The following is a 57671-nucleotide window of genomic DNA, read 5'->3' on the forward strand; positions in this document are numbered from 1 at the left end:
TACCGGTCATACCGGACAGCTTGTTATACAGACGGAAGTAATTCTGGAAGGTCGTCGAGGCCAGGGTCTGGCTCTCGGCCTGAATCTTCAAACCTTCCTTCGCTTCGATGGCCTGGTGCAGGCCCTCGGAGAGACGGCGACCCGGCATGGTACGACCGGTGTGCTCATCCACCAGCACCACCTGTTCGTTCTGTACGATGTACTCGACGTTGCGATGGAACAGCGTGTGCGCACGCAAGCCTGAATGCACGTGGTGCAGCAGGTTGAGATTCTGCGCGGCGTAAAGGCTGTCGCCTTCCGGGAGCAACCCCTCCTTGACCAGCAGGCTTTCAACGAACTGGTGGCCCGACTCGTTGAGCTCTACCTGACGGGTTTTTTCGTCGATGTAGTAATGACCTTCGACTTCTTCCACGCCCTCTTCGGCAAGGTAGCCGCGCTTGAGTGTGGGGATCAGCTTATTGATCGCGGCGTACATGCGCGAGCTGTCTTCGGCAGGGCCGGAAATAATCAGCGGGGTACGGGCTTCGTCAATCAGGATCGAATCGACCTCGTCGACAATGGCGAAATTCAGCTCGCGCTGGAATTTGTCTTCCAGCCGGAATGCCATGTTGTCGCGCAGGTAATCGAAACCGAACTCGTTGTTGGTGCCGTAGGTAATGTCACAGCGGTAGGCGGCTTTCTTGTCCTCGGGATCCTGAAAAGGAACAACGACACCCACGGTCAGACCCAGAAATTCGTAAAGCGGACGCATCCAGTTGGCGTCACGGCGGGCCAGGTAATCGTTGACCGTAACCGCGTGTACGCCCTTGCCGGACAGCGCGTTCAGGTAAGCCGGCAATGTGGCTACCAGGGTTTTACCCTCACCGGTCTTCATCTCGGCAATGTGGCCTTCGTGAAGAGTCATGCCGCCAATCATCTGGGCATCAAAATGCCGCATGCCCATTACCCGCTTGCTCGCTTCACGCACCAGGGCGAAGGCTTCGGGCATTATCGCGTCGAGGCTTTCGCCCTTGCCTACCCTTTCCTTGTACTCGGCTGTCTTGGCCTTCAACTGCTCATCGCTCAGGGCGTTCAGCTTCTCTTCCTGGGCGTTGATCGCGTTGACGACCCGGCCCATGCGCTTTAACTCACGCTCGTTTTTGCTTCCAAACAGTTTCTTCAATAAAGGCGCAAACATAGTCGACTTTGATATCCGTTTGAGGGTGGGCGGCGCGGCCGATACATACCGGGCCAAACCGTAAACAAGCATTCTACTCTGAATCGCGCTGCACAATAAACCTGCACAAGTCGGGGGCAATGAGCGCTACGACTGAGAGACGGCATTACGCCAGTATTGCTGGCTGTAAACAGAGCAGAACCTTGGAGTGTAAGGCAGAAACGAAAACGTCCACAGGTCTGTGGACGTTTTCGGATTGTTCCAGGTGAGATCACTTCAGGGCAGAATCACTTCAAGGCGATGTAGCGGGCCGGGTTGACAGCCATGCCGTTGCGGTAAACTTCGAAGTGCAGATGCGGCCCGGTTGACCTGCCAGTGGAACCGACAGTCGCGATCTCCTGGCCCTTGCTGACCAGATCACCCTTCTCCACCTTCAATTCGTGGGCATGGGCATAGCGGGTCTTGTAGCCATCACCATGTGAGATCTCGACCATGTTGCCATAAGCGCCATTACGGCCCGAGAAAGTCACCACGCCGGCACCCACGGCAAAAATGGCAGTGCCACGGGGTGCCGAAAAGTCGGTGCCTGTATGCATGGCGATTCGGCCAGTCATGGGGTCACTGCGCCGCCCGAAGGAGGAGGAAACATACCCATCCTGCACCGGCATGAAATCGAGCATGGCGTTGCTGTCAGCCGACCGGTTCATGATCAACTGCTCGAGCAGTTTCATCTGCTGAGTCCGGTTATCGATTCGATCGGCGAGGCGATCGATGACTGACTGCACATCGGATTCCTGACTGACACTGTTTTTGTGTAGCTCAGGACCACCCACACCCGGTTCGGAATTGAAATCAAATTCGCCGTCGGACAGCTCGGCCAATTCGGTCAAGCGTTCGCCAAGCGCATCAAGGCGACTTAGCCGGGTCTGCAAGCGGGCCAATTGCTGGGTCATGTGCGTCAATTGCGCGTGCGAGCCCTCTTCATCAGCTTCACTGCTGGCCAGATCAGCCAATGTCTGCTCCCAGACAGCGTCGGCATCTACCTGCGAGGGCTGGATTTCAGCAGCCGGGTCGCTCAACAGGGACCAGGTCAGCACTACGGCGCTAACCGGCATCGCGATCAATGCGACTAGTGCAGCCAGAAGGACTGGCAAGCTGAGGCTGATCGCCCTGGCCGCGCCTTGCCGGTCAGTCAGAATAATGATGTTCAATTAAAAATCCCCAAACTACGAGTTATGCGGTTCTGATACGATGACCGCTGCTCAATAACTCCAATCGGCAAATGCCATGTCTTTTCATCCCCTCGATGCCCGCCGGCCCGGCGATTTGATTCGAACTAATTCAACCCTCAAGGGTCTATACGCCAGAGCCAGAAATATAGAGCGGCTGCAAGTTCTGCTGGATACGTTGCTGGAGCCTGCTGCAAGGGAACATTGTCGCGTAGCCTCGCTGCGTGAGGGCGTTCTTCGCCTGACCGTATCTGACAGCCACTGGGCTACCCGGATGCGTTACCAGCAAAAACGCCTGATTCGACAGCTTCAGGCCTTCAATGAGTTCGCAACTCTAACGAAAATTCACTGCAAGGTACAGCCTGTAGTGGTCAAAAAACCACCAGCACTGAATCCGATGCGCCGCTCAGCGGTGGCAGCGCGGGCACTGAAAGATACGGCAGATCAAGTCAATGATCCGAGTTTGAAGGCTGCACTGGAGAGACTGGCTTACCATCACAAGGATGCCTGAACAAAATTCGAGCAAAAAAAATGGCCACCGAAGTGGCCATACGAAACGAAACGAGATTACACGAAACGAAACTTCAGACTGCCGCAGCCGGGCGCATGAAGGAAATAGGCGCAGTACCTGCATCTTCGAATGTCACTATCTCCCACGCTTCCTTATTGGCAAGAAGGGCGCGTAGCAACATGTTGTTCAGGCCGTGGCCTGATTTATGTCCGCGGAACTCACCCACCAGACTCTTGCCAAGCAGATAAAGATCGCCGATTGCGTCAAGTATCTTGTGTTTGACGAATTCGTCCTCGTAGCGCAAGCCGTCTTCGTTCAATACACGGTACTCATCAACCACAATGGCGTTATCCACACTGCCGCCCAACGCCAGATTCTGCGAGCGAAGATGTTCTATGTCGCGCATAAACCCAAAGGTTCTGGCACGACTGACTTCCTTGACGAAAGAAGTGCTGGAGAAATCCACACTGGCAAACTGGCTGCGACCGCGAAACACCGGGTGGTCAAAGTCGATCCCGAAAGAGACCTTGAACCCTTCGAAAGGCAAAAAGCTGGCAGTCTTGCCATCTTCTTCTACGGTAATTTCACGCTTGATACGGATAAACTGCTTGGCGGCGTCCTGCTCTTCGATACCAGCGGACTGGATCAGGAACACAAAAGGACCGGCGCTGCCGTCCATGATCGGCACCTCAGAGGCGCTGAGCTCGACATAAGCATTATCAATGCCCAGGCCAGCCATCGCTGACAACAGGTGCTCGACGGTGTCTACCTTGGCGCCGTTATTGACCAGCGTCGTTGACATCGTCGTCTCGCCCACAAATTCTGCCCGGGCCGGTATCTCGACCGCAGGGTCCAGATCCGTCCTGACGAACACTATTCCAGTCCCCACTGGCGCTGGTTTCAGCGTGAGATAAACCTTCTCACCCGAATGCAGACCAACACCAGTGGCCCGGATGATGTTCTTCAGTGTGCGCTGTCTGATCATGCTTTTATACTTCCGCTGTAGTGGCGAAAAAGTCGCGAAAATGGCCAACGATTTTCGGTAAAGTGGCGCGTATCATAGCAAAGTCCACCTTTATTGAACACCAATCAGCCCTATTCGCGTGATTGACTAGACCTATCAAGTCTGATCAATCTGCCTGGCGCCGCAGAAATGCCGGAATGTCCAGGTAGTCCAGATCTTCTGGTGCCTGACTCAAACGTGCGGCTGCCGCGTTGCTGCCCTGTCCACCCGTGTTACGCATAACCGTCGGACGATCCAGATCACGGTAGTTAGGCGCGGTACTTTCCTGTGGCTGACGAGCCGCAGGTGCCGGGGCGCTCGTGTTATCGACAACTTTCACGGGCTTGTCCATCCGCGCGCCCAGGCCTGTGGCGACAACAGTCACGCGCAGCTCGTCACGCAGCTCTGGATCGATAACGGTACCCACCACCACTGTAGCAGTCTCGGAGGCAAACTCTTCAACGGTGCTACCGACTTCGGAAAATTCACCCAGGGACAGATCTGGTCCAGCTGTGATATTCACCAGAATACCCCTTGCGCCCATCAGGTTCACGTCTTCCAGCAACGGACTGCGAATTGCCGCCTCTGCTGCTTCACGTGCACGATTCGGACCACTGGCGTGGCCAGTACCCATCATCGCCATGCCCATTTCGCTCATTACGGTTTTCACGTCGGCAAAGTCGACGTTGATCATACCCGGACGCATGATGAGGTCAGCAATGCCCTGAACGGCGCCAAGCAGCACGTCGTTGGCCTTGCTGAACGCGGCAAGCAGGCTGGCGTCTTTGCCCAGCACGGTCAGTAGTTTCTCGTTGGGAATGGTGATCAGCGAATCCACATGCTCGCTCAGTTCACGGATGCCCTCTTCGGCGATCTGCATGCGCTTGCGGCCTTCGAACGGGAACGGCTTGGTGACGACTGCGACTGTGAGGATACCCATTTCACGAGCCACTTCGGCAACGATTGGCGCCGCACCTGTACCTGTACCACCACCCATGCCGGCGGTGATAAACACCATGTCTGCGCCACGCAGCACTTCAGCGATGCGTTCGCGGTCTTCCATCGCCGCTTCACGGCCGATCAGCGGATTGGCGCCAGCCCCAAGACCCTTGGTCACATTCGGGCCCAACTGCAGGATGGTGCGGGCGCTGACGTTCTTCAGTGCCTGTGCATCGGTGTTGGCACAGATGAACTCGACGCCCTCGACGTTGTTGACAACCATGTGCTGCAGGGCGTTACCACCGCCGCCACCGACACCAACAACCTTGATTACTGCGTTTTGCGGAACGTTATCAATTAATTCAAACATGGTTCCATCTCCTCGAGTACTAACTCGTTTCGTTTTCGTTTCGTTTACTGCATTGCTCGCTTGCGCGAGCGCCAGACCGCTTTTGTGCGGCTCTTAAAAATTGCCCTTGAACCATCGCTTGACACGTACCAGCGCTGATTCCTTGCTCGTTTCCGAACTGCTTGCAGCCGCGGCGTTATGCCGGTTGCCGTAGTGCAACAGCCCTACACTGGTGGCATAGATGGGGTTGCGCACCACATCCGTCAGCCCCTTGAATTCCTGTGGTACGCCCAGGCGTACCGGCATGTGGAAAATCTCTTCGGCCAGCTCCACAGCACCTTCCATCTTCGATGTACCACCGGTCAGCACGATGCCGGCCGGAATCATGTCTTCGAAGCCGGAGCGTCGCAGCTCGGCCTGAATCAGCGTGAACAGCTCGTCATACCGCGGCTCGACCACTTCGGCCAGGGCCTGACGGGACAGATCGCGCGGGGGACGCTCGCCCACGCTGGGCACCTTGATGGTTTCTTCCGGGCCGGCCAGTTTGGCCAGCGCACAGGCGTAGCGGATCTTGATTTCCTCTGCGTACTGGGTCGGGGTACGCAACGCCATGGCGATGTCGTTGGTAACCTGATCTCCGGCAATCGGAATTACGGCCGTGTGGCGAATCGCGCCTTCGGTGAAGATCGCGATATCCGTGGTGCCGCCACCGATATCAACCATGCACACGCCCAGTTCCTTCTCATCATCGGTCAGCACTGCGTAGCTGGAGGCCAGTTGCTCGAGAATCACATCTTCGACTTCCAGCCCACAGCGGCGGATGCATTTTTCAATGTTCTGCACGGCATTCAGTGCGCAGGTCACCAGATGCACCTTGGCTTCCAAGCGCACGCCGGACATGCCCAGCGGCTCGCGCACACCTTCCTGGTTATCGATCACATATTCCTGGGGCAGGATGTGCAACACCTTCTGGTCAGCGGGAATGGCCACCGCCTGGCCTGCGTCGAGCACCCGCTCAATGTCTGCCTGTGCCACTTCACGATCACGAATTGCCACAATGCCGTGGGAATTGAGACTACGAATGTGATTACCGGCAATCCCGGCAAATACCGAGTGAATTTCGCAGCCGGCCATCAACTCCGCTTCCTCGATTGCCCGCTGAATTGATTGCACAGTGGATTCGATATTGACCACCACCCCTTTCTTCAGGCCGCGCGAGGGGTGCGAGCCGATACCCACGATCTCCAGAGTGCCGTCCACACCGATCTCACCGACCAGCGCGACCACCTTGGAGGTCCCGATATCAAGCCCGACAATCATTCTGCTACCCTGCTTGCTCGCCATAAGATCCTGTCACTCTTTGATTAATTGCTGCGCGACCGGCTCGCGCCAGGCCACTGCCATCGCATTGTTGTAGCGCAGGTCAACCCGCGCTATCTGTGGTCTGTATTCGGCCAGCATGAGCTGATCGATGGTCAAAAAACGTTGCACCTTGTCCACCAGAGCATCACGACCCAGAAGCACCTGGATGCCATCCTGGGTGGTCAGAAACCAGCTGCCCCGCTCACGCAGTTCGAGCTTCGCAACACCCTGGCCATAAGGCCGTAGCAGCCGATTGAACTGCTGGTAGTACTGCATGACGCGCTGCTTGGCCCGCTGTGGGCCATCCAGCTGCGGCAGCTCCGCAAACTGGCTGATATCTTGCGGGGTGAAAGCCTTGCCCGCGTTGTTCAGCAGAGCGGCATCACCCCAGCGAGCGACTGGCAACTGCTCATCCAGATGGATGATCAGCTGACTGGGCCATACCCGCGTTACCGCAGCACTGGCGACCCAGGGCATCTCCGCCAGATCACCGCGCATTGCATTCAGATCAATGCCCAGAAAACTCTCGTTCAGGTACGGCTGAATAACGGCCTGCACCGCTACCGGATCGATGTACTGCAATTCGCCCTGCACGCTGATCAATTCAATCGGCTGGTCCGCCAGCGGCAGAATGCGGCTGCCAAGCTCGTACAGCCCCACTCCCAGACCGATCAGTAACAGCGGCCAGATCACCTGCTTGATCCGCGTCAAAGCGCCGTCAAACGATGGCCGGCTCAGTGACAGCTTCGGCCAGCTGCGCGCAGCGACCGGAGCCACACGCACGGCGCCCTGGCCCGGCGCTACACGCCGACTCCGGGTTTTGCCTGCCCGCGGGTCTCTGACCATCTGCCGCAACATACCGTTCCCTCAGTAGCGGGCACTGGCGAGAATCGCCAGCACCAGCTCGGTAAATGACATGCCCGCTGCAGCTGCAGCCATGGGCACCAGACTGTGATCGGTCATGCCGGGCACAGTGTTGACTTCCAGCAGGTAGAACTGACCTGCTTCATCCTGCATCACATCCACTCGGCCCCAACCCCGGCAACCTACGGCGTTGAATGCCTCTAGACACAGCTCGCCCAGCTCGGCTTCGCGCTCCGGTGACAGCCCGCATGGGCATATATACTGTGTGTCATTGGTCAGATATTTGGCTTCGTAGTCGTAGAAGGTGTGCGGCGTGCGCAGGCGTATTGCCGGCAGCGCGCGACCGTCAAGAATGGCTACGGTGAACTCGGCGCCGGTAATCCACTTTTCCACCAACGCCACGTCGTCATACTGGCGTGCTGACTGCCAGGCGAGCTCCAGCCCGTCCACATCCTGGACCTTGGCCATGCCAATACTGGAACCTTCATGGATCGGCTTGACGATCAGCGGCGTACCCAGGGTCGAGACTATTTCGCCACAGTCAGCCTGATCGCGCAGGACCGCATAGGCAGGGGTGGTGAGTCCCAGGCTCTGCCAGATCAACTTGGTACGCAGCTTATCCATACCCAGCGCGGACGCCATTACGCCGCTTCCGGTATATGGCAGCTGCAAACTCTCAAGCAGACCCTGCAGGCTGCCGTCTTCGCCACCACGACCATGCAGGGCAATAAACACACGATCCGGGCGATCTGCGATCAATTGGTTGGCCAGATCCTGCCCCGCATCAATGCCATAGGCATCCACACCCGCCGACTGAAGCGCGGCGAGCACGGCGGCGCCGGATTTAAGCGATACGGCGCGTTCAGCAGAACGACCGCCATAGAGCACTGCCACTCGCCCAAAATCTGTGACGTTGCTCATGCCTGGCCCTCCACATCACGGACGGCCAATTTCTGCAGGCCATCTACCAGTTGAGACGCCAACCCACCGATATCACCTGCGCCCTGAGTCAGCAGGATATCGCCGGGCTTGAGTACGGCTTCAACAAGCGGGAAGACATCTGCATCGCGCTCGACATAGATGGGATCCAGCTGCCCGCGCTGACGGATGCTGCGGCACAGATTGCGGCTATCCGCACCGGGAATGGCCTCTTCACCGGCGGGATAGACCTCCATCAGCAGCAGTGCATTGTTTTCGCCCAGCACCTGCACAAAGTCTTCGTACAGATCCCGGGTACGGGTAAAGCGGTGCGGTTGATAGATCATAACCAGACGGCGTTCCGGCCAGCCGGCGCGAACAGCCTTGATGACTGCCGCGACCTCACGAGGGTGATGGCCGTAGTCGTCAACCACCATGACCTCGCCGTCGGCAAAGGGGTATTCGCCATACACCTGGAAGCGCCGGCCAACGCCCTCGAAACCCCTGAGGCCCTGGATGATCGCCGCATCGTCAATACCCTCATCAGTGGCTACCGCAATGGTCGCCAGTGAGTTCAGTACGTTGTGCACGCCGGGCATATTGACCGACACATCCAGATTCTCATGGCCGTGACGCACCACGGTGAAATGGGTCTGCATCCCATGCTGATGAATATCTATGGCGCGGATGTCGGCGTCTTCGGACTGCCCGTAGGTGACTACCTGGCGGTTGATCTGCGGCATGATCTCGCGCACCACCGGATCATCAATACATACCACTGCCAGACCGTAGAAAGGCAGGTTGTGGAGAAACTCGACGAAGGTCCGCTTGAGCTTGTTGAAATCCCCGCCATAGGTATCCATATGGTCGGAATCGATGTTGGTGACAATCGACGTCATCGGCTGCAGGTGCAGGAAAGACGCATCGCTTTCGTCGGCTTCAGCTACCAGGTAACGACTTTCACCCAGCTGCGCGTTGGTACCAGCGCTGGTCAGACGGCCACCAATGACAAATGTCGGACTCAGACCTGCCGCCGCCAGGACCGATGCAATCAGGCTAGTGGTGGTGGTCTTGCCGTGGGTACCGGCAACGGCTATGCCGTGGCGGTAGCGCATCAGTTCGGCCAGCATTTCGGCGCGGGGCACGACAGGAATCCGTCTCTCCATCGCCGCAGCAACTTCCGGGTTGCTGGTATTGATGGCGCTGGATACCACCAGCACATCAGCTTTTTGCACATTTTCCGGGCGATGACCAATATCCACCCGGGCACCAAAGCTCTCCAGGCGGTCGGTGACGGCAGAGCGCTTGAGGTCCGAGCCGGACACTTCATAACCCAGGTTCAGCAGTACTTCGGCAATACCGCACATACCGGCGCCGCCGATCCCGACAAAATGGATACGACGGATCCTGCGCATCTCCGGCAGAAAGAATGTGGCCTTCTGGCGTGGTTCAGCCATGGATCACCTCCTGACAGGCGCGGACAACATCCGCAGTCGCGTTGGGTGTGGCCTGGCGGCGGGCATTATCGGCCATCGCTTGCAAAGTCTCCGGCTGGGTAAAAAGGGAATTGAGCTGCTCAGCCAGTGATTCACTGCTGAGGCTGTGTTGCGGCAACAGCAGCGCTGCCTGCTGGCTTGCCAGAAAATGCGCGTTGGCACTCTGGTGGTCGTCAATGGCATGGGGCAACGGAATCAGCAATGCGGGGCGGCCAGCTGCAGCCAGCTCGCTGATGGTCAAGGCGCCAGCCCGGCAAACCACCAGATCGGCCCAGGCGTAAGCTGCGGCCATGTCAGCGATGAAGGGCTCTACGCGCGCATTCACACCCGCCTGTGCATACCCTTGCGTGGTCAGTTCCACGTGCTGGCGTCCGCACTGGTGCCACACGTCCGGTCTGGCAGCTTCACCCAGCAGTGCCACCGCCGGTGGCAGTAGTTTGTTCAGCGGCAATGCACCCAGGCTGCCACCGAGAATCAGCAGCCGCGGCTGGCGATCGGCCTGCCAGTTCATGGGAGCCACCTGAAATATCTCTTCACGCACCGGGTTACCGGTTGTCAGCCGCTTGGGCGTATCGGCAAAGCTGCCAGGGAAGCCTTCACAATGGCGTTTGGCCAGGCGGCTGAGCAATCTATTGGAGGTACCCACCACGGCATTTTGCTCATGGATCACCAGCGGGATGCGCTTGCACCAGCCAGCCAGCCCACCCGGGCCGGTTACGTAGCCGCCAGCACCCAGCACGCACACCGGGTCGAGCACTGCCAGCAGACGCAGCGACTGGAACAGTGCGCGCATTAGCTGGAACGGCGCCTTGAGCAAGCCCAGACGGCCCTTGCCACGCAGGCCCTGGACATCAATGTAGTGAATCGGAATACCAGCCGCGGGTATCAACTCGGCCTCGATGCCCCGACGGGTACCCAGCCAGTGCACTTCATAGCCCTGCTCGGCAAACAGGCGTGCGCAGGCCAGAGCTGGAAAAACGTGGCCACCGGTACCGCCGGCCATGATCAGCACGCGATCACTCATCGGCCACCTCCCGCAGCGCCTGGCGGCGCTCCCAGTCGATACGCAGCAATATGCCCAGGCTGATGCAACAGACCACAAGCGAGCTGCCACCGTAACTGAGGAACGGCAGGGTCAGACCCTTGGTGGGCAGCAGACCGACGTTCACACCCACGTTGATCAATATCTGGCCTATCCACATGATGGCCAGACCGTAAGCCAGGTAGGCCGCAAACAGCCGGCCGGCGCGCTCGGCCCAGAGACCGATATACAGGCTGCGCACGGCCAGAAAAACCAGCAGCCCAAATGCCGAAAGTGCGCCGACCAGGCCCAACTCCTCGGCCAGAACCGCGAAAACGAAGTCGGTATGCGCCTCGGGCAGATAGAACTGCTTTTGAATGCTGTTGCCCAGACCGATGCCCAGCCACTCGCCACGGCCGAACGCGATCAGCGCCTGGGTAAGCTGATAACCGGTACCAAAGGGATCTTCCCAGGGATTCAGGAAACCGGTCAGGCGCTGCAGCCGGTAGGGCTCGATGACGATCAGCAGCCCACCAAGAATCGCAATCGAACCGAACAGAAGGATGAATCGGAACAGGCCTACACCGCCAAGAAACAGCATGCCCACGGCTGCGCCCATCAGAACGACTGTGGCACCAAAGTCCGGCTCGGCGATCAACAACAGAGCCATCGGGAAGAGCACCATGAACGGCTTGATAAAACCGAACCAGCCTTCCTTCACCTCTTCCTGCCTGTGCACCAGATAGCCGGCAAGAAACACTACGGCGAAGAGCTTGGCAAGCTCCGAGGGCTGAATATTGATAGGCCCTACGGCGATCCAGCGCCAGCTGCCGTTAACCTCGCGGCCGATGCCGGGGATCAGTACGGCCACCAGCAGAGCGATACCAATGAACAGCAAGGGAAACCGGAACTGTTCCCACAGGCGGATTGGCACCGAAATCACAAAGACCAGTGCAGCGAATCCGATAAGCACGTAAATCAGCTGCCTGATCATATAGAACAGGGGATTACCCAACTGACCCGCAGCCACTTCCATGGAAGCAGAAGAAACCATGACCAGTCCAAGCCCCAAAAGGCAGAGGGCGGCCACCAGCAACGGCATGTCCATATCGAAACGGCGGGGCCCTAACAGGGGCGCGGCTGACTCCTTGAGGGTAGCGATACCGATCATTGCGGCAACCTCCCTACAGCCTCGGCAAATAGCCGACCACGTTCTTCAAAGTTGCGAAACATATCCAGACTGGCGCAGGCAGGCGACAGCAACACGATATCACCCATCTGCGCGGCTTCGGCTGCTGCCTGTACAGCCTCTTCCAGGGTGTTGACGCGGACCAGCCGGGTGCAACCGTCCAGGGCGTCTGCCAGTAAGGGCGCATCCCGACCTAACAGCACCACCGCCCGGCAATGCTCGCGAACCGCCTTGCTGAGCGGAGCAAAATCAGCACCCTTGCCGTCTCCGCCGGCAATCAGTACCAGTTTGCCGCTGCAATCGGCAGCAAAACCCTTTATCGCTGCCAGGGCGGCGCCCACGTTGGTTGCCTTGGAATCGTCGTAATAATCCACGCCCGAGAGCTCGGCGACCCACTGGCAGCGATGTGGCAAACCGGTGAATTCACGCAGCGTCTGCAGCATGGCGTCCATGGGCAACCCAACAGCATGCCCCAGAGCCAGAGCAGCCAGCGCATTGGCATGATTGTGCGCGCCACGCATTCTGAGTTCTGAGATTGCGATCAGCGGCTTGAATTCAAATGCCAGATACTGCTCGCCCTCTTCCTTGATCAGCCCGAAGCCTTTGAAGTCCGGCCGCGACAAGCCAAAGGTCCAGCAGGGTAGCTGTTCGTTGAGCAACGGCCGAGACAGACTGTCGTCCCGGTTCACCACCACCTGACGCGCACCACGAAAGATCCGATGTTTGGCCTGATGATAGGCAACCATGCCGGGGTAACGGTCCATGTGGTCGGCGCTCATGTTCAGAACCGTAGCCACTTCAGCGTTCAGGTTGTCGGTTGTTTCCAGCTGAAAACTCGACAACTCCAACACATACAGCTCAGCCTTCTCATCCAGCAGGTCCAATGCCGGCGTTCCCAGATTGCCGCCCACGGCCACCCGCTTGCCGGCTGCCGCTGCCATGTCGCCCACCAGCGTTGTGACAGTGCTCTTGGCGTTGGAGCCAGTGATGGCAATGACTGGCGCCTTTGCCTCACGGGCAAACAGCTCCACATCGCCAACAAGGTTGACTCCAGCAGCTTTGGCCGCCTGCAAGGCCGGTTCAGCCAGCGCGATACCTGGGCTGACAATCAGCTCCGAGGCACGATTGAGGATAGCCGGGTCCAGTTCGCCCAGGTACAGATCAGCCATCGGCGCAAAACGCTTGAGCTGATCCAGACCCGGCGCATTCTCGCGTGTATCCACCACAGCAAATGACAGGCCGCGGCCAGCCAAATAGCGCGCAACCGACAGCCCGGTCTTCCCGAGGCCGACGATGATCCGCTGCTTGTCCGTGGTAATCAGTGACACAACACTTTCCTCAACGCAGTTTCAATGTGGACAGACCGACCAGCACCAGTACGACGGTGATGATCCAGAACCGCACTATTACCCGCGGCTCGGGCCAGCCCTTCAATTCAAAATGATGGTGAATTGGCGCCATGCGAAATACGCGGCGACCGGTGAGCTTGAACGAGGCAACCTGGACGATGACCGACAGGGTTTCCACGACAAAGATACCGCCCATGATGAACAGCACGATCTCCTGCCGAACGATCACCGCAATGACTCCAAGCGCAGCGCCCAGCGCCAGCGCACCCACATCGCCCATGAACACCTGAGCGGGATAGGTGTTGAACCAGAGAAACCCCAGCCCGGCCCCAACCAATGCGCCGCAGAATACGATCAGCTCGCCTGCGCCTGGCACATAGGGAATCAACAGATACTCGGCAAAGCGCACGTTGCCGGAAAGATAGGCAAAGATACCCAGCGCGCCACCGACCATGACCGTTGGCAGAATCGCCAAACCATCCAGACCGTCGGTCAGGTTGACGGCGTTACTCGAGCCGACGATCACGAAGTAGGTCAATACAACAAAGAAGATCCCGAGCTGAAATTCGACCTGCTTGAAAAACGGCAGAATCAACGTGGTCTCTACCGGGTTGGTCGCGGTCATGAAGAGTACGATTGCTGCGGTCAGACCAAACACCGACTGCCAGAAATACTTCCAGCGCGATGGCAGGCCTTTGGAGTTCTTTTCCACTACCTTGCGGTAATCATCCACCCAGCCAACTGCACCGAAGGAGAAGGTCACTCCCAGCACAACCCACACGTACAGGTTGCTCAAATCAGCCCAGAGCAACGTGCTGATGCCGATCGCGACCAGAATCAGCGCGCCGCCCATGGTCGGTGTACCCGCCTTGGATAAATGCGATTGGGGCCCATCGTTGCGCACAGACTGTCCAATCTGACGAAAACTCAGCGTGCGGATCATCCATGGACCCAGGAACAGGGCCAGACCCAGGGCCGTGAGAACGCCCAGAATACCGCGCAGGGTCAGGTACTGAAACACCGCAAAACCGGTGTAGAACTGCTGCAGATATTGAGTCAGAAGCAACAACATATCAGTTGGCCTTGTCGTTATTGTTGTCAGTACCGCCGGACGCACCAGTGGTAGTCAGGGCTGCAACCACGCTTTCCATGGCCGCACTACGCGAACCCTTTACCAGTACTCGGGTATTGGCATCGAGCTGCGCTGCAAGTGCCGCCACCAGCTCTTCCCGGGTGCCAAACAGATGACCGCCAGCGCCGAACTCCTCAGTTGCAAGTGCAGACAGGCTGCCGACCGCAAACAAGGCATCAAGCCCCTTTTCCCGGGCATAGATACCCACATCGCGATGACTCTGTTGTTCCCATTCGCCCAGTTCCCCCATATCACCTAGTACCAGAATGCGGCGACCATCGAGGCTGGCAAGGATGTCGATTGCGGCTTTGACCGATGCGGGGTTGGCGTTGTAACTGTCATCAATCACCAAAGCACCATTGCGTCCGGCAAGCGGATTGGCCCGACCGGCAACCGGCAGCACCCTACCCAGGCCGCGGCGAATCACTTCAAGCTCGGTTTCCAGATGCAACGCGGCGCCAGCTGCTGCGAGCGCATTGGCAATATTGTGAGCGCCCAGCAAGTTCAACTGGACGGTGATCGAACCCTTGGGCGTGACCAGCAGGAAACCGGGGCAGCCACGCTCGTCCAGCTCCACCGACTCGGCGCGCAATTGTGCGGTCGGATTGGTGAGACTGAAGGCCAGCGACGTACGGCGGCCCAGGGACTGGTACCAGTCTTCGAACCAGGGGCTGTCCAGATTGATGACAGCCTTGCCGTCGGCAGGCAGGCCCGTGAGTATCTCGCCCTTGGCCAGGGCAATTTTCTCCGGGCTGCCGAAGCGCCCGACGTGGGCCATCCCGGCATTGGTCAGAACGCTGATCTGCGGCTTTGCCAGGTTCATGCTGTATTCGATATCGCCCTGTACTGCTGCACCCATCTCGATCACCGCAAACTCATGCGTTGATTCAAGCGCAAGCAGCGTCAGGGGCACACCCAGCTCGTTATTCAGGTTGCCACGGGTAGCCAGTACGGGACCGCGCTCGCGGAGTATGGCAGCGAGCATTTCCTTTACGCTGGTCTTCCCGCTTGAGCCGGTGATGGCAATCACCGGTGCAGAAAAGGCGTTGCGCGCCAGAGCCGCAAGTTGGCCAAGCGCATACCGACAGTCATGCACCAGCAGTTGGGGCAATGGATCGTCTACCGCATAAGCGACCATTGCAGCGGCGGCGCCATTCTCACGGGCCTGGGTCACAAAGTCATGGCCATCGACGTGATCACCAGCCAGCGCAACAAACAAACCACCAGGGGCTACGGCACGCGCGTCAATAGTGACACTGTCGAAGGTTGCATCCTGGCCGACCAGGCTGCTGCCAAGGGGTTTCAGCAGCTGAGAGAGACGCATGGCTTCAAGCACGGGCTGCCTCCCATTCCTGCAGGGCTTTGGTAGCCTGTTCGATATCGCTGAAAGGGTGACGCACGCCGTCAATCTCCTGATAGGTTTCGTGGCCCTTGCCGGCCAGGAGAATCAAATCTCCAGCCTGGGCTTGCAGAATGCTGTTGCGGATGGCGGCGCTGCGGTCAGCAATCACAATGGCCGAGTCAGGGCGCTGCATACCGGCGAGTATCTGCTGGATAATGTTATGCGAGGATTCGGTGCGAGGGTTGTCATCGGTAACGATCAGATGATCAGCGTGACGTTCGACCACCTCGCCCATCAAAGGCCGCTTACCGTTATCTCGATCCCCGCCGCAACCAAACACACAGGTCAAGGTTCCCTGGGCGTGGGCGCGGACCGCAGCAAGCGCCTTTTCCAGGGCATCGGGCGTATGGGCATAATCAATAACAATCAGCGGCCGATTACCGCCGCCCAGGCGCTGCATGCGACCGGCAGGGGGCGCCAGCTCGGCGGCCAACGCAGTCGCCCGATCAAGTCGCACCTCGAGAGCCAGTAGTGTCGCAATCACCGCCAGCAGATTCGCCAGATTGAACTCGCCCAACAGCGGGCTCTGCAGCGTTGAATGGCGTCGCGTGGTGTGCAGCGCAGCGCGGATGCCCTCGCTGGTGTACTCAATATCGCTGCAATACAGGTCCGCATCAGCGTTTTTCAGGCTGTAGGTAAAGCAACGCGAGGGGCTGCGCTCGATCAGCTCCAGACCGAAGGGATCATCGAGGTTGATGATCGCAGCCTGTAAAGGACGGTCGAACAGTTTGGCCTTGGCTGCGCCGTAACTCGCCATGTCGCCGTGGTAATCCAGATGATCACGGCTGAGATTGGTAAATACGGCCAAGTCAAATTCCAGATCCGCGACACGCCCCTGATCCAGCGCATGGGAAGACACCTCCATGCATACCCAGCCGGCACCCTGATCCCGCATCTGCGCGAGCTGACGCTGCACGCTGATGGCATCCGGCGTGGTCATGCCGTGATCGACGAGCTGGTCCAGCAGACCACTGCCCAGGGTGCCGATTACGCCGCAGGGCTTGCCCAGCGCGCTCAGCGCCTGGGCCAGCATCTGACTGACGCTGGTCTTGCCGTTGGTTCCGGTAATACCGACCAGACCCAAATCCCGGCTGGGTTCCTGGTAAAAGCGCCCGGCAATAGCTGAAATCTCAACGGCCAGACCGCTCACCGGCACCATCAGCGTATGGCCGTTATCATTCAGCACGGGTTCAGGTTTGAAGCCATCGGCGCTTTCATAGGCAACCGCGCTCGCGCCAGCCTTCACAGCCTGTGCAATATGGTCTCGGCCATCCTGACGCGAGCCCGGCACCGCAATAAAGAGGCTCCCGGGTCGTACCTGGCGACTGTCCAGGGTCAGGTGCTCAATGCTGCAGGAATGGCCCTGCCATTCAGGAAGTAACTGCTGGAGAGTCATCATCCGCGCGAACCCTCCTCGACCTGAAGGGGCGGCAATTCGACCTGCTGCAGTGCCGGCAGGTCATCGGGCGTCACATTCAGAAGACGCAACGCGCCGGACATGATTTCAGCAAACACGGGCGCCGCCACCAGGCCACCGTAATATTCGCCCTTGCTTGGCTCATCTATCACTACCACTGCGGCGAAGCGTGGATTACTAATTGGAGCGATACCGGCAAATACCGACCGATAACGATCTTCGGCGTAGCCGCCATTCTCAGTCTTGTGCACGGTGCCGGTCTTGCCACCTACCTGATAACCGGGCACCCGAGCCCGTGAGCCGGTGCCGCCCTCACCATCTACCGTGCCGCGCAGCATGGTCAGCAACTGTCTGCTGACATCCTCGGGTATCACCTGTTCACCCTGGGGCAGCTCATTGACCTTGAGCAATGAGAGCGGTAGACGCTTGCCGCCATTGGCCAGGGTTGCGTAGGCCTGAGCCAACTGCGTTGCAGTAACCGACAGACCGTAGCCGTAGGACAGTGTGGCCGTCTCGATCTGCGGCCATTTGCGATGATTAGGCATATGGCCGGTACTTTCGCCGGGAAAGCCAAGCCCGGTGTACTCGCCCAAGCCAAGATCCTGCAGCAGCGTGAAAATCTGCTCCGCACCAATATCCAGGGCGATCTTGACCACGCCGACGTTGCTCGACTTCATGATCACGCCGGACAGATCGAGCATGCCGTAATTGCGAAAATCCCTGACAGTCAGGGTCGAGACACGCATGGTACCTGGACGGGTATCCATCACCGTGGTTGGCTGATAACGGCCGCTCATCAGGCCAGCAGCAACGGTAAAGGTCTTGATCGGCGAGCCCGGCTCGAAAACATCAATCAATGCGCGGTTGCGCATCATGTCCGGCTTCAGGTTGGAGCGGTTGTTCGGGTTGTAGCTCGGGTGGTTGGCCATGGCGAGAACCTCGCCGGTACGAATATCAACCAGCACAGCGGAGCCGGCCTTGGCACCAAAATTCTTCAGGGCTTCACGCAGCTCGCGGTGGGCGATGTATTGCAGGCGCAGGTCGATGGACATGGCCAGGTCATTGCCCGGCCGGGCATTGCTGACCACCTGCACATCCTTGATCAGACGGCCACGGCGATCCTGCAGTACCTGACGCTTGCCGGGCACACCCTGCAACCAATCGTTGTACGTGAGCTCGAGACCTTCCTGACCGGCTTCATCCACATTGGTAAAACCGACCAGATGCGCGGCAACCTCACCGGTGGGATAGAAGCGGCGGTATTCCTCGATACTGTGGACACCCGGAACCTTGAGTCCTGTCACCGCTTCACCGTCCTGGGGCGTCATGTGCCGGCGCAGGTAGATGAACTCCTTTCCGGCGTTTGCCCGCAACCGTTCGGCAAACGTCTTGGGATCAGTGCCCAGTGATTTGGCCAGCTCATCCCAGCGAGACTCATGGTTGATCAGGATGCTCGGGTTGGCCCACAGGGTCAGGACCGGCGTGCTGACTGCCAGGGGCTCGCCATGCCGATCGGTCACCAGGCCACGGTGGGCGGGTATGACTGTATGACGCATGCTGCGCTTGTCACCCTGGTTTTTCAGGAAGCCGCCGTCCATTACCTGCAGTTCGACAATCCGCCAACTGATCAAGGCACTGCATACCGCGAGCACGCCGATCACCACGCGAAAGCGCCACGGATGCAGGCTACCGTTGGGCTTGAGCGCAATCATGGTTTCACCAGTATCACTTCACTGGCTTCCGGCACGCGCATTTTCAGCTCGTTGGTGGCCAGTGCTTCGACACGGCTGTGGGCCGTCCAGGTACTTTGCTCGAGTATCAACCGGCCCCATTCGGCCTGGGCATTCTCACGCTGGTCCATCTCGGCGGCCAATTCGTTCAGTAACACGCGGCTCCAGTGCGAGCTGTAGGACACGGCGAGAGCGCTGATTACCACCAGCACCCAGACAATGAACAGCCAGCCACTGCTACGCGGCAGCCCCTTCTGCTCCCGGGTCTCCAGTGAAAGCTCGGCCTGAGTGCTCACGGACGTTTCTCGGCGATGCGCAGTACGGCGCTGCGCGCACGGGGGTTATTCGCCGTTTCCGCAGCTGACGGCATGATTGCCTTGCCCACCAGATTGATGCTGACATCAATATCCGCAGCGCGAATCGGCAGATCACGGGGCAGCGGCGCACCTTTGGCTTCACGGCGCATGAACTGCTTTACCAGTCGATCCTCCAGCGAGTGAAAACTGATAACTACCAGACGTCCGCCCGGCGCCAGCACGTCGAGCGCGGCTTTGAGGCCATCCGCCAGATCGTCCAACTCGCGGTTGATAAAGATGCGGATACCCTGAAACGCCCGGGTTGCCGGGTGCTTGTGTTTTTCCCAGGCAGGGTTGGCCACTTTCACCACTTCGGCGAGGTCTGCTGTACGGGTAAAGGGCTGCTCGGCGCGGCGGTTGACGATGGCTCGGGCGATGCGCTTGGCATAACGTTCTTCGCCGTACTCCTTGAGCACGGTCGCGATGTCCGCTTCGGCGGCGCTGTTGATCCACTGGGCCGCACTCTGGCCGCTAGTCGGATCCATGCGCATGTCCAACGGACCATCATGCATGAAGCTGAAGCCACGCTCTGCGTCGTCCAATTGAGGAGAAGACACGCCCAGGTCCAGCAGAACGCCGTCGACCTGACCATGTAGCCCACGCTGGCGTAGCTCTTCGGCCATGTCGGCAAAAGACCTCTGTATAACGACGAAGCGGCCGTCTTCGGCCGCCAGCTCTGCACCGACCCGGACAGCTTCCGGGTCCTTGTCGAAGCCGAGCAGCCGGCCCTGCGCAGAGAGCCGGGCAAGCAGCGCGCGGCTATGTCCCCCGCGACCGAAGGTGCCATCTATATAAAGCCCCTCGGGCTTGATGGCGAGACCCTCGATGGCCTCATTCAGCAGTACGCTGATGTGGGAAAAGATGTTTGGCACGTTCATAGGCTCAAGGTCTGCAATACGTCCGGCAGCTCGCCCAGACTCTGTTCCTGGTCCAGGTAACCAGCGGTGGTGGCTTCCCAGGCGTCTTCGCTCCACAGCTCGAACTTGTCCAGCTGCCCAACGAGCATGACTTTCTTGTCCAGTCCGGCATGCTCACGCAGCAGCGGTGGCACAACAAAGCGACCATTGCTGTCCAGCTCGATTTCGTTGGCATTACCGATCAACAGTCGATTCAGACGCTTGACTGCCGGATTGAGGTTGGGGGCCTTGCGCAACTGGGCCTCTACCGCCTCCCAGGCAGGCATCGGGTAGATCCACAGGCAGCGTTCTTCGAGCGCAATAGTGGCTACCAACTGGCCGGCGCACAGCTCCACGAGACGGTCGCGATAACGCGCCGGCATCGCAAGCCGCCCCTTGGCGTCCAGATTGATAGCATTTGCTCCACGAAACACGCTGCTGCTTCCCCTTTTCGAATTGGTCTGTGAGAGGAAGGGAATTACCAAAATTATCCACTTTCACCCACTTCACACCACTTCGGCACACTATAGGAACCGCACGCACGCACCGTCAAGTAAGGACTTCACGGAAAATCCTTTATATGGCAGGGAGTTAGTACAAAAAATGGGGGTACAAGAGAGAATCTGCTTCAACTTTTGATGGCGAAGCTGAGCAATCACAAGAACATGGCCGTATTACTTAATGTAATACATTAGGTGTAAGATTTTTTTGGTCTAACAAGAAGGGTTTTCACTGCGCGCCGTTCGATCGAATATGACGCTTGAAAAAAATAAGAGTTGGCCTGTAAGCCGGGTTCTGTCGTGAACAGTCATTCCTCTACGACAGCCATCACTGACTGCCTCTAGCAACCTACCCGAACCCAGTGCGGGCCACACCGATGGGTTCCTATTTGGTCTTGCTCCGAGTGGGGTTTACCATGCCACGAACTGTTACCAGTCGCGCGGTGCGCTCTTACCGCACCCTTTCACCCTTACCTGATCCCCTTTCAGGGCCATCGGCGGTCTACTCTCTGCTGCACTTTCCGTAGGCTCACGCCCCCCAGGCATTACCTGGCACTCTGCCCTATGGAGCCCGGACTTTCCTCCCTACCGCAAGCGATACGGCGACTGCCCAGCCAACTCTTGGGAAGGAGATTATCCGTCTTCGGCCAGCGCGGCAAGCGTTGCTTGCCCTTGCACCGTACTGGCGCATTGATTGCACCACAATCGCGCATGAATAGCTTCGATTCCATCTGCCATTTTTGCCCCATTGCGGTGCAGGCCCCGAAAAATCGACGACGACCCAAAGTGGCACAGGCCCTGCATTAGGCTATTGAGCATACGAGACTCGGGTCCATAGGATCCCTGATGCGTTGCCGGGCACATGCCTGATACAACTTGCTACCAATGGACAACTAGGGTTCCGACCTGTTTGACAGGTGACTGGTCCGAGAGTTGTCGACCTCCGGCAGGGGGTTACACGGCGGGACAAAAGCCCGGGAGAGCCTCAGACACCTGAGATCTCGTTACCTGTAACCCATGGAGCTGCCCATGTCACGATTGATGAACCGCACCCCTGGCAAAGTATCAAAGCTCGGGCTGATATTGCTCCCCTTCGCGTTGCTGCTTCTGCTTTATCTGTACAGCTCTCAGGCTCGCCTGGCTGAAAACCCCAATGACAAGCTATTACCCAGCTTCACGCAGATGGCCGACGCGGTTGATCGGATGGCGTTCACTCCGGACCGGCGCAGCGGCGAATACCTCTGGTGGGTGGATTCGGCCTCCAGCCTCAAGCGCCTGTTTACCGGCCTGGGCATTGCCGCAGTAGTTAGCCTGGGGCTGGGCCTGATGATGCTTATCCCCCTGGTACGCACTCCGCTCTCCCCGCTGGTAACGGTGATTTCGATGATTCCACCGCTATCGATTCTGCCTATTCTGTTCATCGTGATGGGCCTGGGAGAACTGTCCAAGGTCATGTTGATAGTCATCGGCATCACGCCGGTATTGATCCGCGATATGCAGCAACGGGTCAGCGAGATTCCCGCCGAACTGCTGGTCAAGGCTCAAACGCTCGGCGCCAGCACCTGGCAGGTAACTATCCGGGTGGTACTGCCACAACTGTTGCCGCGTCTACTCCAGGGCCTGTGCCTGGCGCTCGGGCCGGCCTGGCTGTTTCTGATAGCCGCCGAGGCGATCGCCTCCACCGACGGATTGGGCTATCGCATCTTTCTGGTGCGCCGTTACCTGGCCATGGACGTGATACTCCCCTACGTCGCGTGGATCACCCTGCTCGCGTTCATCATGGACCGTTCACTAAAGGGGCTAGGCAGGGTGATGTTCCCCTGGTTCGAGCCAAAGGGAGGCCGCTGATATGAGTGCCATATCTATCCGCCATGTATGGCAGCAGTATGATGAGAGCGTAGTGCTCGAAAATCTCAACCTGGAAGTCGCCAGCGGTGAATTCATCACCATGGTAGGGGCCTCCGGTTGTGGGAAGTCCACCTTCCTGCGCCTTCTATTGGGGCAGGAAACGCCCAGCAAGGGCAGCATACTGCTGGACGATCAGCCCCTGGTGGCTGAACCGGGCCCAGAGCGCGGCGTGGTGTTCCAACGCTATTCGGTCTTTCCGCACCTGACCGTGCTGGGCAACGTCATGCTTGGTCTTGAGTTGCAGGCAGCGCCTTTGCTCAGCCGGCTATTTGGCAAGGCCAGACAGGAAGCCCGAAAGAAAAGTATCGAAATGCTCGAGGCAGTCGGCCTGGGTGATGCCATCGACAAGTACCCTCATGCCCTGTCCGGCGGCATGCAGCAGCGCTTGGCCATCGCCCAGGCGCTGGTTAAAGCGCCACGCATCCTACTGCTGGATGAACCCTTCGGCGCACTAGACCCGGGAACCCGCAAGGACATGCATGAACTGTTGCTGTCACTGTGGCGCAAGGCCGGCCTTACGGTATTTATGGTCACCCATGACCTGACCGAAGGCTTCACCCTGGGCACCCGCCTGTTGGTATTCGACAAGGTGCGCACCGACCCGCAGGCTCCCGGCGCCTATGGCGCTCGCATTACCTACGACATTCCCCTCAACAGCGATCGTCTGGCGGCGCGCAAGGCACTGGATGCGCTGCCCGATCACGTTGCCCCAAAAGCGCTTTCATCCGATCAGCAAGGAGCCACCCAATGAGTGTACCCGCGCCATTGCGCCCTACCCTTTATAGCGAAATTCTGCCCGGCGGCGGCCATACCTCTTTCGTGCTCAAGCGCGGTCAACTGCTGCGAATCACCGACCTCGAGGGCGGTGCCAATGTCAGCCTGATGCTGTTCAACGCCCATGAAAAGAGTGAGCGTCTGAACCTGCCCGACAGCCTCAAGTGCCAGCACACCGCTAAGCTCACCGCCGGCCATTGCCTCTACTCCGACATGGGTCGGGTGCTCGCGGCCATCGTCACCGACACCTGTGGCTGGAGTGACAGCTTCGGCGGGGTACTCGACGCCGAAGAGGTGAAGGAAAAATACGGCGCAGGCAGCTACCAGGAGCTACGCAACGGTTTCTTCCGTAACGGCATGGACAATCTGCTGGTGGAAATGGGCAAGTGGAACCTGAGTTTGGCGGATTTGCTGATGACCCTGAATCTGTTCAGCAAGGTCGCCGTGGATGCCCAGGACCGCTTCGTTTTCCATCCGGGCAACTCGGTTGCTGGAGACTACATAGAGCTCTACGCACCAATGGACACGCTGGTGGTACTGACCGCCCTGCAGCATCCGCTGGACCCCGCGCCCGACTATGCACCCAAACCGGTACAGCTGGATTGGCATCAGGTCGCCGACGACGGCATCACTGTGCTGTGCCGCAAGACCCGCGAAGAAAATACCCGCGGCCTGCACAACACCGACCGCATTCACCTCTGAGGGCCGCCACCATGACATTGACCCACAGCGACAAGACCGCCGAGACCGCCAGCCACCGCGCCACAGTGGGCGCAGGCGAACCCTTCATGCTCGACATCAAGGCCGGCCAGACCCTGCGTCTGCACGACCTGGAAGGCAACCAGGCGGTAGATACCCTTTTCTACAGCGCCAGCAATCCCCGCGAGCGCTATGACGTACAGCGTACCCTGCGCAAGCAGAACAGCGTCTACCTGACTACCGGGAGTGTCCTTTTCAGCAATCTGGGCAAACCGATGCTGACCATCACCGCCGACACCTGCGGCCGGCATGACACCCTGGGCGGCGCCTGTGCCCAGGAAAGCAACACCGTGCGTTACGCGCTCAACACCCGCTACATGCACAGCTGCCGCGACAACTTCCTGCGCACCTGTCTGCACGATGGCCGGCTGGGCAAGGCAGATATCAGCGCCAACATCAATTTCTTCATGAACGTCCCGGTCACCCCCGAGGGCGGCCTGACATTCGAAGACGGCATTTCCGGCGCCGGCAAGTACGTCGAGCTGGTCGCGCACATGGACATCATAGTGCTGATCTCCAACTGCCCGCAGCTCAACAACCCCTGCAACGGCTATAACCCGACGCCCGCGGAGGTGTTGGTTTGGGGCTGAGTGAGCTACAAGCTTCAAGCGGCAAGCTTCAAGTTGGCCGTGCAGCGATCGATTGATGCGATTTTGAATGTAGCCGCTTGCAGCTTGTCGCTGGCGGCTTGCAGCTTCAGCTGGGACGACCCGCGGAGCACAGAACAGGTAACCCAGGACGACCTGGCCGAGGAATATCCACGATGTTCGATACATTACTCATAGCCAACCGCGGTGCCATTGCCTGCCGGATCCTGCGCACACTGAAGGATCTTGAGGTCAAGGGTGTTGCTGTCTACTCCGAGGCCGATGCGGCCAGTCTGCATATCCAGCAGGCCGACCAGGCGATCTCCCTGGGTGAAGGTGGGGCGACGGGCACCTACCTGGATGTGGACAAGATTCTCGCGGCGGCAAAACACAGCGGCGCAAAGGCCATCCATCCTGGCTACGGTTTTCTTTCGGAAAACGCCGCCTTCGCCGAGGCCTGCGAAGCAGCCGGCATTGCCTTCGTCGGCCCAACGCCTGAGCAACTGCGCGTCTTTGGCCTGAAGCATACTGCCCGGTCCCTGGCCAAGGAGCATGGCGTACCCATGCTCGAGGGTACGGACCTGCTCGACAGTCTTGAATCCGCGTTGATCGCAGCCGAGCAGGTCGGCTACCCGGTCATGCTCAAGAGCACTGCCGGTGGTGGCGGTATCGGTATGCGCGTGTGCTACAGCGCAGCCGAACTGAGCGAGGCCTTCGAAACCGTCAAACGCCTGGGCCAGAACAACTTCAGCGACGCTGGCGTGTTTATCGAGAAATACATCCAGCGCGCCCGCCACCTGGAAGTACAGGTATTCGGTGATGGACAGGGTGAGGTGCTGGCACTGGGCGTGCGTGACTGCTCGGTACAACGACGCAACCAGAAAGTGATCGAGGAAACGCCCGCGCCCAACCTGCCCGAGGGCATGGCCGAAGCACTCTGCGAAGCAGCCATCCGCCTGGCCAGTGCCGTGCGCTACCGGAGCGCCGGCACCGTTGAGTTTGTCTATGACAGCGAGGCTGCGAAATTCTATTTTCTCGAGGTAAACACCCGGTTGCAGGTCGAGCATGGCGTCACTGAGCAAGTCTGGGACGTGGATCTGGTTAGCTGGATGATCCAACTGGCCGCAGGTGATCTGCCGCCACTCGCCCAACTGGGCGTGGGCCTGGATGCCCGTGGCCATGCGATCCAGGCGCGGGTCTATGCCGAGGACCCAGGCCGCGACTTCCAGCCGTGCCCGGGCCTGCTGACCGCTGTGAATTTTCCCGCTGCCGGCGGCGAGGCGCTGCGAATCGACAGCTGGGTAGAGGCTGGTTGCGAAATCCCACCCTATTTCGATCCGATGATCGCCAAGATCATCTGCTGGGAGCCAACCCGCGAGCAAGCCAGCAAGGCACTGCATCAGGCGCTGGGCGACACACTGCTGTATGGCGTGGAGACCAACCGTGATTACCTGCGGCAGATCCTCACCTACGCGCCCTTTTCCTCTGGCGAACCCTGGACCCGCTGCCTGGATGAGCTGACCTACCAGGCCAGCACCTTCGAGGTCATCAGCGGCGGCACCCAGACCACGGTGCAGGATGTGCCCGGTCGCCTGGGCTACTGGTCGGTGGGGGTGCCCCCATCAGGGCCGATGGATAATCTGGCGCTGCAACTGGGTAACCGTCTGCTGGGCAACCCGCAAAACGCCGCCGGTCTGGAAATTACCATGAGCGGCCCCACCCTAACGTTCAACACCAACGCCGTGGTTGCCGTGACTGGCGCCGAGATTCCGCTGAACCTGGATGGCAAGCCGCAAGCCATGCATACCAGCCTGCTAATCAAGGCCGGCAGCCAACTGGCAATCGGCACCATCGCCGGCTCCGGTGCGCGCAGCTATCTGACCATTCGCGGTGGCATCCAGTTGCCAGACTATCTGGGCAGCAAGAGCACCTTTACCCTTGGGCAGTTTGGCGGTCATGCCGGTCGTGCCCTGCGCGCCGGTGACGTCTTACATCTGCAGGAACTGACCGATACCAGCAGCGGCACCTCCCTGCCCACCGCCTTGCACACTGACCTGCCGGCGGTGCGCAATGTGCGCGTCATCTACGGTCCACATGCCGCCCCGGAGTACTTTACCGAGGCTTACATGCAGCGCTTTCTGGAAACCGATTGGGAAGTGCACTTCAATTCCAGCCGCACCGGTGTGCGTCTGATTGGTCCCAAACCCGAATGGGTGCGCGAAGACGGCGGTGAGGCCGGCCTGCACCCCTCGAACATCCATGACAATCCCTATGCCATCGGGGCTGTGGATTTCACCGGTGACATGCCAGTGATCCTCGGGCCCGACGGTCCCAGTCTGGGAGGGTTCGTCTGTCCGGTAACCCTTATCGAGGCGGATTTGTGGCAGATGGGCCAGCTTAAGGCCGGTGACCGGATTCGCTTTATTCCGGTCAGTCTTGAGACCGCGCGTGAACTGGCAACCTGTCGCCAACGGGACATCGCCCGACTAACTGCAGATTGCCCGGCAACCACTACCGCTGTGGCCCCCGAATCGCCCATCGTTCTGGACATCGGCGAAGAGGACACGCGGCTGGTCGCGCGACTCTCCGGCGATACCCACCTGCTTATGGAGATTGGCCAACCGGAACTGAATCTGGTGCTGCGCTTCCGTGGCCATGCCCTGATGCAGGCGCTGGAGGCAATGGACCTGGCGGGCGTGCATGACCTGACGCCCGGCATCCGCTCGTTGCAGGTGCACTACCAACCGGAGACCCTGTCGATTGATCGCTTGCTACGCATTATCGAAGACGTCTGGGAAGACGTATGCCAGGCCCGTGACCTGAAAGTACCTTCACGCATTGTGCACCTGCCCCTGTCCTGGGACGACCCTGCTTGCCAGCTGGCCATAGAAAAGTACATGACCACCGTGCGCAAGGACGCGCCATGGTGCCCAAGCAACCTGGAGTTCATCCGTCGGATCAACGATCTACCCAACCTGGACGAGGTCTACCGCACCGTTTTCGAAGCCAGCTATCTGGTCATGGGTCTGGGCGATGTCTATCTTGGCGCGCCCGTAGCCACACCGCTGGACCCGCGCCACCGCCTGGTGACCACCAAGTACAATCCGGCGCGCACCTGGACAGCAGAAAATTCAGTGGGTATCGGCGGCGCCTACATGTGCGTATACGGGATGGAAGGGCCCGGCGGTTATCAGTTCGTTGGACGCACACTGCAGATGTGGAATCGCTACCGGGAAGTCGAAGCCTTTGGGGGGCAGCCCTGGCTGCTGAGATTCTTTGATCAGATCCGCTTCTACCCGGTCGCTGCCGATGAGCTGACGCGCATTCGTCGTGACTTTCCGCTGGGTCGCTATTCACTTGAGATCGAGGAGACCGAGCTGCACCTGAACGCCTACCAGGCTTTTCTCGACGAAGAAGCGGACAGCATTCAGGCATTCCGGACGCACCAGAAAACCGCTTTCAATGCCGAGCGCGATCGCTGGATTGCCAATGGGCAGGCAGACTTCTCCAGTGAAGAGCCGGAGGCGGAAGCGGGTGTAGAAGCGCCACTCCAAGCCGGCCAGCAAGGAATCGAAAGTCACATAGCCGGCAACCTGTGGCAGGTTCAGGTTGTCGAGGGAGCACAGGTAAAAGCCGGCGACGTTCTGGTGATTCTGGAATCGATGAAAATGGAGATTCCGCTATTGGCGCCCTGCGACGGCGTGATCACAGCGGTGCACGTGCAGCCTGGCTCGCCGGTAAAGGCCGGGCAACGGGTCATGGTACTGGAGGCCGATTAGAGCTCCCCCGCAGGCAGGCCGCGGCTCTCAGCTCGCGGTCTTGCCTAGGGCAATCTGATAGAGCCGGTTCTTCTTCTCGCCGGTAATTTTTGCTGCCAGGGCGGCGGCCTGTTTTACCGGCAACTCTTCAAGTAGCAGATCCAGTATCCGCTCGGCTTCCGGGTCCAGCCCTTCATTCTCATCCCGCGGGGGCATGGCCTCGACCACGAGTACGCATTCGCCCCGCTGCTGATCGCTGTCGGCGCGCACCCATTCGACCAGCTCGGCAACCGGCGCGCCACGAATGGTTTCAAAGGTTTTGGTCAGCTCCCTGGCCAAAACTACCTGACGATCAGGGCCAAGAATATCCAGCATGTCTTCCAGGCACTCGAGCAAGCGATGGGGCGCCTCGTAGAGCATCCAGGTCCGCGGTTCACTGGCCAGGGCCTGCAGCCGCTGACGACGACCACTGGCCTTGGCCGGCAGGAACCCTTCGAACGCAAAGCGGTCAGAAGGCAAACCTGCAGCGCTGAGCGCAGCAACAAGCGCACAGGGACCCGGCACGGGACAGACTCGCACACCAGCTTCCCGTGCCGCGCGTACCAGGTGGTATCCGGGATCGGAAATCAACGGCGTACCCGCGTCAGAGATCAAGGCCATGTCTTCACCCGCAAGCATGCGCTCGACCAGTCTGGCGCTTTTGTCGCGCTCATTATGATCGTGGCAGGCCGTGGTAGGTGTTGAAATGCCGAAATGTTGCAGCAAGCGACCGCTGTGGCGGGTATCCTCTGCAGCTATCAGTCCGACATCGGCTAACACCTCCAGCGCCCGCGGAGTCATGTCCTGCAGGTTACCAATGGGCGTGGCAACAATGAAAAGAGTACCGGTGGATGTGAGCATGACAAATCTCGATCGATGTGTACGCCGTATTGTACAGGACGTGATCCAGTGCATGGCGCGCGCTCTGCCCCTTGGTTACAATGCCGCAGATGACATCTGCAAGAAATCCAACGGGACGCCTTTTGTGTCCCTTGCGTAAGGATACCGCTGCATGCCCTGCAATAAACGCCTGCCAATACTGTCGTTGGCACTCGCCGTACTGCTTGTCGGCTGCGCCAGCCCTCCCCAGAGCCTGAGCGAGCTACCGCGCACGCCACAGGCGTCCGCCGAGAAAATCCTTGCCGATGCGGACAAGTACTCGGGGGCAGAGGCTAACCTTCTGCGGCTTTATGCGGCCCAGGCTGCCAGCGATGCCGGTCAGGCTCAGCAGGTCCTGTCGATTCTCGAGCGCATACCGCAAAGCGAGTTGCCCCTGGACCAGCAAGTGCGCTTCAGTACGCTCCAGGCGCGTAGTGCGCTCGAACTGAAACAGCCGGAAATGGCTCTGCGCGCCCTTCGCCACCCCTCCATGAATCAGATCGACAATCTGCCATTGACCGACCAGGTTGCCATCCAGCGATTACGCGTTTTGGCTTTGGGCGCTACGGGAGAGCCATTGAAAGCGGCGCGCGAGCGCGTGTTCATGCATGGCGTGCTGTCCGGCGGCGAGCGTAACGCGAACCTTCTGGCGATCTGGGAAAACCTCCAGAAAGTGCCAACACCAGAACTCACTCAAGCGACTGAAAATGCTGACGGTGAATTACGCAGCTGGCTTGAGCTGGCACTGATCGAACGTGAATTTCGCAATATCGATCTACAGGTACAGGCAATCAAGGCGTGGCGCGATGAAAACAGCGCCCACCCGGCAGCGCAACCACTACCGGATTCGATTCAACAGTTGCTGGAACTACATGCCAGCCGGCCCCAACACATAGCCTTGCTGCTGCCTTTTGAAGGACCGCTGGCCAGCGCCGCAGAAGCGTTACGCGATGGCTTTCTCGCTGCCCAGTATCAGGCTCAGAGCAAAGGTCTCGACCAGCCGCGTGTCAGTCTTTATGACAGCACTGCCTATTCCGATCTGGATCAGTTCTATGCTCAGGCCAGCGCTGATGGCGTGGAATGGGTGATAGGACCACTGGATCGCGCACGTGTTGGGCGGCTCGCGACGCGCGCTACCCTGCCAATACCTACCCTGGCCCTGAACTACGCCGAGCAGGAAGGCCCCTATCCACAGGACCTGTTCCAGTTCGGACTGGCACCGGAGGACGAAGCCCGTTCCGCTGCCATGCAAGCGTGGGAGCAGGGGCATCGACAAATGGCCGCCTTGCACACCACAACCGACTGGGGCGAGCGTGCTTATCAGTCGTTTAGGCGCAGCTGGGAAGAAATGGGTGGCGTGCTGATTGGCCGCGTCGTGATTGATCAGCCTGCGGCCATCTCGGGCCAGATTGCCGATCTTTTGCAGATACGTCAGAGCGAGCAACGGAGTCAGCGCGTTTCCAGAGCGCTGAATGGCAATGTGGTCGTTCAGCCCACCCCGCGCCAGGACCTGGACGCGCTCTTTATCGCTGTCAATCCGCAACAGGCAAGGCAGATCAAACCTACCCTGGCATTCCAGTACGCAGCTGACCTCCCGGTCTATGCGACATCCCATGTCTACCAGGTGGGACTCGACGGCCAACAGAATGCCGATATGGATGGCATTGTTGTGGCAGAGATCCCATGGCTGCTGACGCGCAATGACACACTCTACGGCCAGGTAACCGACAACTGGCCTCAGGCTCAAGGACCTTTAGGGCGTCTTTATGCGATGGGCATTGATGCCCAACGAATCTTCTCGCGTCTACCTCAGATGCAGCAACATGCCAGCACCCGCGTGAACGGCGCTACTGGCGAGCTCACACTCGCCCCGGATGGCCGTATTCAGCGGCAACTCAGCTGGGGCGTGATGGAGCGTGGGCAACTGTCCGCAACCTCGGCCGCTCGGGTGCAATGAGCGAACTGACGGAGAAGCAAAAGCTCGGCAACCTGGCCGAGCGTCAGTCCGAACAGTTACTCCTGGACGCCGGCATGCGCCTGCTGGCCCGCAATTATCGTTGCAAGATGGGCGAGCTTGATCTGGTCATGCGTCACGCCGATACAGTAGTATTCGTCGAAGTGCGTTACCGACGCAGCAGCCGCTGGGGCGACGCGGTAGAGAGTATTGACTGGCGCAAGCAAAAGCGGGTCATCGCCGCAGCACAGCATTATCTGCTGACGCATCCCCACCTGGCTGACAATCCCTGCCGTTTCGACGTAGTAACCGCACACGGCAATCCCGCGGACCCAGGCTCCTACAACTGGATCCGTGAAGCATTCACCTGCTAGCGAGTCATTTTCTATGGATATGCAGCACCGTATCAGGCAACTGTTCACCGACAGCATCGAAACCAAGACCCGTGCCATGGAAGTACTTGGGCCAAGCATCGAGCAAGCCAGCCAGCTGATGGTCAATTGCCTACTCAATGAAGGCAAGATCCTGACCTGCGGTAATGGCGGCTCTGCCGGCGACGCACAGCATTTCTCCTCGGAGCTGCTCAACCGTTTCGAACGCGAACGCCCCAGCCTGCCAGCCCTGGCCCTGACCACTGACAGCTCGACCATTACCTCGATTGCCAACGACTACAGCTACGACGAAATCTTTTCCAAGCAGATTCGCGCTTTGGGTCAGCCCGGAGACGTATTGCTGGCCATTTCAACCAGTGGCAACTCGGGTAACGTGCTGCAGGCCATTCAGGCAGCACATGATCGCGACATGTTAGTGGTTGCTCTTACCGGGCGTGATGGTGGTGCCATGGCCTCACTATTGCTTCCCGAAGACTCTGAAATCCGCGTCCCGGCTCGCTCGACAGCCCGCATCCAGGAAGTACACCTGCTGGCCATCCATTGCCTATGCGACCTGATCGACCGTCAACTTTTCGGGAGTGAAGAATGAAAATAGCCCTGTGCCTGCTGCTGGTTGCCTCACTGGCAGGCTGCAGCTCCGTGCTGACCGCAACGCGCGATACGCCTATCGAGAGCAACAAGGGCACACGCACCTTTGGCAGTACGATTGATGATCAACTGATTGAGACCAAAGCCAACGTCAATATTGCCAAATCCAACATCGAGCTTGAACGTGACGCCCGGTTCTCTGTGACCAGTTTCAACGGCGTGGTTCTGCTGACCGGTCAGGTACCCCGGCAAGATCTGAAGGATCTGGCCGGCTCAGTTGCGCAACGCGTACAACGGGTGAAGGTGGTGCACAACGAGCTCACTGTAGGCCCTCCACTGCCCTTGCTGGCGCGTAACAGCGACGGGTTTATAAGCACCAGTGCAAAGGCGCGCCTACTGGCTGACAGCGCCATCCCCGGTCGACGCATCAAGGTGACTACCGAGGCAGGTATTGTCTACCTGCAGGGTCTGGTACGCCGCGCAGAGGCCGAACTGGCAGTACAGGCCGTTCAGCAGGTGGGTGGGGTACAGCGAATCGTTAAATTGTTTGAATATATCGACTGAAATCGCGCTTTACCGGCCACAAAAAACCCGGACCACGTTACAAGCGTGGCCCGGGTTTTTTGTGCAGAGCAAATCTACTTGACGACTTTCAACGATGGCCTCTTGGCCTTTTCCGCCTTGATAGAGCTGACGGAAGCTGACTTGTCAGCTTCTGGGTCATCGGAAGGCGGAACCGGCGCAGGCTCGACCTCGAACACCATGCCCTGACCATTCTCGCGTGCGTAGATAGCCATCACGGCCTGGGCAGGAACCCAGACCTGTTGGGCTACGCCGCCAAAACGACCGTCAAAGGTGATCCTGTCGTTATCCATCTCAAGATGCCGTATCGCATTTGGCGAGAGATTGAGTACTATCTGACCAGCTTCGACAAAGGCATCCGGAACGCTGGTCTGGGGATACTGGGCATTGACGAGCACATAAGGAGTGCAGTCATTTTCCAGTATCCATTCGTATAGCGCTCGTACCAGATAGGGTCGGCTTGAGCTCATTTGAGCCATGCGGGCCTCCTTCGGGGGACACTGTTGATCAAGAAAAGATTAATGCATTTCCTTTTCGGCAGCCGACAGGCTGGCCAGGAAACCCTCACGCTGGAAAATCCGATCCATATAATCCTGCAGCGGCTTGGCTTGCTTGGGTAGTTCGACACCCAGGACGGGCAAACGCCACAAAATCGGAGCGATACAGCAATCGACCAGGCTGAACTCCTCGCTCATGAAATACGGCATCTCGGCAAATACCGGAGCAACCCCAATCAAGCTCTCACGCAACTCCTTACGCGCTTTGGTAACAGCCGCAGCAGGCGTCTTGGGATTGGTGATCGCATCAACCAGCCCGCACCAGTCACGCTGTACACGAAACATCAGCAGTCGTGTATTAGCCCTGGCTACCGGGTAAACCGGGAGCAACGGCGGGTGAGGAAAGCGCTCGTCGAGATATTCCATCATGATGTTGGGCTCGTAAAGAACGAGATCCCTGTCAAGCAGCGTCGGAACGCTGTTGTATGGATTATTTTCCGCCAGCTCTTCCGGATGGTTATCGGGCTCGACGTTGATCACGTCGACGGTGACGCCCTTTTCTGCCAGAACGATTCGTACGCGGTGACAGTAGTGATCACTCGGATCGGAGAAAAAAGCCATCGAGGAACGCTTGTTGGCGGTAACGCCCATAAATCAACCCTCATCCTGTAGCGGATTGCGGTAACCACAAAGCACGCGATTGCGTGAACATGAAAAACCACAGACGGTTCAAAACAGTCTGTGTCTATTACGAGATCGGGATTATACCCCAGAAACAAGTGCGCGCCCCAAAGGGCGCGCGCATTTGATCAATGAAACAGCTGATCAGTGGACATCTCTCCAGTATTCGCGCTTGAGCAGGTAGGCAAATATGAAGAAGAATGCCAGATACAACAGTACGTAGGTACCGATGCGATGGCGCTCGAGCTTTATGGGATCACCGGAGTAAGCCAGGAACGCAGTCAGGTTGCGTACCGTGGTATCAAACTCCTCCTCGCTCTGGATGCCCGTGCCCTCGACTACCTTGAGCACATCACAACGCTCATCCATCAACGTATCGCCGGTAAGTGGATCTTTTTGCACCTTGCCGTCTTTCTCGACAGGCATGGCCTTGCAACCGATCACCTGACGTCCTTGCAACTCTTCCAGAACGTTAGGCATACCCACATTGGCAAATACCTGGTTGTTGACTCCCATCGGACGCGAGGGATCTTCGTAGAAGGTCTTGAGATAGGTATAAACCCAATCTTCGCCACGCACACGGGTCACGTTGGTCAGGTCAGGGGGAGCAGCACCAAACCAGCGCTTGGAATCCTCCGGACGCATACCAATCTTCATGTGCTCACCGATCGCGGCCGAATCGGAGAAAACCAGATTCTCCATCATCAGCTCGTCCGGAATACCCAGGTCGTCTGCTACCCGCTCGTAACGCTGATACTGGGTAGAGTGACAACCCATACAGTAGTTGACGAAGGTCCGTGCGCCGTCCTGCAGTGACGCCTTGTCGCGCAGATCAATGTTCGCTGACTCGAGTGGAACACCCGTGGCAGCCGCCATTACGACCGAGGGCACAAGGGCAAATACCAGTGCAATCAATTGCTTTTTCATTAGCCAGTAACCCTCTCTGGAACGGGTTTGGTCTTCTCCATGCGGGTGTAGAAGGGCATCAGCAGGAAGAAGGCGAAATACAGTACGGTACAGATCTGTGAGATCAGTGTGCGGGTATCGTTACCCGGGATCGCGCCCAGAATACCCAGAATCACAAAGGATACGCAGAAGATCACCAGCCACAACTTGCTCATCCAACCCTTGTAGCGGATAGAGCGAACCGGACTACGGTCAAGCCAGGGCAGAACAAACAACACTGCAATGGCCGCACCCATGGCGAGCACACCGGGGAACGCAGAGCCGCCGATAGCCGGTACCGCGCGCAAGATGGCGTAGAAAGGCGTGAAGTACCAGACAGGCGCAATGTGATCCGGCGTCTTCAACTGGTTAGCGACTTCGAAGTTGGGGTGTTCAAGGAAGAAACCGCCCATCTCTGGGAAGAAGAACACCACGATGCAGAACACAAACAGGAAGACCACCACACCGACAATATCCTTGACTGTGTAGTAAGGGTGGAAGGCGATGCCATCGAGCGGCTTGCCGTTCTCGTCCTTATGCTTCTTGATATCGATACCGTCAGGGTTGTTAGAGCCAACTTCGTGCAGGGCAATGATGTGCAAAACAATCAGACCCAACAACACGATCGGCAACGCGATCACGTGCAGCGCGAAGAACCGGTTCAGTGTAATGCCGGAAATCAGATAATCACCACGCACCCACTGAGCCAGGTCCGGTCCGATGAAGGGAATCGCACCAAAGAGTGAAATGATCACCTGAGCGCCCCAATAGGACATCTGGCCCCAGGGCAACAGGTAGCCCATGAAGGCTTCACCCATCAGTACCAGGTAGATAGTCATACCGAAAAGCCAGATCAGTTCACGTGGCTTCTGGTAGGAGCCGTACATGATCCCGCGCAACATGTGCAGGTAGATCACAGCAAAAAATGCCGAAGCACCGGTGGAGTGCAGATAGCGCAACAACCAACCGTATTCAACATCACGCATGATGTATTCGATCGACGCGAAGGCGCCTTCAGCGGATGGCTCATAGCTCATGGTCAGCCAGATACCGGTAACGATCTGGTTGACCAGAACCAGCATGGCCAGGGAGCCAAAGAAATAGAAAAAGTTGAAGTTCTTGGGCGCGTAGTACTTGGTCAGGTGATCTTCAACCACCCTGTTGACCGACATGCGCTCATTAATCCAGCTGTTCAGCTTACCCATCAGACAGTCTCCGGATCCAGGCCGATGACGATGACATCGTCGGACTCATAGTTATGGGGGGGAACCGGCAAGTTCAGCGGCGCCGGCTGGCCACGGAAAACCCGACCGGACATGTCGTAGCGCGAACTGTGGCAAGGGCAGAAATAACCACCCTTCCAGTCCTCACCCATGTCAGCCGATGCGACTTCCGGGCGAAACAGAGGCGAGCAACCCAGGTGGGTGCAGATGCCCATTACGACCAGGATTTCCGGCTTGATTGACCGGGCAACACCATCGACGTAATCAGGCTGATCCGCCGACTCCGACTCAGGGTCAGCCAAACGGTCCGTCATCTCTTCCAGCGTCTTGAGCGCCTCCTCGGTACGCCTGGAGACGAACACAGGCTGACCGCGCCATTCGGCAACGATCTGCTGACCGGCCTCAAGCTTGCCCACATTCACCTTGACCGGTGCGCCAGCCGCTTTGGCCCTCGCACTCGGGAACCACGATCCAACGAAGGGTACTGCTACCCCCACGGCTCCGGCTGCACCCACAACACTTGTGGCTGCCACCAGGAAGCGACGCCGGCCGTTGTTTACGCCGTCATTACTCATCCAGTCGTCTCCCATCTCAGCTGATTCAGGCTTTTATGAGCCCTTTTAAGAGTTTTAATCCGCTTGCACAAAATGAATCCGATGGTAATGAAAAACCCCTTTTTTGACAAGGTGAACTATCACTAAACAACATTGCCTGCTCGGCTCAAACCATCGTAAAACGGGGCGTTGCGGACCATGCACCAAGTTAGCGGCATTTTGTCGCACAAACAAAAACGCCCGGCTCCATGAGGATACCGGGCGTTTTCGGGATAAGTCTTGCGACTTAACGCTTGGAGTACTGAGGACGCTTACGCGCTTTACGCAGACCCACTTTCTTACGCTCAACTTCACGGGCGTCACGTGTAACAAAGCCCGCCTTGCGCAATACACCGCGCAGGGTTTCGTCATATTCCATCAGTGCACGTGTAATGCCGTGACGGATAGCGCCTGCCTGACCTGTAGTGCCGCCGCCTTTGACGGTAACAAACACGTCAAACTTGGAGACGTTTTCGGTCAGCTCCAGCGGCTGGCGTACAACCATGCGCGCTGTTTCACGACCAAAGAAATTCTCGATGGTGCGGCTGTTGATCTGGATGTTGCCATTGCCCGGACGCAGGAACACGCGAGCGGTGGCAGTTTTACGACGGCCAGTACCGTAGTTTTGTGTCGCCGACATAGTGAGCTCCTGTTAGAACTTGAGTTCTTGGGGTTGTTGGGCCGCATGGGGATGAACTGCACCTTTGTACACTTTCATCTTGCGGTACATTGCACGCCCCAAGGGGTTTTTCGGCAACATGCCTTTAACGGCAGACTCGATAATGCGCTCTGGAGCGCGAACAAGGAGCTTGTCGAAACTGATCGACTTGATACCGCCCGGAAAACCGGAGTGGCTGTAGTAGATCTTGTCCTGTGCCTTTTTACCGGTCACATGTACTTTCTCGGCATTGACGATGACGATGTAATCGCCAGTGTCCACGTGCGGAGTGTACTCTGGCTTATGCTTGCCGCGCAGACGGGTAGCAACTTCGGTAGCCAGACGACCCAGGGTCAGTCCAGTTGCGTCTACTATGTACCAGTCGCGTTTTACGCTTTCAGGTTTGGCGCTGAAGGTTTTCATTAATCCTAGCCTCAGAGGCCGCTCTAATAATAAGAGGGCGAATCTTACAGAATGAAATGTGTTTTTACAAGACAACAAAGCCTAGAACAGACACTCAGTGGGGGCTGCGTGGGTCTGGGTGGCATCTGCGCTGTAAACAACAACGACAGGCTAGGCATCCTGTCGAAAGTGGCGGGCATTATGTCAAGGGAGCCAAAAATTACAACCCTTATTTACAATCAATGCCATATTAGCTCAGCCTAACGATCTTTTAACCGGACTCAACCTTATTCAGGGAGCAACCCATGCAATATCGCCCTCTTGGCCGCACCAAGCTCAAGGTCAGCGCACTGTGCCTCGGCACCATGACCTGGGGGGAGCAAAATACACAGAAAGATGCATTCGCCCAGATAGACCGGGCGAAGGACGCGGGAGTCAATTTTATCGACGCCGCAGAGATGTATCCCGTCCCACCAAAGAGCGACACGTACGGGGAAACCGAACGGATTCTCGGCAATTATCTTGCAGAGCGCGCTAATCGTGAGGACTGGATCATCGCCAGCAAGGTCGCCGGACCGGGCGACTGGCTTCCACACATCCGCGAAGGCAAGACCCGGTTCAACCGCGAGCACCTGACTGCAGCACTTGACGCCAGCCTCAAGCGCCTGCGCACCGATTACATCGATCTCTACCAATTACATTGGCCTGACCGCAGTACCAACTTTTTTGGCAATCTGGGGTACCGGCACAATCCGGATGAAACCATCACTCCTGTCGAGGACACCCTTGAGGTGCTTGAGGATTTCGTCAAAGCAGGGAAGATCCGGCACATCGGCCTGTCCAACGAAACCCCCTGGGGCGTAAGCAGGTTTTTGCATCTAGCCGAAAGCCGCGGCTGGCCGCGCATCGCATCAATCCAGAACCCGTACAACCTGCTCAACCGCACCTACGAGGTGGGCATGGCTGAAATATCCATGCGCGAGCAAACCGGACTGCTGGCCTACTCCCCACTCGCCTTCGGCACCCTTACCGGTAAATACCTGAACGGGCTCCAGCCGGAAAAAGGGCGCCTGACGCTGTTCAGCCGATTCAGCAGATACACCAACCCGCAGGCCGAAAGAGCCTGCGCCAGGTATGTGAGGCTGGCCCGTGAGCACGGACTCGATCCCGCTCAGATGGCGCTGGCATTCGTTACCCGGCAACCCTTTGTTACCAGCAACATCATTGGTGCCACCAACATGGATCAACTCAATCGGAACCTGAGCAGTATCAATATGGGGCTGCCCGACGGCGTACTGGAAGCGATCGCCGAGATTCATCAAAGCCAGCCAAACCCCGCGCCCTGAGAGCACGGCGCATATGAACACCAGGCTGCACATGGCAGCCTGGTGTTTATTGACCCCGACCCTGACAATCAACAGACATTTGCGCTTTTTATCGTACTCAACACGGCAGTTGTGCCAGAGTATAAGATGCTTTAGTCAACGCTTGGCCGATTCAACTTATAAAAGCGATAACAACCATGATTCAGCCCGACCAATCCCGCGCCCCGCTTCGTCAGGTGGCAATACTCGCAACCGACGGAGTAATTGCCTCCACGTTAATGCAGGCCAAGGACTTCTTCCACATGGCTAGCCTGCGTGATGGCCGCAGGCGCGGCCACGGGCTTACCCCGGGATTTCGCACCTCCATCGTGGCTCCCGACAGCCTGCCCGTCACCAGCTTCAGCCAGGACCGCATAGCAACCGATGCGACCCTCAGCGCGCTTCGACCACAATTGATCATGCTGCCTGCATTCTGGGGTGATTTCGATCAGATGCTCGAACGCTATCCCGGCGTGATTCCCTGGCTACAGGACGAGCATGCCCGCGGGACGCTCATTAGCGCGGAAGCAACCGGTGTGTTCTGGGTAGCGGCAGCCGGGCTACTTGATGGACGAGAAGCCACCACCTACTGGCGCTTCTTCGATGAATTCAGTCAGCGCTTCCCGCAGGTGGTGCTGTGTCGAGACAAACATATCACCGATGCTGACAACATCTATTGTGCGGCTGGCGTAACATCGGGTTGTGACCTGTCAATTCATCTTATCGAGAAACTGTGCGGCAGCCAGGTGGCCCAGGCGGTAGCACGGGACACACTCTATGAAGTCCAGCGCAGCTACACTCCGGGCGTCATTGGCTTTGGTGGGCAGAAACTGCACCAGGATGTTGCCATTCTGCAGATCCAGCAGTGGCTCGAAGAGCACTTTGCCGACAAGTTTCGTTTTGAAGATGTCGCGAGCCAGCACGGCATGAGCATTCGCAACTTCATGCGGCGTTTCCAGAGCGCTACCGGGGATAAGCCACTGCACTACCTGCAGCGCTTGCGCATTGAAACCGCGAAAAACCTGTTGAGTACTACCCGCCGCAGCATCAAGACCATCAGCTACGATGTGGGCTATGACGACGCGAGCTTTTTTGCCCGCCTGTTCAGACAGCACACCGAGCTGTCACCAAATCAGTACCGGCGCCAATTCCAGCAAAACCTGCAGTAGCTCCTGATTTTTGAATCAGGGCTTGTGAGCCCGAGCCAGAAACTCGTGAGACTGCATCTCGAGCAGTCGGCTGAGGGTGCGCTGGAACTCGAAACTCAGACGCCCACCGGTATACAGGTCTTTGAGTTCGACTTCGGCTGAGAGTATCAACTTGACGTTGCGGTCATAGAATTCATCGACCAGATTGATGAACCGGCGGGCCATATCGTCCTTGCTCGCATTCATCTGTTCCACGTTGGCAATCAACACCGCGTGGAAGATCTTGGCCAATTCGATATAGTCGTTCTGGCTGCGCGGCCCGTCGCACAGCTCGCGAAACTCGAACCAGCCCACGTCCTCGCAGACACGAATCGATTGGACCGGACGATTCTCGACGGTCAACAGATCGCCCTCTACAACTTCATCGATATCTGGTACCAGGCTCTCGAAACTCTGGCGCAGACTCTCATCCGCACCCTCATCCAGGGGCCAATGGTACAACTCCGCCTGCTCCAGAGCGCGCAGGCGATAATCCACGCCATTATCCACGTTGACCACTTCAGTGTGGCTGTTCAACAGCGCTATTGCCGGCAGGAATCTGGCTCGCTGCAGCCCATCCTTGTACAACCCATCGGGTACGATGTTGGAGGTTGCAACCAGGGTAACGCCGTTCTTGAACAACTCTTCCATAAGAGTGCCAAGAATCATCGCGTCGGTAATATCCGAAACGAAAAACTCGTCAAAACAGATAACCCGAGCCTCTTCGGCAAACTGACTGGCGATCAGGGTTAGCGGATTCTTTTCGCCCTTGAGCCCCTTTAGCTCAAGGTGCACCCGCTGCATGAATCGGTGAAAGTGGGTGCGCATCTTGCGTTCGATCGGCAAGGCATCGAAAAAGGTGTCAACCAGATATGTCTTACCCCGCCCCACTCCGCCCCAGAAGTACAATCCCTTGACCAATTCAGGCTTTTTCCGCAAAAACCTGTCGAACAGACCGGATCGAGACTGGTCAGTGGCAACCAGATCATCAAACAGACGCTGCAGGTGACGTACTGCATTTTCCTGCGCTGGGTCGTAAACGAAATCCGGACGCTTGAGGTCCGCCTGGTACCGATCAAGAGGCGTCATAATGCTGACCATCGGAGGTGAAAGGGGGCGGAACTGTACCCCCTGGATATCAAGTTTGGCAATTATACGATGTACCGGAAAGCGTTCTCAGGTTAGCGCCTGTTCAACCGCATCCTTCAATTCCGGCAGGCGGCCGTGAAAAAAGTGTCCGGTGTCGGCAAAGCGTACCACGACCACATCATCACGCCCCTCCAGCAGACCGAAGACCGACGCAGATGCCACCACGTCGTCAGCTTCGCCCATCATCACCGTAGCAGGCGTGCTCAGAGGCAAAAGCTCCGGAAACGGTAGGCGCTCTACCGAAGGAGCTACCAGAACCAGTTTCTGGGGCGGACTGTCCAGACGATTGGCCGCTGCAGCGGCAACATAGCCCCCGAACGAAAAGCCCATCACCCAGAGCGCGGGAGCCGGCAGCTCTCGCCGAGCCCATTCGATCACGGCAAGGCAGTCGTCGATCTCGCCCTTACCCTCATCATGCTCACCATCGCTACGTCCCACCCCGCGGAAGTTGAACCGGACCACATTGGCGCCAGCATCCCGAGCCGAGCGCATCAATGTGTGCACCACCTTATTGGTCATTGTGCCTCCATGCAGAGGATGGGGATGACAAATGACGGCCAGGGCCACCGGATCCTCAGCGCGCGTCACAAGCAACTCCAGGGAGCCGGCAGGCCCTGCGATGGACATCCGTTCTTCAAGTTTGCTACTCATTGTACCCCCTGAACAAATCCACGAAACCACCTCGACCAGCGGCAGTCCAAGGCTATGCAGGAACCGCCGGAGACACCGCCGGAAGCAGGCTAGCCTAAAGGGTACTAGCCTTGGCAGAGAAATGTCGTTACCGTTAGTACATTAGCTGATCAGCCGCTTACGTGCGGGCCTGACACTCAATTGTTCAATAGGGGAAGCACAGTGGAAGCAAGCGAAAACCTGTGGATTGCAGTAACTATTGCTCTGGCAGCAGGCGTGATTATCGGCATCGTGCTGACACAGATCGCCAGGCGCGTCAGCGGCTCATATTCATCCGGCACCCGATCCCAGCTGGAGAGTCTGCAGTTGCGATTCGAGGAATATCAGCAGGAAGTTTCCAGCCACTTCAAAACCACAGCCAACCTGGTTGCTCAACTCAATCGCAACCATCAGGAAATTCAGGAGCATCTTTCCCAGGGTGCGATGGACCTGTCCCCCGACGAGATGACCCGCCAGCGTCTTCTTGCAGCCCTGGAAGAGCCCCCGGTCTCGCGCAGCAGACCCAATGGCGAGCCATTGTTCGACAGCCTTGAACCACCGCGCGACTACGCACCCAAGGGTGATAGTCCCGGCACCCTCTCGGAAGACTACGGGTTCGAACGCAAGTCCTGATGCATATCGGGGTGACCTGATGGCCACCACCTTCAATTGCGGATACCGATAAAGATGTCGGGCGCTGACCCTCAAAGTTTTTTCCAACGCAGTGAGCAGGATCCGGCGCATCTGATCATCAGGGGCGATTGGGTGCTCGCTCACTACGCCGAACTGCGCGAGCAGATCGGACTGTCGCAGGGCCGGACCACAACCGCCCGGAGTGCTGACCTGAGCGATCTTGCCAAGCTCGATACAGCCGGCGCCCAGCTACTAGCCGAGCTGCTTGGACCGGAGCTGTTGTCCACCCTGGCCGAGCGCAATGACGGCATAGACCCCAAGCAGGGCATGCTGCTGCAACGGGTAGCCCAGACCATAGAGTCCAGTCCGCCTCAATCTGCCACTCAAGGGTTCCTGATAGTCGATCTGCTGGCCCGCATTGGCGACGCCACGCTGACGTTCTGGCACCACTTGGTTGATTTGCTGGGATTTACCGGCCTGGTGCTGGCCAGCCTCAGCCGCAATATTCTGCGTCCGAGTAACTGGCGAATAACCTCGCTGGTCGCGCAAATTGAAGTCACCGGACTAAACGCTCTACCAATTGTAGCGCTGCTCACCTTCATGGTCGGTGCTGTCGTTGCTTTCCTGGGCGCCACAATCCTGGAAAGCTTTGGCGCGACCATCTACACCGTGGATCTGGTCGCCTTCTCGTTTATGCGTGAGTTTGGTGTGTTGCTCACGGCAATTCTGCTGGCCGGCAGAACAGCGAGCGCCTTTACCGCCCAGATTGGTTCGATGAAAGCCAATGAGGAAGTTGACGCCATTCGCGCCCTGGGCCTCAACCCAATCGATCTGTTGGTACTACCCCGCGTACTGGCGATGCTGATTTCGTTACCCATTCTTACCCTGGTTGCGATGTTTTCCGGACTCCTCGGAGGCGCCCTGGTATGCATGCTCTCCCTGGACATCTCCCCCACAATGTTTCTGGGCACGCTACAGCAGAACATGGATGTTCAGCATTTTTATGTAGGCATGGTGAAGGCTCCGATTTTTGCCTTTTTGATAGCACTCATCGGATGTCTTGAAGGCTTCAAGGTTACGGGCAGTGCACAGTCTGTGGGCGAACACACCACGTCCAGCGTTGTGCAATCCATTTTTGTGGTGATTCTGGTAGACGCCCTGGCCGCGCTCTTCTTCATGGAGATGGGCTGGTGAGCGATATTACTGGGAATGAACCGCTGATCCGCGTGCGCGGATTGCTCAATCAGTTTGGCACGCAGACCATTCATGAGAATCTCGACCTCGACATTTACCGCGGGGAAATTCTTGGCGTTGTTGGCGGCTCCGGCAGCGGCAAATCGGTACTACTGCGCTCGATTCTGGGCCTGAGGCGCCCCACCGGAGGCCGGGTCGAGGTCTTCGGCGAGGACCTGCAGACCCTTGATGACGAGGCTCGATCTCAGCATGAGCGGCGCTTCGGTGTGCTGTTTCAGCAAGGCGCGCTGTTTTCTTCAATGACCGTGGCTGAGAATATTGCCCTCCCCCTGATTGAGCATGGCGGCCTGAGTCGCGCTGATGCCGAACACCTGGCGCAAATGAAGATTGCCCTCACCGGGCTACCCGCAACCGCTGCGGGCAAATATCCGTCGGAATTATCAGGCGGCATGATCAAGCGTGCAGCACTGGCGCGCGCACTTGCCCTGGACCCGGATATACTATTCCTGGATGAGCCCACAGCCGGCCTGGACCCCATTGGCGCAGCGGCGTTTGATGAGCTTATTCGAACTCTGCGCGATGCGCTGGGTCTGAGTGTATTCCTGGTGACGCATGACCTTGATACGCTCTACGCAATCTGCGACAGGATTGCCGTGTTATCCCAGAAGAAAGTACTGGTAGCCGACACCCTCGAACGAGTGGCTGCCGTAGACGATCCGTGGATACAGGATTACTTCCATGGCCCCAGAGGCCGCGCCGCGGCCGATGCGACCGAACGTAACAGACACCAGCCGGAGCATGACCGCTGATGGAAACCCGCGCTCACCACGTGCTGATTGGACTCTTTACGCTGCTCGCTGCCGGCGCGGCAATAATATTTGCGCTATGGCTTGGCAGTGCGGCCACCAGCCGCGAATACAAGGAATATATTGTCGTCTTCAACGAGGCTGTTACGGGTCTGTCACGCGGCAGCGCTGTGCAGTACAGCGGCATCAAGGTCGGCGACATCCACTCGCTGCAACTCGACCCCGAAGACCCGCGCCGCGTTCTGGCGCGAATCCGGGTAGGCACGGACGTGCCTATCAAGGAAAACACGCGGGCGCGCCTGTCCTTCACCGGCATTACCGGAAACTCGGTCATCGAGCTGAGCCATGGCACCCCTGGCAGCCCGCTGCTGACCAGCAAGAAAGGGCCTCCAGTCATCGTTGCCGCGCCCTCACCTATATCTTCATTACTGGCCGACGGGGAAGACCTGATGACCAACGTCAACCAACTGATGTCCAATGCCCGAAGCATTCTGTCAGATGAGAATGCCGACAGTATTGGCCGCACCCTGACAAACGTCGAACGCGCAACAGGTGGCATTGCAGCCCAGAGCGAGAGCCTCACACTACTGCTCGATGAACTGACCAGAGCCAGCGAACAGGTTAATGAAACGCTGCAACGTAGCAGTGAGCTGGTCGCAAGTGCCGACAAGCTTCTCAATCAGCAAGGCGCACGCACGCTGAACCAGGCCGAGGAGGCACTCACCTCGATCGCCAGTACCAGTGGCACTCTGGAGAGCTTGCTGAACGACAACAGCGAGGCTTTCACCTCCGGCATGCAGGGGCTTTCTCAGCTGGAACCGGCCATCAACGAGCTGCGCGCTACCCTTGGCTCCCTGCGCACCATAACGCGCCGCCTGGAAGACAATCCCACGCGCTTCATATTGGGTCGCGACAGCATGGAGGAGTTCGAACCTTGAAACAGAGCCACCGCAAACTACTTACCGGCGCCGTTTTGTCGAGCACCTTTTGGCTTACCGCGTGCACCGTCTTCCCGGAAGCAGAATCCCTGAAGGTCTACCAGTTGCCGGCACCGGGCATGAGCGCCTCGGCCAACACCGTTCTACCGCTTTCGCTTCGCATCGGCACACCTCGGGCTGGCTCCGTACTCAGCAGCCCACGCATAGTGGTCAACCCACGGGGTAACGAACTGCAGAACTACAAGGGCGCCCGCTGGTCCGACCCGGCACCCGCGCTATTGCGCGACCATCTGGCCCAGGCCTTCGAGCAAAGCGGCGCGCTCATGGCAGTGAGCACTGACGAAAACTCGTTCAGTGCCGATATTCACATGAGTAGTGACCTACGCCGCTTCCAGGTTATATACGCAGACGCCGGACCTTTTGTCGTCATCGAGCTGAACGCCCGACTGATTGACCCCTCCAGCAGAAACATTCTCGCCAGCAGGACATTCATCGCTCAACAGCCATTGGCCTCTGAGGCTATTACCGGGGTGGTAGATGCTTTCAAACAAGCTTCGGATGCCCTTGCCGTCCAGCTGATCGAATGGACGGGACAAAAGCTCTCCAGCCAGCTCATGAGCTCAGGGGAGTAAACGGACAGCGAGTCGCCTGAGCCGGACGAACCGCCCTCTGGCTCAGGCACCCACTGCATTGAACAGGGCTTGAAGTAACAGCACTAACAGATAGCCAACCAGAACCACCAACCCCAGAAGCGCAGCACTCAGGCCCCAGACAAAAACCCGACTGGTAACCTCTGTCTCCCGCGGGCTATCCAGATAGCGATTAAGCAGGCTTACATTCCGATTATTGGCTTTCCAGGCAAAATCGAACAGATCGCCAACCAGGGGCACTGCCCCTACGACAGTATCAACCAGCACGTTGAAAGCCATTTTCAGCAACAGGGTCTTGGGCGCACCCATGCGCGCAGCCTCCGAGATGACCACGCTGGAAATCAGGGCCGAGATAACGTCGCCAACGCCTGGAATCAGGCCAATCAGACCATCCAGACCAAATCGCGCATTGAAGCCTGGCACCTTGATCGAGCTGTCGAGAAACCACGCCAGGCGCTCGAGCTTCTTCCGGGTTTTCTCATTGCCTTGGTCACGCATATCCAGTCTCCCTCAATTGTTCAGGTGAGACCCGGTTTTGCCGCACAAGGTCCCGCAGCGCGATCATTCCCACTCGATCGTTGCAGGCGGCTTGCTGGAGATATCGTAGGTCACCCGGGATACGCCGGTAATTTCGTTGATGATACGGTTGGAGACCGTCTCCAGAAACTCGTAGGGCAGGTGCGCCCAGCGCGCAGTCATGAAGTCGATGGTTTCCACAGCGCGCAGCGCAATTACCCACTCATAGCGGCGGGCATCGCCCACAACACCGACAGAGCGCACGGGCAGGAAGACAGCGAATGCCTGGCTGGTCTTGTGGTACAGGTCGGCCCGACGCAGCTCCTCGATAAAGATATGGTCTGCACGACGCAAGATGTCAGCGTATTCCTTGCGCACTTCAGCAAGGATCCGCACTCCCAGGCCCGGGCCCGGGAAGGGATGACGGTAGACCATGTCGAAGGGCAGACCCAATTCCAGACCAATCTTGCGCACCTCGTCCTTGAACAGCTCGCGCAGTGGCTCGACCAGCTCGAATGCCATATCGTCGGGCAGCCCGCCGACGTTGTGATGGGACTTGATCACATGGGCCTTACCGTTCTTCGAGCCGGCTGATTCGATCACGTCAGGATAGATAGTGCCCTGGGCCAGGTACTTCACGCCCTGAAGCTTGGTCGCTTCATCATCGAACACTTCGATAAAGGTGCGGCCGATGATCTTGCGCTTTTCCTCCGGGTCGGTCACACCCAGCAGACGCGAGAGGAACTTCTCCTCGGCGTTGACGCGGATCACCTTCACACCCATGTTCTCGGCAAACATCGCCATTACCTGTTCACCCTCTTGCAGGCGAAGCAGGCCGTTATCCACGAACACACAGGTCAATTGATCGCCAATCGCCTGGTGCAGCAGGGCCGCAACCACAGACGAGTCCACACCACCGGACAGACCCAGCAGCACGTTATCCTTGCCCACCTGGGCCTGCACGTTGCTGATGGCGTCTTCGACGATATTGGACGGGGTCCAGAGGGCTTCACATGCACACAGCTCGAGAATGAAGCGCGACAGCATGCGCAGACCCTGACGGGTGTGTGTCACCTCAGGATGGAACTGCAGACCGTAGAAATGGCGCTTTTCGTCGCCCATCGCGGCAATCGGGCAGCTCGGGGTGCTGGCAAGGATATGGAAATCAGTCGGTAGCTCGATGACCTTGTCACCATGACTCATCCAGACGTCCAGACTGAGCAGGCCATCACCATCCACGTGATCCTCGATACCGGCCAGGAAGTCACTCTTGCCGACGATATCCACCCGCGCGTAACCGAATTCGTGCTTGTCCGAACCCTGAACCTTGCCACCCAGTTGCTCGGCCATGGTCTGCATGCCGTAGCAGATGCCGAGCACCGGCACGCCGAGCGTGAACACGATCTCAGGAGCTCGCGGTGAACCTGGCAGCGGAACAGATTCCGGCCCACCGGCCAGAATGATGCCCTTGGGGGCAAAATCACGAATCTCGTTCTCGTCCATATCCCAGGCGCGAATCTCACAATACACGCCTATCTCCCGTACGCGACGAGCAATCAACTGGGTGTACTGAGAACCGAAGTCCAGAATCAGGATGCGGTGGGCATGAATATCTTGATGGACCATAGGGCAGGCTCTCTGAAGGACGTTACGCAAAAATTAGGATAGCAGTACTTGTGCAGTGCCGGAGGCGTAAATACCGGCTGGCATGACATGCTCGATCAGCTGTCACACCAGCAGCACAGACAATGATTACTCAACTAACTCGGTAGTTGGGTGCTTCCTTGGTGATCTGCACATCGTGAACGTGGGACTCACTCATACCGGCGTTGGTGATACGTACAAACTGGGGCTTGGTACGCATCTCCAGCATATTGCGACTGCCGGTGTAACCCATTGATGCACGCAAACCACCCATCAGCTGGTGAATGATCGCAGCCAACGAACCCTTGTAAGGCACGCGGCCCTCGATACCCTCTGGCACCAGCTTCTCGGCGCCGGCACTGGAGTCCTGGAAATAGCGATCCGAAGAACCCTGGCTGCCTGACATTGCACCCATGGAACCCATGCCGCGGTAAGCCTTGTAGGAGCGGCCCTGGAAAAGTTCGACCTCGCCAGGCGCTTCTTCAGTACCAGCAAACATCGAACCCATCATGACGACCGACGCACCAGCGGCGATCGCCTTGGACAGATCACCGGAGAAACGGATACCGCCGTCAGCGATAACCGGAACGTCGTGATCCTTGAGCGCGGTGGCGACATCAGCGATGGCAGAAATCTGGGGAACGCCGACACCGGCGACAATACGTGTTGTGCAGATCGAACCCGGGCCGATGCCTACCTTGACCGCATCGGCGCCCGCCTCAACCAGGGCCAGCGCGGCCTCGGCGGTCGCGATGTTACCGCCAACCACCTGGATGTCCGGGTAGTTTTCCTTGACCCAACGTACGCGATCAAGGACGCCGCGGGAGTGTCCATGGGCCGTATCAACTACCACCACGTCAACACCGGCAGCTGCCAACGCCGCAACGCGATCAGGGGTATCGGCACCGGTACCCACAGCCGCGCCGACCAGCAAACGACCCTGGTCGTCCTTGGTAGCGTTGGGGTAGGCGCGGGCTTTTTCGATGTCCTTGACGGTCATCATGCCCTTGAGGCGGAATTCATCATCAACTATCAGGACCTTCTCGATCCGATGACGGTGCAGCAACTCACGCACCGCGCCGGCGCTGACACCTTCCTTCACGGTAACTAGCTTGTCTTTGCCGGTCATTACTTCTCGGACCAGGGCTTCCATGCGAATTTCAAAACGCACATCGCGGGCGGTGACAATCCCCACCAGTTCCCCGTTGGACAGCACGGGAACGCCGGAAATATTGTTTACGCGAGTCAGCTCGACCAGCTCGCCAACCGTAGCGTCTGCATCGATGGTGATCGGATCCTTCACTACGCCGGATTCGAATTTCTTCACCTTGCGTACTTCGGCAGCCTGCTGATCAACAGTCATGTTCTTGTGGATAATACCCATGCCGCCTTCCTGAGCCATGGCGATAGCCAGACGGGCTTCGGTGACGGTGTCCATGGCAGCAGACAGCAGAGGGATATTGAGTTCGATGCGCCGGGTGAGCCGGGACTTGAGGCTGACGTCTTTCGGCATGACCTCGGAATAACCGGGCACAAGCAGAACATCGTCAAAGGTTAGGGCTTCTTGGCTTACACGTAGCATAGCAGGGCTCCCGAGCGGGAAAATGGAAGCAGGGCATTATACCCGCCACGCCCAATACGCTCAATGAGTATCGCATTGCAACTCGATTATTCTCTGCAGCGCGCCAGCAGGCTAAGATGGGCGCATGAATGATGATGCCCTGTTCCAACGCCTGACCAAAGAACGCGACGTGCTCAGCGTCAGCCAGCTCAATGCCCGCGCGCGCAGCCTGCTCGAGGATGTATTCCCGCAGATATGGGTCGAGGGTGAGCTGTCCAACCTCGCCCGCCCCTCCTCCGGTCACTTGTATTTCAGCCTGAAGGACAGCAAGGCGCAGATCCGCTGCGCCTTCTTCCGTCAGCACGCCAGCCGCGTGCGCATGGCGCTGAGTGACGGCCTGCAGGTAAGGGTGCGTGGACGTGTCAGTCTGTATGAAGGCCGCGGCGATTATCAACTGATAGTCGACAGCATGGAATCGGCCGGTGACGGGGCACTGCGCATGGCTTTTGATGCACTCAAGGCCAAATTGCAGGAAGAGGGCCTGTTTGCCGTTGAACGCAAACGCCCCCTCCCCACGCATCCCAAACGCATCGGCGTTATTACCTCACCGAGCGGGGCCGCAGTAAGAGATATCATCAGCGTTTTTGGTCGCCGCGCACCCTTTATCGAACTGGTGGTAGTGCCCACGCCAGTCCAGGGTCGTGACGCAGCACCGCAGATTGTCCGCGCACTCCAACTGGCCGACCGGTCAGGCTTCGACGCCTTGATCGTCGCCCGCGGCGGTGGCTCGCTGGAGGATCTATGGCCATTCAATGAAGAGATGGTCGCCCGCGCACTGGCGGCCTGCCAAACCCCCACGGTCAGTGCGGTTGGCCACGAAACCGACGTCTCAATCTGCGATTTCATCGCCGACGTGCGCGCCCCTACCCCGTCGGCGGCGGCAGAACTGCTCAGCCCTGATCAACAGGCCATGCTGCAACAGGTCGAGCGCGCCCACCGGCAATTACGCCAATGCCTGCGTGACCGTTTGGCCCGGGAACATCTGCGCCTGGAAAACCTGCGTCGCCGCCTGCGTCATCCCGGCGAACGCCTGGCCCAGCAAGCCCAGCGCCTGGACGAACTTGAGTTGCGCCTCAAGCGCGGCATGCGCCAGCATCTGAACCAGGTAGGCCAGCGCAGCGAACGTTTGCAAGCGCGCCTGCAGGCTCAGCATCCCGGCAGGCACCTGGCACTGTTGCGCCAACGCCTCGACCAACTCGACCAGCGTCTGCCCCGCGCCATGACACAAAATCTGCAGCACCGGCGCCAACGTCTGGACGGTCTCGCCCAAACTCTGAATGTGGTCAGCCCTCTGGCCACCCTCGGCCGCGGCTACAGCATTCTGTTCGACCAACAGGGCAAACCGCTACGCAGCCAGGCCGACGCCAAACCAGGCCAGCGCGTCGAGGCGCAGCTCAGCGACGGCCGATTGGCCCTGCGCGTGGAGGACAATCTCGACGCCCCTCACACCCTCCCCTTACTGGATTAACCATGCCACTCAAGCGCCTGATCATTCTGTTCTGCCTGGCCGTATCGGCGCTTCCAGCCCAGGCGGAAGGCTTTATTACCCGGCTGTTGAACAAGCCGGTCCCTGGCGGCGTAGCCGTCGTTACCCTCCCAGAGCAATCCGAAGCGCCCCGCGCGCAGTATCAGAACCAGCCACTGCTGGTAATACGCGAAGACGGTCAACGCTGGATCGCCATCGCCGGCATCCCGCTGGCGGTGAAACCCGGTACCGAGCATATCGAGACAGAGGGCGGGCAAAAAATTGCGTTCAAGGTCTCCGACCGCAAATATCCCGAGCAGCATATCAAGCTGAAAAACCAGCAGCACGTAACGCCCGACCCCGAGCATCTCAAACGCATCAACCGCGAGCTGGACGAACAGATCAACGCCTACAAGACTTTCAGTGCCCGCCAGCCCAGCAACCTGCTATTCGACCGTCCGGTAGATGGCCGCCTATCCAGTGCCTTCGGCCTGCGCCGCTTCTTCAACGGCGAAGAGCGCAACCCCCACTCCGGCCTGGATTTCGCCGCCTCCACAGGCACTTCGATCAAAGCGCCCGCAGCCGGCCAGGTGATTCTTACGGGTGATTATTTCTTCAACGGAAAAACCGTCTTCGTTGACCACGGCCAGGGGCTCATCAGCATGTTCTGTCACCTGTCGGCGATCGATGTGCAGGTAGGAGATGAAGTCGGCCGCGGGGCACACGTCGGCAAAGTCGGCGCCACCGGCAGAGCGACAGGCCCACACCTGCACTGGAACGTCAGCCTCAACAATACACGCGTAGACCCCTCCATCTTTATTGGCGCATTCATGCCCTGAAAAATCCAATGATTCGCTGGGGTTGTGCGAAGGTCAAAATGGATTCCCGCGTTCGCGAGAATGACGAAGGTGGGGTGAGACACTAGGAGTTTTGCTTTTGACTTTTGGACAGCAAACTCAACCTCACTCCTTTGCCTGGCGAGCGCACGGCCTGGCGGGGTGCAGAAAGTGTCTGAAACAGGTCGATGATTGCTCCTGCATAATCGACACTTCCGCCATCCCTGGCGGTCGGGACTGCCGCCAAGCCTCCAGGGACGGATTCACGGCGGCTTTCGGAATCCTGCCAGGCTGGGAGCGGTGGTCACCCAGCAGCGACACCACATACCGATTCAAGGATCGCGCAAAAATCCTCCAAAACACCGCACCAAAGATACCAAAAAGCTCACCAAACGCTCTTTATTGGCGATTGCTGCCAAATTTAAAACTCGCATTGCAATAAAAACCAGCACCTATTAACTTTTACTGCAACAACACCCTATTCAGCACCCGCCCGACCCACAAGGTAAAGGGCCGAAAAGGAAGCAGACCATGAGCATGCTCAAAGACCCATCCAGCAAATATCGCGCATTCGAGCCGGTAGATATTCCCGATCGCCAGTGGCCATCGCGCACGCTTACCGAAGTACCGATCTGGTGCAGCTCCGACCTGCGCGACGGCAATCAGTCACTGATCGAGCCCATGGACCCTGCGCGCAAGCTGAAATTCTTCCAGACCCTGGTCAAGGTTGGCGTCAAGCAGATCGAAGTAGCCTTTCCATCAGCCTCCAAGGCCGACTTCGACTTTGTGCGCAGCCTGATCGACGATGGTCACATCCCCGATGACGTAACCATCCAGGTGCTCACCCAAGCGCGCGAAGATCTGATCAGACGCACCTTCGAATCCGTGCGTGGCGCCAAGAAAGCCATCATCCACGTGTACAACGCCACCGCGCCGAGCTTTCGCCGCATCGTGTTCAACCAGGACAAGAAAGGCGTCGTGGACATCGCCATCAACGCCGCCACCCTGATCAAACAGCTGGCCGCAGAACAGTCCGATACCCAATGGACCTTCCAGTACTCGCCGGAGATCTTCACCTCCACCGAACTGGAGTTTGCCGTAGAGGTCTGTGACGCCGTACTCGACGTATGGCAGCCGACGCCCGACAACAAGGTCATCCTCAATCTGCCCGCCACGGTCGAAATTGCCACACCCAATCATTATGCCGATCAGATCGAATGGTTCGGCCGGCACATCAGCCGCCGTGACAGTGTGCTGATCAGCTTGCATACCCATAACGACCGCGGCACCGGCGTCGCCGCCACAGAACTCGGCCTTCTTGCGGGAGCTGACAGGGTCGAGGGCTGCCTGTTCGGTAATGGCGAGCGCACAGGCAACGTCGACCTGGTTACCCTGGCGCTGAACTTCTATACCCAGGGCATTCATCCGCAGCTGGACTTTTCCGATATCGATGCCGTGCGCAAGGTAGTCGAAGAGTGCAACCAGCTGTCCGTGCACCCAAGACATCCCTATGTCGGTGATCTGGTGCACACCGCGTTCTCGGGTTCGCACCAGGACGCCATTCGCAAGGGCTTTGCCCAACGCAAACCCGACTCCCTGTGGGAAGTGCCCTACCTGCCGATCGACCCCGAAGATATCGGCCGCAGCTATGACGCGGTCATTCGAGTCAATAGTCAGTCAGGCAAGGGTGGTATCAGCTACCTGCTCGAGCAAGGCTATGGCATCAGCCTGCCACGCCGTATGCAGATCGAATTCAGCCAGGTTGTGCAAGGCGAAACTGACCGGCTCGGCCTGGAGATGAGTGGCGCGCAGATCCATGAGCTGCTGGATCGGGAATACGTGCAGGCAACCAGTCCCTACGCGCTGATCCGACACAGACTGCAGGAAGAAAACGGCACCAGTGCCGTCGACGTCGAGGTCCTGAACCAGGGCGAAACCTTGCACTGGCGTGGGCTGGGCAAGGGGCCTCTCGAAGCACTCGTTGCAGGGTTACCCGTATCGGTCGAGATAATGGATTACCACGAGCATTCCATTGGCTCCGGCACCAATGCCAAGGCAGCGGCCTATGTGGAAATTCGTCTTAACAGCGGCCGCCCCTTACACGGCATTGGAATCGACGAAAACCTGACCACGGCCAGCTTCCGCGCGCTGTTCAGCGCCCTCAACCGCGCCCTGCGCCAGGCCGAAGCGCAAGCTGCCTGATCGGTGCCCAACACCAACGCGCCGGGATAAAAGCTCGGCGCGTCATATCGGGTTCGCTCGCTGCAGCCGCCCCGACATATCCAGTTAAATCCCCTGCGCTTGTCAAAAGAAATGTCGCCCCCATAATACACTCCACATTCTGCACCCACTGATGCAGGCAACAAGGAGTCGTACCAGATGTCTCGATCCCCGCTTCTCACGCCCATTCGCCTGGGCAGCCTTGATCTGCCAAACCGCGTGATCATGGCACCCCTAACTCGTCAGCGAAGCAAGCAGCCTGGCAACATACCCTATGAGTTGAACGCCACCTATTACGCCCAGCGCGCCAACGCAGGCCTGATCATCAGCGAAGCTGTACAGATCAGCCCTGAAGGCCAGGGCTACGCCTGGACGCCAGGCATTCACAGCGCCGAGCAGGTTGCTGGCTGGAAACAGATTACCCAGGCCGTACATGAAGCCGATGGTCGTATTTTCCTGCAGCTGTGGCACGTGGGCCGCATCTCCCACCCGCTACTGCAGCCCGACGGCGCTGATCCTGTCGCTCCCTCGGCCATTCAGGCCAAAGCCGAGTGCTACGTTCAGGAGGCTGACGGCAGTCATCACAAGGCACCGACCGCCATGCCTCGCGCGCTTGAAACCGAGGAGCTTCCCCGGATAGTTGCCGACTATGCCAAAGCGACTCGCAACGCACTGGATGCAGATTTCGATGGTGTGGAAGTGCACGCAGCGAACGGCTACTTGCTTGATCAGTTTCTGTGCTCCAACAGCAATCAGCGGACCGACGGTTACGGCGGCAGCCTCGAGAACCGCGTGCGTCTGGTGCTGGAGGTAGTCGATGCGGTAATTGAGGCCACGGGGGACAGTGGCCGGGTCGGCATTCGCATTTCCCCCATGGGTACCTTCAACGGCGTGGACGATGCAAACCCCAGGGAAACGTTCAGTTATCTTCTGCGCGAACTCAATACACGCAATCTGGCCTATTTGCATGTCAATCGCCCTGATTGGGTCGGCGGTGTCTACGAAGGTTTTGACGCGTTACTTGAAACCCTGCGTGAGCTGTATGACGGCCGCCTGATTCTGGCTGGTGGCATGACCGCAGAGTCCGGCGCACAGGCAGTGGAAGACGGCCTGGCGGATGTGATCGCCTTTGGACGCCCCTACATCGCCAATCCTGACCTCGTTCAGCGCATCAAGGCTCGTGCGCCCTGGAACGAGATCAACCCGGCCACTCTGTATGGTGGGGCCGAGGTGGGTTATACCGATTACCCGACGATGGTTCAGACCGCATCCTGAGTCGCGCCCAATAAAAAACCCGGCCAGAGAGCCGGGTTTTTTATTGCACAGATTCAATCAGCACAGCCAATGGCTTATCGCTTCTTGTCCTTGCGCTTCTTTTCTTCTTTCTTGTGATGGCTCATCAGGCGCCGCTTCTTGTTCACCTGGCGATCGGTCAACCCTGTCTTGCGATCGGCAAAGGGATTCTCGCCGCCCTTGTACTCAACCCGAATCGGCGTACCCGCCATGCCCAGCACCTTGCGAAAGGTATTTTCCAGATACTTGGTGTAAGACTGCGGAACGTTCTCCACCTGATTGCCGTGAATGATGATGATCGGCGGATTGGAACCACCCAGGTGCGCATAGCGCAGCTTGATACGGCGACTGTTGACGACCGGCGGCTGGTGGTTGGCTACGGCATCTTCAAGGATCTGCGTCATGCGATTGGTCGGCACCTTGGTCATGGCGCTGGCAAAGGCCTTGTCGACTGACTTGTAGAGGAGCCCCACGCCACTGCCATGCAGTGCCGAAATAAAGTGCAGGTCGGCGAACTGGGCGAAAATCAGACGGCGTTGCAGCTCGATCTTCACGTAGTCTTTCTCGCGCTCATCCATGCCGTCCCATTTGTTGACAGCAATCACCAGCGCGCGCCCGGCATCCAGCACAAAGCCCAGCAGGTGCAAATCCTGCTCCACAACGCCTTCGCGGGCATCAATGACGAAGATGACCACGTTGGAATCCTCGATCGCCTGCAGGGTCTTGATCACCGAGAACTTTTCGACCGCCTCCGATACCCTGCCGCGCTTGCGCACCCCCGCAGTGTCAATCAATGTGTAGGGCTTTTCAAAGCGCTCATAGGGAATATAGATGGTGTCGCGAGTGGTGCCGGCCTGGTCGAATACCACCACCCGGTCTTCGCCGAGCATGCGGTTGACCAGGGTCGACTTGCCCACATTGGGCCTGCCGATTACCGCAATCTTTGTACCAATCGCCTCAACGATACGCGGCGCTTTACCCTCCTCGCCTTCGGCCAAAGGCTCCTGGGCAAGACTGCCAATACCATTTTCACCAAACACCATCTCGAGCATCGGATTGATGTTGCGACCATGGGCTGCGGCAATACCGATTGGCGAGCCGAGGCCGAGCTTGGAAAATTCACCCTGGATCGAATCCTGATCGGCACCGTCAATCTTGTTGGCAATAAGGTAGGTATGCTTGTTGCGCTTGCGCAGATGCTGGGCAATCAACTCGTCCGCCGCCGTTCTACCTGCGCGCGAATCGACCAGAAAGAGGACCGCATCGGCCTCTTCTATAGCCTGCAGGGACTGCCCGGCCATAATCATGTCGAGACCCTGCTCATCACCGCTGATGCCCCCGGTATCGACCAGGATATACCGCTGGCCCTGCCAGCTCGCCTCGCCGTACTGGCGATCACGGGTAAGGCCGGCTACATCGGCAACAATTGCGTCACGACTCTTGGTCAG

At 58.3% G+C, this 57671-nt stretch carries 53 protein-coding genes, 1 other RNA gene and 1 riboswitch (2 of these 55 cut by a window edge); of the genes, 21 read left to right on the forward strand and 33 right to left on the reverse strand.

Translation table 11 applies throughout. The features are described from left to right. Positions 1 to 1177, reverse strand: the beginning of a protein-coding gene (secA, locus tag FZF01_RS15110; RefSeq protein WP_150278142.1) for a preprotein translocase subunit SecA. The gene continues 1568 nt to the left of window position 1, outside the view; only the first 1177 of its 2745 coding nucleotides appear in the window; the start codon lies at positions 1175 to 1177; the stop codon falls past the left edge of the window. Positions 1178 to 1443: 266 nt separating this feature from the next. Next, on the reverse strand, positions 1444 to 2367 hold the full coding sequence (locus FZF01_RS15115; protein WP_150278141.1) for a M23 family metallopeptidase: 924 nt from the start codon (positions 2365 to 2367) through the stop codon (positions 1444 to 1446). A gap of 76 nt (positions 2368 to 2443) precedes the next feature. On the opposite strand from FZF01_RS15115, the gene FZF01_RS15120 reads away from it, so the two are divergent. Beyond that, the gene (locus tag FZF01_RS15120; protein WP_150278140.1) at positions 2444 to 2896 is read left to right on the forward strand and encodes a DUF721 domain-containing protein; all 453 of its coding nucleotides are present in this window, start codon (positions 2444 to 2446) and stop codon (positions 2894 to 2896) included. 73 nt (positions 2897 to 2969) lie between these two features. Here FZF01_RS15120 and lpxC read toward each other — a convergent pair whose 3' ends face one another. The 17 genes from lpxC to rnpB form a co-directional block, all read right to left on the reverse strand. Further along, positions 2970 to 3881 (reverse strand): UDP-3-O-acyl-N-acetylglucosamine deacetylase, encoded by a 912-nt coding sequence (gene lpxC / locus FZF01_RS15125; protein WP_150278139.1) that lies wholly within the window; start codon positions 3879 to 3881, stop codon positions 2970 to 2972. 145 nt (positions 3882 to 4026) lie between these two features. Then, positions 4027 to 5208, reverse strand: a complete 1182-nt coding sequence (ftsZ, locus tag FZF01_RS15130; RefSeq protein ID WP_150278138.1) for a cell division protein FtsZ — start codon at positions 5206 to 5208, stop codon at positions 4027 to 4029. A 93-nt stretch (positions 5209 to 5301) separates the two neighbouring features. Then, positions 5302 to 6531 (reverse strand): cell division protein FtsA, encoded by a 1230-nt coding sequence (ftsA, locus tag FZF01_RS15135; protein WP_150278137.1) that lies wholly within the window; start codon positions 6529 to 6531, stop codon positions 5302 to 5304. A 9-nt stretch (positions 6532 to 6540) separates the two neighbouring features. Then, complete coding sequence (locus FZF01_RS15140; RefSeq protein ID WP_150278136.1) at positions 6541 to 7407, reverse strand: cell division protein FtsQ/DivIB; 867 nt, start codon at positions 7405 to 7407, stop codon at positions 6541 to 6543. A gap of 9 nt (positions 7408 to 7416) precedes the next feature. Continuing rightward, positions 7417 to 8334: a D-alanine--D-alanine ligase gene (locus FZF01_RS15145; protein ID WP_150278135.1), complete on the reverse strand. Its 918-nt coding sequence runs from the start codon at positions 8332 to 8334 to the stop codon at positions 7417 to 7419. After that, entirely contained in the window at positions 8331 to 9746 is a 1416-nt protein-coding gene (murC, locus tag FZF01_RS15150) for a UDP-N-acetylmuramate--L-alanine ligase (RefSeq protein ID WP_223825481.1), read from the reverse strand. The genes FZF01_RS15145 and murC overlap by 4 nt, the downstream gene beginning before the upstream one ends. Positions 9747 to 9780: 34 nt before the next feature. Beyond that, on the reverse strand, positions 9781 to 10851 hold the full coding sequence (gene murG / locus FZF01_RS15155; protein ID WP_150278133.1) for an undecaprenyldiphospho-muramoylpentapeptide beta-N-acetylglucosaminyltransferase: 1071 nt from the start codon (positions 10849 to 10851) through the stop codon (positions 9781 to 9783). Then, positions 10844 to 12019: a putative lipid II flippase FtsW gene (gene ftsW, locus FZF01_RS15160; RefSeq protein WP_150278132.1), complete on the reverse strand. Its 1176-nt coding sequence runs from the start codon at positions 12017 to 12019 to the stop codon at positions 10844 to 10846. The genes murG and ftsW overlap by 8 nt, the downstream gene beginning before the upstream one ends. Next, the gene (gene murD, locus FZF01_RS15165) at positions 12016 to 13365 is read right to left on the reverse strand and encodes a UDP-N-acetylmuramoyl-L-alanine--D-glutamate ligase (RefSeq protein WP_150278131.1); all 1350 of its coding nucleotides are present in this window, start codon (positions 13363 to 13365) and stop codon (positions 12016 to 12018) included. The genes ftsW and murD overlap by 4 nt, the downstream gene beginning before the upstream one ends. Before the next feature lie 10 nt (positions 13366 to 13375). After that, on the reverse strand, positions 13376 to 14458 hold the full coding sequence (gene mraY, locus FZF01_RS15170) for a phospho-N-acetylmuramoyl-pentapeptide-transferase (protein ID WP_150278130.1): 1083 nt from the start codon (positions 14456 to 14458) through the stop codon (positions 13376 to 13378). Position 14459: 1 nt separating this feature from the next. Continuing rightward, on the reverse strand, positions 14460 to 15854 hold the full coding sequence (locus tag FZF01_RS15175) for a UDP-N-acetylmuramoyl-tripeptide--D-alanyl-D-alanine ligase (protein WP_150278129.1): 1395 nt from the start codon (positions 15852 to 15854) through the stop codon (positions 14460 to 14462). Beyond that, on the reverse strand, positions 15847 to 17319 hold the full coding sequence (locus FZF01_RS15180) for a UDP-N-acetylmuramoyl-L-alanyl-D-glutamate--2,6-diaminopimelate ligase (protein ID WP_150278128.1): 1473 nt from the start codon (positions 17317 to 17319) through the stop codon (positions 15847 to 15849). Before FZF01_RS15180 ends, FZF01_RS15175 begins: the two co-directional genes overlap by 8 nt. Further along, positions 17316 to 19049 (reverse strand): peptidoglycan D,D-transpeptidase FtsI family protein, encoded by a 1734-nt coding sequence (locus FZF01_RS15185; protein WP_150278127.1) that lies wholly within the window; start codon positions 19047 to 19049, stop codon positions 17316 to 17318. The genes FZF01_RS15180 and FZF01_RS15185 overlap by 4 nt, the downstream gene beginning before the upstream one ends. Then, on the reverse strand, positions 19046 to 19339 hold the full coding sequence (ftsL, locus tag FZF01_RS15190; protein ID WP_150278209.1) for a cell division protein FtsL: 294 nt from the start codon (positions 19337 to 19339) through the stop codon (positions 19046 to 19048). The genes FZF01_RS15185 and ftsL overlap by 4 nt, the downstream gene beginning before the upstream one ends. 20 nt (positions 19340 to 19359) lie before the next feature. After that, complete coding sequence (rsmH, locus tag FZF01_RS15195) at positions 19360 to 20301, reverse strand: 16S rRNA (cytosine(1402)-N(4))-methyltransferase RsmH (protein ID WP_150278126.1); 942 nt, start codon at positions 20299 to 20301, stop codon at positions 19360 to 19362. Then, positions 20298 to 20753: a division/cell wall cluster transcriptional repressor MraZ gene (mraZ, locus tag FZF01_RS15200; protein WP_150278125.1), complete on the reverse strand. Its 456-nt coding sequence runs from the start codon at positions 20751 to 20753 to the stop codon at positions 20298 to 20300. Before mraZ ends, rsmH begins: the two co-directional genes overlap by 4 nt. A 334-nt stretch (positions 20754 to 21087) precedes the next feature. Continuing rightward, positions 21088 to 21441: RNase P RNA component class A (gene rnpB, locus FZF01_RS15205), an RNA gene on the reverse strand. Between the two features lie 260 nt (positions 21442 to 21701). Continuing rightward, positions 21702 to 21802: riboswitch (guanidine-I (ykkC/yxkD leader) on the forward strand. A gap of 46 nt (positions 21803 to 21848) precedes the next feature. Between rnpB and FZF01_RS15210 the strand changes: the two genes are divergently transcribed. From FZF01_RS15210 to uca, 5 genes are all read left to right on the forward strand, one after another. After that, positions 21849 to 22667 carry an ABC transporter permease gene (locus FZF01_RS15210; RefSeq protein ID WP_150278124.1) on the forward strand — a complete coding sequence of 273 codons (819 nt, stop codon included), beginning with the start codon at positions 21849 to 21851 and terminating at the stop codon, positions 22665 to 22667. A gap of 1 nt (position 22668) precedes the next feature. Continuing rightward, on the forward strand, positions 22669 to 23478 hold the full coding sequence (locus FZF01_RS15215; RefSeq protein WP_150278123.1) for an ABC transporter ATP-binding protein: 810 nt from the start codon (positions 22669 to 22671) through the stop codon (positions 23476 to 23478). After that, on the forward strand, positions 23475 to 24203 hold the full coding sequence (locus FZF01_RS15220; protein WP_150278122.1) for an urea amidolyase associated protein UAAP1: 729 nt from the start codon (positions 23475 to 23477) through the stop codon (positions 24201 to 24203). Before FZF01_RS15215 ends, FZF01_RS15220 begins: the two co-directional genes overlap by 4 nt. Before the next feature lie 11 nt (positions 24204 to 24214). Next, entirely contained in the window at positions 24215 to 24850 is a 636-nt protein-coding gene (locus FZF01_RS15225) for an urea amidolyase associated protein UAAP2 (protein ID WP_150278121.1), read from the forward strand. A gap of 173 nt (positions 24851 to 25023) precedes the next feature. Beyond that, positions 25024 to 28626, forward strand: coding sequence for an urea carboxylase (uca, locus tag FZF01_RS15230; protein WP_150278120.1), 3603 nt, complete (start codon positions 25024 to 25026; stop codon positions 28624 to 28626). A 27-nt stretch (positions 28627 to 28653) separates the two neighbouring features. On the opposite strand, the gene rsmI is transcribed toward uca, so the two are convergent. After that, positions 28654 to 29505 (reverse strand): 16S rRNA (cytidine(1402)-2'-O)-methyltransferase, encoded by an 852-nt coding sequence (gene rsmI / locus FZF01_RS15235; protein WP_150278119.1) that lies wholly within the window; start codon positions 29503 to 29505, stop codon positions 28654 to 28656. A 151-nt stretch (positions 29506 to 29656) separates the two neighbouring features. Here rsmI and FZF01_RS15240 point away from each other — a divergent pair, with 151 nt between their 5' ends. The 4 genes from FZF01_RS15240 to FZF01_RS15255 are packed head-to-tail and all read left to right on the forward strand — an operon-like array spanning position 29657 to position 33021. After that, a complete protein-coding gene (locus FZF01_RS15240) occupies positions 29657 to 31480 on the forward strand; it encodes a penicillin-binding protein activator (RefSeq protein WP_150278118.1) in 1824 nt (607 codons plus the stop codon). Between the two features lie 5 nt (positions 31481 to 31485). After that, entirely contained in the window at positions 31486 to 31851 is a 366-nt protein-coding gene (locus FZF01_RS15245) for a YraN family protein (RefSeq protein ID WP_150278208.1), read from the forward strand. A gap of 13 nt (positions 31852 to 31864) precedes the next feature. Next, complete coding sequence (locus FZF01_RS15250) at positions 31865 to 32458, forward strand: phosphoheptose isomerase (RefSeq protein WP_150278117.1); 594 nt, start codon at positions 31865 to 31867, stop codon at positions 32456 to 32458. Beyond that, a complete protein-coding gene (locus FZF01_RS15255; RefSeq protein ID WP_150278116.1) occupies positions 32455 to 33021 on the forward strand; it encodes a BON domain-containing protein in 567 nt (188 codons plus the stop codon). Before FZF01_RS15250 ends, FZF01_RS15255 begins: the two co-directional genes overlap by 4 nt. Before the next feature lie 74 nt (positions 33022 to 33095). Here FZF01_RS15255 and FZF01_RS15260 read toward each other — a convergent pair whose 3' ends face one another. From FZF01_RS15260 to rplM, 7 genes are all read right to left on the reverse strand, one after another. After that, positions 33096 to 33509 carry a ClpXP protease specificity-enhancing factor gene (locus FZF01_RS15260; RefSeq protein WP_150278207.1) on the reverse strand — a complete coding sequence of 138 codons (414 nt, stop codon included), beginning with the start codon at positions 33507 to 33509 and terminating at the stop codon, positions 33096 to 33098. 48 nt (positions 33510 to 33557) lie between these two features. Continuing rightward, on the reverse strand, positions 33558 to 34187 hold the full coding sequence (locus FZF01_RS15265) for a glutathione S-transferase N-terminal domain-containing protein (RefSeq protein ID WP_150278115.1): 630 nt from the start codon (positions 34185 to 34187) through the stop codon (positions 33558 to 33560). Positions 34188 to 34361: 174 nt separating this feature from the next. Further along, on the reverse strand, positions 34362 to 35144 hold the full coding sequence (locus tag FZF01_RS15270; protein WP_150278114.1) for a cytochrome c1: 783 nt from the start codon (positions 35142 to 35144) through the stop codon (positions 34362 to 34364). After that, a complete protein-coding gene (locus FZF01_RS15275; RefSeq protein WP_150278113.1) occupies positions 35144 to 36367 on the reverse strand; it encodes a cytochrome b in 1224 nt (407 codons plus the stop codon). The genes FZF01_RS15270 and FZF01_RS15275 overlap by 1 nt, the downstream gene beginning before the upstream one ends. Beyond that, on the reverse strand, positions 36367 to 36960 hold the full coding sequence (gene petA, locus FZF01_RS15280; RefSeq protein ID WP_150278112.1) for a ubiquinol-cytochrome c reductase iron-sulfur subunit: 594 nt from the start codon (positions 36958 to 36960) through the stop codon (positions 36367 to 36369). Before petA ends, FZF01_RS15275 begins: the two co-directional genes overlap by 1 nt. 265 nt (positions 36961 to 37225) lie before the next feature. Further along, the gene (rpsI, locus tag FZF01_RS15285; protein WP_150278111.1) at positions 37226 to 37618 is read right to left on the reverse strand and encodes a 30S ribosomal protein S9; all 393 of its coding nucleotides are present in this window, start codon (positions 37616 to 37618) and stop codon (positions 37226 to 37228) included. Positions 37619 to 37630: 12 nt separating this feature from the next. Then, positions 37631 to 38059: a 50S ribosomal protein L13 gene (gene rplM, locus FZF01_RS15290; RefSeq protein ID WP_150278110.1), complete on the reverse strand. Its 429-nt coding sequence runs from the start codon at positions 38057 to 38059 to the stop codon at positions 37631 to 37633. A 284-nt stretch (positions 38060 to 38343) separates the two neighbouring features. Here rplM and FZF01_RS15295 point away from each other — a divergent pair, with 284 nt between their 5' ends. Both FZF01_RS15295 and FZF01_RS15300 read left to right on the forward strand, forming a co-directional pair. After that, positions 38344 to 39384, forward strand: a complete 1041-nt coding sequence (locus FZF01_RS15295; RefSeq protein WP_150278109.1) for an NADP(H)-dependent aldo-keto reductase — start codon at positions 38344 to 38346, stop codon at positions 39382 to 39384. 176 nt (positions 39385 to 39560) lie between these two features. After that, the gene (locus tag FZF01_RS15300; protein ID WP_150278108.1) at positions 39561 to 40571 is read left to right on the forward strand and encodes a GlxA family transcriptional regulator; all 1011 of its coding nucleotides are present in this window, start codon (positions 39561 to 39563) and stop codon (positions 40569 to 40571) included. A gap of 15 nt (positions 40572 to 40586) precedes the next feature. On the opposite strand, the gene zapE is transcribed toward FZF01_RS15300, so the two are convergent. Both zapE and FZF01_RS15310 read right to left on the reverse strand, forming a co-directional pair. Next, the gene (zapE, locus tag FZF01_RS15305; RefSeq protein WP_150278107.1) at positions 40587 to 41678 is read right to left on the reverse strand and encodes a cell division protein ZapE; all 1092 of its coding nucleotides are present in this window, start codon (positions 41676 to 41678) and stop codon (positions 40587 to 40589) included. An 87-nt stretch (positions 41679 to 41765) separates the two neighbouring features. Further along, positions 41766 to 42389: an alpha/beta hydrolase gene (locus tag FZF01_RS15310; RefSeq protein ID WP_150278106.1), complete on the reverse strand. Its 624-nt coding sequence runs from the start codon at positions 42387 to 42389 to the stop codon at positions 41766 to 41768. Positions 42390 to 42590: 201 nt separating this feature from the next. On the opposite strand from FZF01_RS15310, the gene FZF01_RS15315 reads away from it, so the two are divergent. The 5 genes from FZF01_RS15315 to FZF01_RS15335 are packed head-to-tail and all read left to right on the forward strand — an operon-like array spanning position 42591 to position 46610. Beyond that, entirely contained in the window at positions 42591 to 43040 is a 450-nt protein-coding gene (locus FZF01_RS15315) for a YhcB family protein (protein ID WP_150278105.1), read from the forward strand. A gap of 54 nt (positions 43041 to 43094) precedes the next feature. Further along, positions 43095 to 44234 (forward strand): MlaE family ABC transporter permease, encoded by a 1140-nt coding sequence (locus FZF01_RS15320; RefSeq protein ID WP_150278104.1) that lies wholly within the window; start codon positions 43095 to 43097, stop codon positions 44232 to 44234. 5 nt (positions 44235 to 44239) lie between these two features. After that, a complete protein-coding gene (locus tag FZF01_RS15325; protein WP_150278206.1) occupies positions 44240 to 45043 on the forward strand; it encodes an ABC transporter ATP-binding protein in 804 nt (267 codons plus the stop codon). After that, complete coding sequence (locus tag FZF01_RS15330; RefSeq protein ID WP_150278103.1) at positions 45043 to 45978, forward strand: MlaD family protein; 936 nt, start codon at positions 45043 to 45045, stop codon at positions 45976 to 45978. Before FZF01_RS15325 ends, FZF01_RS15330 begins: the two co-directional genes overlap by 1 nt. Beyond that, on the forward strand, positions 45975 to 46610 hold the full coding sequence (locus FZF01_RS15335; RefSeq protein WP_150278102.1) for an ABC-type transport auxiliary lipoprotein family protein: 636 nt from the start codon (positions 45975 to 45977) through the stop codon (positions 46608 to 46610). Before FZF01_RS15330 ends, FZF01_RS15335 begins: the two co-directional genes overlap by 4 nt. A 42-nt stretch (positions 46611 to 46652) precedes the next feature. On the opposite strand, the gene FZF01_RS15340 is transcribed toward FZF01_RS15335, so the two are convergent. From FZF01_RS15340 to guaB, 3 genes are all read right to left on the reverse strand, one after another. After that, on the reverse strand, positions 46653 to 47126 hold the full coding sequence (locus FZF01_RS15340) for a DUF4112 domain-containing protein (RefSeq protein ID WP_150278101.1): 474 nt from the start codon (positions 47124 to 47126) through the stop codon (positions 46653 to 46655). A gap of 63 nt (positions 47127 to 47189) precedes the next feature. Beyond that, positions 47190 to 48770 carry a glutamine-hydrolyzing GMP synthase gene (guaA, locus tag FZF01_RS15345; RefSeq protein WP_150278100.1) on the reverse strand — a complete coding sequence of 527 codons (1581 nt, stop codon included), beginning with the start codon at positions 48768 to 48770 and terminating at the stop codon, positions 47190 to 47192. Between the two features lie 130 nt (positions 48771 to 48900). Further along, positions 48901 to 50370: an IMP dehydrogenase gene (gene guaB / locus FZF01_RS15350; protein WP_150278099.1), complete on the reverse strand. Its 1470-nt coding sequence runs from the start codon at positions 50368 to 50370 to the stop codon at positions 48901 to 48903. 124 nt (positions 50371 to 50494) lie between these two features. Here guaB and xseA point away from each other — a divergent pair, with 124 nt between their 5' ends. The 4 genes from xseA to FZF01_RS15370 all read left to right on the forward strand — a co-directional run bounded on the left by xseA (position 50495) and on the right by FZF01_RS15370 (position 56205). After that, entirely contained in the window at positions 50495 to 51877 is a 1383-nt protein-coding gene (xseA, locus tag FZF01_RS15355; RefSeq protein WP_150278098.1) for an exodeoxyribonuclease VII large subunit, read from the forward strand. A 2-nt stretch (positions 51878 to 51879) separates the two neighbouring features. Beyond that, entirely contained in the window at positions 51880 to 52713 is an 834-nt protein-coding gene (locus FZF01_RS15360; RefSeq protein ID WP_150278097.1) for a peptidoglycan DD-metalloendopeptidase family protein, read from the forward strand. 528 nt (positions 52714 to 53241) lie between these two features. Then, positions 53242 to 54912: a 2-isopropylmalate synthase gene (gene leuA, locus FZF01_RS15365; RefSeq protein WP_150278096.1), complete on the forward strand. Its 1671-nt coding sequence runs from the start codon at positions 53242 to 53244 to the stop codon at positions 54910 to 54912. 177 nt (positions 54913 to 55089) lie between these two features. Further along, complete coding sequence (locus FZF01_RS15370; RefSeq protein WP_150278095.1) at positions 55090 to 56205, forward strand: alkene reductase; 1116 nt, start codon at positions 55090 to 55092, stop codon at positions 56203 to 56205. 74 nt (positions 56206 to 56279) lie between these two features. On the opposite strand, the gene der is transcribed toward FZF01_RS15370, so the two are convergent. Next, positions 56280 to 57671: the 3' portion of a ribosome biogenesis GTPase Der gene (der, locus tag FZF01_RS15375; protein ID WP_150278094.1), read on the reverse strand. Its footprint extends 63 nt past the window's final position; 1392 of the gene's 1455 nt are visible here — the last part of the coding sequence; its start codon lies off the right edge, out of view; the stop codon is at positions 56280 to 56282.

This window comes from Halopseudomonas salina (assembly GCF_008641105.1).

Bases quoted from the DNA above. Each gene is read 5' to 3' on its own strand.
- FZF01_RS15120 (WP_150278140.1), top strand. From the start codon at position 2,444: ATGTCTTTTCATCCCCTCGATGCCCGCCGGCCCGGCGATTTGATTCGA.
- lpxC (WP_150278139.1), bottom strand. From the start codon at position 3,881: ATGATCAGACAGCGCACACTGAAGAACATCATCCGGGCCACTGGTGTT.
- ftsZ (WP_150278138.1), bottom strand. From the start codon at position 5,208: ATGTTTGAATTAATTGATAACGTTCCGCAAAACGCAGTAATCAAGGTT.
- ftsA (WP_150278137.1), bottom strand. From the start codon at position 6,531: ATGGCGAGCAAGCAGGGTAGCAGAATGATTGTCGGGCTTGATATCGGG.
- FZF01_RS15140 (WP_150278136.1), bottom strand. From the start codon at position 7,407: ATGTTGCGGCAGATGGTCAGAGACCCGCGGGCAGGCAAAACCCGGAGT.
- FZF01_RS15145 (WP_150278135.1), bottom strand. From the start codon at position 8,334: ATGAGCAACGTCACAGATTTTGGGCGAGTGGCAGTGCTCTATGGCGGT.
- murC (WP_223825481.1), bottom strand. From the start codon at position 9,746: ATGCGCAGGATCCGTCGTATCCATTTTGTCGGGATCGGCGGCGCCGGT.
- murG (WP_150278133.1), bottom strand. From the start codon at position 10,851: ATGAGTGATCGCGTGCTGATCATGGCCGGCGGTACCGGTGGCCACGTT.
- ftsW (WP_150278132.1), bottom strand. From the start codon at position 12,019: ATGATCGGTATCGCTACCCTCAAGGAGTCAGCCGCGCCCCTGTTAGGG.
- mraY (WP_150278130.1), bottom strand. From the start codon at position 14,458: ATGTTGTTGCTTCTGACTCAATATCTGCAGCAGTTCTACACCGGTTTT.
- FZF01_RS15180 (WP_150278128.1), bottom strand. From the start codon at position 17,319: ATGATGACTCTCCAGCAGTTACTTCCTGAATGGCAGGGCCATTCCTGC.
- FZF01_RS15185 (WP_150278127.1), bottom strand. From the start codon at position 19,049: ATGATTGCGCTCAAGCCCAACGGTAGCCTGCATCCGTGGCGCTTTCGC.
- rsmH (WP_150278126.1), bottom strand. From the start codon at position 20,301: ATGAACGTGCCAAACATCTTTTCCCACATCAGCGTACTGCTGAATGAG.
- FZF01_RS15210 (WP_150278124.1), top strand. From the start codon at position 21,849: ATGTCACGATTGATGAACCGCACCCCTGGCAAAGTATCAAAGCTCGGG.
- FZF01_RS15215 (WP_150278123.1), top strand. From the start codon at position 22,669: ATGAGTGCCATATCTATCCGCCATGTATGGCAGCAGTATGATGAGAGC.
- FZF01_RS15220 (WP_150278122.1), top strand. From the start codon at position 23,475: ATGAGTGTACCCGCGCCATTGCGCCCTACCCTTTATAGCGAAATTCTG.
- FZF01_RS15225 (WP_150278121.1), top strand. From the start codon at position 24,215: ATGACATTGACCCACAGCGACAAGACCGCCGAGACCGCCAGCCACCGC.
- uca (WP_150278120.1), top strand. From the start codon at position 25,024: ATGTTCGATACATTACTCATAGCCAACCGCGGTGCCATTGCCTGCCGG.
- rsmI (WP_150278119.1), bottom strand. From the start codon at position 29,505: ATGCTCACATCCACCGGTACTCTTTTCATTGTTGCCACGCCCATTGGT.
- FZF01_RS15240 (WP_150278118.1), top strand. From the start codon at position 29,657: ATGCCCTGCAATAAACGCCTGCCAATACTGTCGTTGGCACTCGCCGTA.
- FZF01_RS15250 (WP_150278117.1), top strand. From the start codon at position 31,865: ATGGATATGCAGCACCGTATCAGGCAACTGTTCACCGACAGCATCGAA.
- FZF01_RS15255 (WP_150278116.1), top strand. From the start codon at position 32,455: ATGAAAATAGCCCTGTGCCTGCTGCTGGTTGCCTCACTGGCAGGCTGC.
- FZF01_RS15260 (WP_150278207.1), bottom strand. From the start codon at position 33,509: ATGAGCTCAAGCCGACCCTATCTGGTACGAGCGCTATACGAATGGATA.
- FZF01_RS15265 (WP_150278115.1), bottom strand. From the start codon at position 34,187: ATGGGCGTTACCGCCAACAAGCGTTCCTCGATGGCTTTTTTCTCCGAT.
- FZF01_RS15270 (WP_150278114.1), bottom strand. From the start codon at position 35,144: ATGAAAAAGCAATTGATTGCACTGGTATTTGCCCTTGTGCCCTCGGTC.
- FZF01_RS15275 (WP_150278113.1), bottom strand. From the start codon at position 36,367: ATGGGTAAGCTGAACAGCTGGATTAATGAGCGCATGTCGGTCAACAGG.
- petA (WP_150278112.1), bottom strand. From the start codon at position 36,960: ATGAGTAATGACGGCGTAAACAACGGCCGGCGTCGCTTCCTGGTGGCA.
- rpsI (WP_150278111.1), bottom strand. From the start codon at position 37,618: ATGTCGGCGACACAAAACTACGGTACTGGCCGTCGTAAAACTGCCACC.
- rplM (WP_150278110.1), bottom strand. From the start codon at position 38,059: ATGAAAACCTTCAGCGCCAAACCTGAAAGCGTAAAACGCGACTGGTAC.
- FZF01_RS15295 (WP_150278109.1), top strand. From the start codon at position 38,344: ATGCAATATCGCCCTCTTGGCCGCACCAAGCTCAAGGTCAGCGCACTG.
- FZF01_RS15300 (WP_150278108.1), top strand. From the start codon at position 39,561: ATGATTCAGCCCGACCAATCCCGCGCCCCGCTTCGTCAGGTGGCAATA.
- zapE (WP_150278107.1), bottom strand. From the start codon at position 41,678: ATGACGCCTCTTGATCGGTACCAGGCGGACCTCAAGCGTCCGGATTTC.
- FZF01_RS15310 (WP_150278106.1), bottom strand. From the start codon at position 42,389: ATGAGTAGCAAACTTGAAGAACGGATGTCCATCGCAGGGCCTGCCGGC.
- FZF01_RS15320 (WP_150278104.1), top strand. From the start codon at position 43,095: ATGTCGGGCGCTGACCCTCAAAGTTTTTTCCAACGCAGTGAGCAGGAT.
- FZF01_RS15330 (WP_150278103.1), top strand. From the start codon at position 45,043: ATGGAAACCCGCGCTCACCACGTGCTGATTGGACTCTTTACGCTGCTC.
- FZF01_RS15340 (WP_150278101.1), bottom strand. From the start codon at position 47,126: ATGCGTGACCAAGGCAATGAGAAAACCCGGAAGAAGCTCGAGCGCCTG.
- guaA (WP_150278100.1), bottom strand. From the start codon at position 48,770: ATGGTCCATCAAGATATTCATGCCCACCGCATCCTGATTCTGGACTTC.
- guaB (WP_150278099.1), bottom strand. From the start codon at position 50,370: ATGCTACGTGTAAGCCAAGAAGCCCTAACCTTTGACGATGTTCTGCTT.
- xseA (WP_150278098.1), top strand. From the start codon at position 50,495: ATGAATGATGATGCCCTGTTCCAACGCCTGACCAAAGAACGCGACGTG.
- FZF01_RS15360 (WP_150278097.1), top strand. From the start codon at position 51,880: ATGCCACTCAAGCGCCTGATCATTCTGTTCTGCCTGGCCGTATCGGCG.
- leuA (WP_150278096.1), top strand. From the start codon at position 53,242: ATGAGCATGCTCAAAGACCCATCCAGCAAATATCGCGCATTCGAGCCG.
- FZF01_RS15370 (WP_150278095.1), top strand. From the start codon at position 55,090: ATGTCTCGATCCCCGCTTCTCACGCCCATTCGCCTGGGCAGCCTTGAT.